Source organism: Pseudomonas sp. MPB26 (assembly GCF_046605355.1).
Classification (GTDB): domain Bacteria; phylum Pseudomonadota; class Gammaproteobacteria; order Pseudomonadales; family Pseudomonadaceae; genus Aquipseudomonas; species Aquipseudomonas cedrina.
In genome coordinates this window covers 563,539-619,307 of sequence record NZ_CP176793.1, presented here as the reverse complement: position 1 = coordinate 619,307, position 55,769 = coordinate 563,539, and the positions used below count along the sequence as shown (strand labels likewise).

The 55,769-nt window shown below is 60.3% G+C and carries 52 protein-coding genes (2 of these 52 only partly in view); 31 read left to right on the top strand and 21 right to left on the bottom strand.

The window, feature by feature from the left end; all coding sequences use genetic code 11:
* The 4 genes from ACLH0H_RS02935 to ACLH0H_RS02920 all read left to right on the top strand — a co-directional run.
* Positions 1 to 825, top strand: partial view of a flavohemoglobin expression-modulating QEGLA motif protein gene (locus ACLH0H_RS02935; RefSeq protein ID WP_169375571.1) — the 3' portion only. It extends 453 nt beyond the left edge of the window; 825 of the gene's 1,278 nt are visible here — the last part of the coding sequence; its start codon lies off the left edge, out of view; it ends in the stop codon at positions 823 to 825.
* Positions 826 to 968: 143 nt separating this feature from the next.
* Positions 969 to 1,874, top strand: a complete 906-nt coding sequence (locus ACLH0H_RS02930; protein ID WP_411380905.1) for an alpha/beta hydrolase — start codon at positions 969 to 971, stop codon at positions 1,872 to 1,874.
* Positions 1,871 to 2,197 carry a hypothetical protein gene (locus tag ACLH0H_RS02925; protein ID WP_411380904.1) on the top strand — a complete coding sequence of 109 codons (327 nt, stop codon included), beginning with the start codon at positions 1,871 to 1,873 and terminating at the stop codon, positions 2,195 to 2,197. Before ACLH0H_RS02930 ends, ACLH0H_RS02925 begins: the two co-directional genes overlap by 4 nt.
* Before the next feature lie 110 nt (positions 2,198 to 2,307).
* Positions 2,308 to 2,625 (top strand): hypothetical protein, encoded by a 318-nt coding sequence (locus tag ACLH0H_RS02920; protein ID WP_411380903.1) that lies wholly within the window; start codon positions 2,308 to 2,310, stop codon positions 2,623 to 2,625.
* A 310-nt stretch (positions 2,626 to 2,935) separates the two neighbouring features.
* On the opposite strand, the gene ACLH0H_RS02915 is transcribed toward ACLH0H_RS02920, so the two are convergent.
* The 3 genes from ACLH0H_RS02915 to ACLH0H_RS02905 form a co-directional block, all read right to left on the bottom strand.
* The gene (locus ACLH0H_RS02915) at positions 2,936 to 3,721 is read right to left on the bottom strand and encodes an OmpA family protein (RefSeq protein WP_411380902.1); all 786 of its coding nucleotides are present in this window, start codon (positions 3,719 to 3,721) and stop codon (positions 2,936 to 2,938) included.
* A gap of 55 nt (positions 3,722 to 3,776) precedes the next feature.
* Positions 3,777 to 4,187 carry a DUF4398 domain-containing protein gene (locus ACLH0H_RS02910; protein WP_173390380.1) on the bottom strand — a complete coding sequence of 137 codons (411 nt, stop codon included), beginning with the start codon at positions 4,185 to 4,187 and terminating at the stop codon, positions 3,777 to 3,779.
* A gap of 288 nt (positions 4,188 to 4,475) precedes the next feature.
* Positions 4,476 to 4,820 (bottom strand): pilin assembly protein, encoded by a 345-nt coding sequence (locus ACLH0H_RS02905; protein WP_076955094.1) that lies wholly within the window; start codon positions 4,818 to 4,820, stop codon positions 4,476 to 4,478.
* Between the two features lie 185 nt (positions 4,821 to 5,005).
* Here ACLH0H_RS02905 and ppc point away from each other — a divergent pair, with 185 nt between their 5' ends.
* From ppc to ACLH0H_RS02870, 7 genes are all read left to right on the top strand, one after another.
* Positions 5,006 to 7,651, top strand: a complete 2,646-nt coding sequence (gene ppc / locus ACLH0H_RS02900; RefSeq protein ID WP_411380901.1) for a phosphoenolpyruvate carboxylase — start codon at positions 5,006 to 5,008, stop codon at positions 7,649 to 7,651.
* 294 nt (positions 7,652 to 7,945) lie between these two features.
* Positions 7,946 to 8,593, top strand: coding sequence for an adenylate kinase (gene adk, locus ACLH0H_RS02895; RefSeq protein WP_003172225.1), 648 nt, complete (start codon positions 7,946 to 7,948; stop codon positions 8,591 to 8,593).
* Between the two features lie 89 nt (positions 8,594 to 8,682).
* Entirely contained in the window at positions 8,683 to 9,366 is a 684-nt protein-coding gene (tsaB, locus tag ACLH0H_RS02890) for a tRNA (adenosine(37)-N6)-threonylcarbamoyltransferase complex dimerization subunit type 1 TsaB (RefSeq protein ID WP_411380900.1), read from the top strand.
* 1,007 nt (positions 9,367 to 10,373) lie between these two features.
* Positions 10,374 to 10,676 carry a hypothetical protein gene (locus ACLH0H_RS02885; RefSeq protein WP_411380899.1) on the top strand — a complete coding sequence of 101 codons (303 nt, stop codon included), beginning with the start codon at positions 10,374 to 10,376 and terminating at the stop codon, positions 10,674 to 10,676.
* Complete coding sequence (locus tag ACLH0H_RS02880; protein ID WP_411380898.1) at positions 10,676 to 11,536, top strand: DUF72 domain-containing protein; 861 nt, start codon at positions 10,676 to 10,678, stop codon at positions 11,534 to 11,536. Before ACLH0H_RS02885 ends, ACLH0H_RS02880 begins: the two co-directional genes overlap by 1 nt.
* Before the next feature lie 27 nt (positions 11,537 to 11,563).
* Entirely contained in the window at positions 11,564 to 12,391 is an 828-nt protein-coding gene (locus ACLH0H_RS02875) for an isocitrate lyase/phosphoenolpyruvate mutase family protein (protein WP_411380897.1), read from the top strand.
* 18 nt (positions 12,392 to 12,409) lie between these two features.
* Complete coding sequence (locus ACLH0H_RS02870) at positions 12,410 to 13,093, top strand: extensin family protein (RefSeq protein WP_411382489.1); 684 nt, start codon at positions 12,410 to 12,412, stop codon at positions 13,091 to 13,093.
* Positions 13,094 to 13,096: 3 nt separating this feature from the next.
* Here ACLH0H_RS02870 and ACLH0H_RS02865 read toward each other — a convergent pair whose 3' ends face one another.
* A complete protein-coding gene (locus ACLH0H_RS02865) occupies positions 13,097 to 13,717 on the bottom strand; it encodes an energy transducer TonB (RefSeq protein WP_411380896.1) in 621 nt (206 codons plus the stop codon).
* Between the two features lie 96 nt (positions 13,718 to 13,813).
* On the opposite strand from ACLH0H_RS02865, the gene ACLH0H_RS02860 reads away from it, so the two are divergent.
* Positions 13,814 to 14,596, top strand: a complete 783-nt coding sequence (locus ACLH0H_RS02860; protein ID WP_411380895.1) for a class I SAM-dependent methyltransferase — start codon at positions 13,814 to 13,816, stop codon at positions 14,594 to 14,596.
* Positions 14,597 to 14,810: 214 nt separating this feature from the next.
* On the opposite strand, the gene ACLH0H_RS02855 is transcribed toward ACLH0H_RS02860, so the two are convergent.
* Entirely contained in the window at positions 14,811 to 15,446 is a 636-nt protein-coding gene (locus ACLH0H_RS02855; protein WP_411380894.1) for a TetR/AcrR family transcriptional regulator, read from the bottom strand.
* A 93-nt stretch (positions 15,447 to 15,539) separates the two neighbouring features.
* Between ACLH0H_RS02855 and ACLH0H_RS02850 the strand changes: the two genes are divergently transcribed.
* The gene (locus ACLH0H_RS02850) at positions 15,540 to 16,640 is read left to right on the top strand and encodes an efflux RND transporter periplasmic adaptor subunit (protein ID WP_411380893.1); all 1,101 of its coding nucleotides are present in this window, start codon (positions 15,540 to 15,542) and stop codon (positions 16,638 to 16,640) included.
* A 6-nt stretch (positions 16,641 to 16,646) separates the two neighbouring features.
* Positions 16,647 to 19,715 carry an efflux RND transporter permease subunit gene (locus ACLH0H_RS02845; protein WP_411380892.1) on the top strand — a complete coding sequence of 1,023 codons (3,069 nt, stop codon included), beginning with the start codon at positions 16,647 to 16,649 and terminating at the stop codon, positions 19,713 to 19,715.
* Between the two features lie 122 nt (positions 19,716 to 19,837).
* Here the strand turns inward: ACLH0H_RS02845 and ACLH0H_RS02840 are convergent, their stop codons facing one another.
* Positions 19,838 to 20,293 (bottom strand): Lrp/AsnC family transcriptional regulator, encoded by a 456-nt coding sequence (locus ACLH0H_RS02840; RefSeq protein ID WP_411380891.1) that lies wholly within the window; start codon positions 20,291 to 20,293, stop codon positions 19,838 to 19,840.
* A gap of 164 nt (positions 20,294 to 20,457) precedes the next feature.
* Between ACLH0H_RS02840 and ACLH0H_RS02835 the strand changes: the two genes are divergently transcribed.
* From ACLH0H_RS02835 to ACLH0H_RS02820, 4 genes are read left to right on the top strand one after another with little or no spacing between them, the layout of a single operon-like run.
* On the top strand, positions 20,458 to 21,222 hold the full coding sequence (locus tag ACLH0H_RS02835; RefSeq protein WP_411380890.1) for an ArpA protein: 765 nt from the start codon (positions 20,458 to 20,460) through the stop codon (positions 21,220 to 21,222).
* A 32-nt stretch (positions 21,223 to 21,254) separates the two neighbouring features.
* The gene (gene glyA / locus ACLH0H_RS02830) at positions 21,255 to 22,571 is read left to right on the top strand and encodes a serine hydroxymethyltransferase (protein ID WP_411380889.1); all 1,317 of its coding nucleotides are present in this window, start codon (positions 21,255 to 21,257) and stop codon (positions 22,569 to 22,571) included.
* 21 nt (positions 22,572 to 22,592) lie between these two features.
* Positions 22,593 to 23,210, top strand: a complete 618-nt coding sequence (locus tag ACLH0H_RS02825; protein ID WP_411380888.1) for a LysE family translocator — start codon at positions 22,593 to 22,595, stop codon at positions 23,208 to 23,210.
* 48 nt (positions 23,211 to 23,258) lie between these two features.
* Complete coding sequence (locus ACLH0H_RS02820; protein ID WP_411380887.1) at positions 23,259 to 23,852, top strand: LysE family translocator; 594 nt, start codon at positions 23,259 to 23,261, stop codon at positions 23,850 to 23,852.
* Between the two features lie 37 nt (positions 23,853 to 23,889).
* On the opposite strand, the gene ACLH0H_RS02815 is transcribed toward ACLH0H_RS02820, so the two are convergent.
* From ACLH0H_RS02815 to plsB, 3 genes are read right to left on the bottom strand one after another with little or no spacing between them, the layout of a single operon-like run.
* Positions 23,890 to 24,579, bottom strand: coding sequence for a DUF4197 domain-containing protein (locus ACLH0H_RS02815; protein ID WP_411380886.1), 690 nt, complete (start codon positions 24,577 to 24,579; stop codon positions 23,890 to 23,892).
* Positions 24,580 to 24,618: 39 nt separating this feature from the next.
* Positions 24,619 to 25,020 (bottom strand): YbaY family lipoprotein, encoded by a 402-nt coding sequence (locus tag ACLH0H_RS02810; protein ID WP_411380885.1) that lies wholly within the window; start codon positions 25,018 to 25,020, stop codon positions 24,619 to 24,621.
* Positions 25,021 to 25,071: 51 nt separating this feature from the next.
* Positions 25,072 to 27,591 (bottom strand): glycerol-3-phosphate 1-O-acyltransferase PlsB, encoded by a 2,520-nt coding sequence (gene plsB / locus ACLH0H_RS02805; RefSeq protein WP_411380884.1) that lies wholly within the window; start codon positions 27,589 to 27,591, stop codon positions 25,072 to 25,074.
* Between the two features lie 182 nt (positions 27,592 to 27,773).
* On the opposite strand from plsB, the gene ACLH0H_RS02800 reads away from it, so the two are divergent.
* Entirely contained in the window at positions 27,774 to 27,983 is a 210-nt protein-coding gene (locus tag ACLH0H_RS02800) for a cold-shock protein (protein WP_169378542.1), read from the top strand.
* 138 nt (positions 27,984 to 28,121) lie between these two features.
* Here the strand turns inward: ACLH0H_RS02800 and ACLH0H_RS02795 are convergent, their stop codons facing one another.
* From ACLH0H_RS02795 to ACLH0H_RS02780, 4 genes are all read right to left on the bottom strand, one after another.
* Positions 28,122 to 28,499 carry a hypothetical protein gene (locus ACLH0H_RS02795; RefSeq protein WP_411380883.1) on the bottom strand — a complete coding sequence of 126 codons (378 nt, stop codon included), beginning with the start codon at positions 28,497 to 28,499 and terminating at the stop codon, positions 28,122 to 28,124.
* A gap of 50 nt (positions 28,500 to 28,549) precedes the next feature.
* On the bottom strand, positions 28,550 to 29,359 hold the full coding sequence (locus ACLH0H_RS02790; protein ID WP_411380882.1) for a putative RNA methyltransferase: 810 nt from the start codon (positions 29,357 to 29,359) through the stop codon (positions 28,550 to 28,552).
* Positions 29,359 to 30,510: a succinyl-diaminopimelate desuccinylase gene (gene dapE / locus ACLH0H_RS02785; protein ID WP_411380881.1), complete on the bottom strand. Its 1,152-nt coding sequence runs from the start codon at positions 30,508 to 30,510 to the stop codon at positions 29,359 to 29,361. Before dapE ends, ACLH0H_RS02790 begins: the two co-directional genes overlap by 1 nt.
* 247 nt (positions 30,511 to 30,757) lie before the next feature.
* Positions 30,758 to 33,349 (bottom strand): glycosyltransferase, encoded by a 2,592-nt coding sequence (locus tag ACLH0H_RS02780; protein ID WP_411380880.1) that lies wholly within the window; start codon positions 33,347 to 33,349, stop codon positions 30,758 to 30,760.
* Between the two features lie 217 nt (positions 33,350 to 33,566).
* Between ACLH0H_RS02780 and tcdA the strand changes: the two genes are divergently transcribed.
* A complete protein-coding gene (gene tcdA, locus ACLH0H_RS02775; RefSeq protein WP_411380879.1) occupies positions 33,567 to 34,376 on the top strand; it encodes a tRNA cyclic N6-threonylcarbamoyladenosine(37) synthase TcdA in 810 nt (269 codons plus the stop codon).
* 223 nt (positions 34,377 to 34,599) lie between these two features.
* On the opposite strand, the gene ACLH0H_RS02770 is transcribed toward tcdA, so the two are convergent.
* From ACLH0H_RS02770 to ACLH0H_RS02755, 4 genes are all read right to left on the bottom strand, one after another.
* The gene (locus tag ACLH0H_RS02770) at positions 34,600 to 35,013 is read right to left on the bottom strand and encodes a SufE family protein (RefSeq protein WP_411380878.1); all 414 of its coding nucleotides are present in this window, start codon (positions 35,011 to 35,013) and stop codon (positions 34,600 to 34,602) included.
* Entirely contained in the window at positions 35,010 to 36,215 is a 1,206-nt protein-coding gene (locus ACLH0H_RS02765; protein ID WP_411380877.1) for an aminotransferase class V-fold PLP-dependent enzyme, read from the bottom strand. The genes ACLH0H_RS02770 and ACLH0H_RS02765 overlap by 4 nt, the downstream gene beginning before the upstream one ends.
* Positions 36,216 to 36,279: 64 nt before the next feature.
* Positions 36,280 to 37,314: a 2,3,4,5-tetrahydropyridine-2,6-dicarboxylate N-succinyltransferase gene (dapD, locus tag ACLH0H_RS02760; protein ID WP_411380876.1), complete on the bottom strand. Its 1,035-nt coding sequence runs from the start codon at positions 37,312 to 37,314 to the stop codon at positions 36,280 to 36,282.
* Positions 37,315 to 37,347: 33 nt separating this feature from the next.
* A complete protein-coding gene (locus ACLH0H_RS02755; RefSeq protein ID WP_231982825.1) occupies positions 37,348 to 37,656 on the bottom strand; it encodes an arsenate reductase in 309 nt (102 codons plus the stop codon).
* A 255-nt stretch (positions 37,657 to 37,911) separates the two neighbouring features.
* Here ACLH0H_RS02755 and ACLH0H_RS02750 point away from each other — a divergent pair, with 255 nt between their 5' ends.
* Positions 37,912 to 39,555: a Na+/H+ antiporter gene (locus ACLH0H_RS02750; RefSeq protein ID WP_411380875.1), complete on the top strand. Its 1,644-nt coding sequence runs from the start codon at positions 37,912 to 37,914 to the stop codon at positions 39,553 to 39,555.
* Here ACLH0H_RS02750 and ACLH0H_RS02745 read toward each other — a convergent pair.
* The 4 genes from ACLH0H_RS02745 to map form a co-directional block, all read right to left on the bottom strand.
* The gene (locus ACLH0H_RS02745) at positions 39,545 to 40,276 is read right to left on the bottom strand and encodes a M12 family metallopeptidase (RefSeq protein WP_411380874.1); all 732 of its coding nucleotides are present in this window, start codon (positions 40,274 to 40,276) and stop codon (positions 39,545 to 39,547) included. The two genes, ACLH0H_RS02750 and ACLH0H_RS02745, sit on opposite strands and share 11 nt — an antisense overlap.
* A 123-nt stretch (positions 40,277 to 40,399) precedes the next feature.
* Positions 40,400 to 41,599 carry a succinyldiaminopimelate transaminase gene (dapC, locus tag ACLH0H_RS02740; RefSeq protein WP_411380873.1) on the bottom strand — a complete coding sequence of 400 codons (1,200 nt, stop codon included), beginning with the start codon at positions 41,597 to 41,599 and terminating at the stop codon, positions 40,400 to 40,402.
* A 151-nt stretch (positions 41,600 to 41,750) separates the two neighbouring features.
* Complete coding sequence (locus ACLH0H_RS02735) at positions 41,751 to 44,453, bottom strand: [protein-PII] uridylyltransferase (protein ID WP_411380872.1); 2,703 nt, start codon at positions 44,451 to 44,453, stop codon at positions 41,751 to 41,753.
* Positions 44,454 to 44,515: 62 nt separating this feature from the next.
* A complete protein-coding gene (map, locus tag ACLH0H_RS02730) occupies positions 44,516 to 45,298 on the bottom strand; it encodes a type I methionyl aminopeptidase (RefSeq protein ID WP_065893367.1) in 783 nt (260 codons plus the stop codon).
* Between the two features lie 386 nt (positions 45,299 to 45,684).
* Between map and rpsB the strand changes: the two genes are divergently transcribed.
* From rpsB to ACLH0H_RS02680, 10 genes are all read left to right on the top strand, one after another.
* Positions 45,685 to 46,422, top strand: a complete 738-nt coding sequence (gene rpsB / locus ACLH0H_RS02725) for a 30S ribosomal protein S2 (protein ID WP_003219330.1) — start codon at positions 45,685 to 45,687, stop codon at positions 46,420 to 46,422.
* 191 nt (positions 46,423 to 46,613) lie between these two features.
* Positions 46,614 to 47,477, top strand: a complete 864-nt coding sequence (gene tsf / locus ACLH0H_RS02720; protein ID WP_024073825.1) for a translation elongation factor Ts — start codon at positions 46,614 to 46,616, stop codon at positions 47,475 to 47,477.
* A gap of 209 nt (positions 47,478 to 47,686) precedes the next feature.
* Positions 47,687 to 48,430 carry a UMP kinase gene (gene pyrH, locus ACLH0H_RS02715; protein ID WP_003172271.1) on the top strand — a complete coding sequence of 248 codons (744 nt, stop codon included), beginning with the start codon at positions 47,687 to 47,689 and terminating at the stop codon, positions 48,428 to 48,430.
* Complete coding sequence (frr, locus tag ACLH0H_RS02710; protein WP_049709667.1) at positions 48,427 to 48,984, top strand: ribosome recycling factor; 558 nt, start codon at positions 48,427 to 48,429, stop codon at positions 48,982 to 48,984. The genes pyrH and frr overlap by 4 nt, the downstream gene beginning before the upstream one ends.
* A gap of 17 nt (positions 48,985 to 49,001) precedes the next feature.
* Positions 49,002 to 49,757, top strand: coding sequence for a polyprenyl diphosphate synthase (gene uppS, locus ACLH0H_RS02705; protein WP_016974405.1), 756 nt, complete (start codon positions 49,002 to 49,004; stop codon positions 49,755 to 49,757).
* Entirely contained in the window at positions 49,758 to 50,564 is an 807-nt protein-coding gene (locus tag ACLH0H_RS02700) for a phosphatidate cytidylyltransferase (protein WP_411380871.1), read from the top strand. It abuts the gene before it with no gap.
* Positions 50,561 to 51,751: a 1-deoxy-D-xylulose-5-phosphate reductoisomerase gene (gene ispC, locus ACLH0H_RS02695; protein WP_411380870.1), complete on the top strand. Its 1,191-nt coding sequence runs from the start codon at positions 50,561 to 50,563 to the stop codon at positions 51,749 to 51,751. The genes ACLH0H_RS02700 and ispC overlap by 4 nt, the downstream gene beginning before the upstream one ends.
* Before the next feature lie 54 nt (positions 51,752 to 51,805).
* Positions 51,806 to 53,158, top strand: a complete 1,353-nt coding sequence (gene rseP, locus ACLH0H_RS02690; RefSeq protein ID WP_411380869.1) for a sigma E protease regulator RseP — start codon at positions 51,806 to 51,808, stop codon at positions 53,156 to 53,158.
* A gap of 74 nt (positions 53,159 to 53,232) precedes the next feature.
* Complete coding sequence (bamA, locus tag ACLH0H_RS02685) at positions 53,233 to 55,620, top strand: outer membrane protein assembly factor BamA (RefSeq protein WP_411380868.1); 2,388 nt, start codon at positions 53,233 to 53,235, stop codon at positions 55,618 to 55,620.
* A 45-nt stretch (positions 55,621 to 55,665) separates the two neighbouring features.
* Positions 55,666 to 55,769, top strand: the beginning of a protein-coding gene (locus ACLH0H_RS02680; protein ID WP_033902788.1) for an OmpH family outer membrane protein. The gene runs 400 nt beyond the window's last position; only the first 104 of its 504 coding nucleotides appear in the window; it begins with the start codon at positions 55,666 to 55,668; its stop codon lies beyond the right edge, outside the window.

Genomic DNA, 55,769 nt, shown 5'->3' with positions numbered 1-55,769 from the left:
CGTGGCGACCTCAAGGACGAAGCCAAGACCCTCACCGCCAAGGACGCCGTGGCCCTGCTGCAAACCCGCCTGAACAAAGTGTTTGGCGAAGCCGAAGAGACGATCCGCGTGTTCGAGTCCGACGGTATCGTCGCCGACGCCGCGGCGGGCGCCGACTACATCAAGATCCGCGCCGACGCGATGTTCAACGACCGCGATGTGCGCGCCCTGGAAGTGCATGAAGGCCTGGTGCATGTCGGCACCACGCTCAATGGCCAGAACCAGCCGATCTGCACTTTCCTGTCCAAGGGCCCACCATCGTCTACCGTGACCCAGGAAGGCCTGGCGATCCTGATGGAGATCATCACCTTCGCCTCCTACCCAAGCCGCCTGCGCAAACTGACCAACCGCACCCGCGCCATCCACATGGTGGAAGAGGGCGCCGACTTCCTCCAGGTGTTCGAGTTCTTCCGCGAGCAAGGCTTTGAAATGGCCGAAAGCTATGGCAACGCCAGCCGCGTATTCCGTGGTTCGGTGCCCAACGGTCTGCCGTTTACCAAGGACTTGTCCTACCTCAAGGGCTTCATCATGGTCTACAACTACATCCAGCTCGCCGTGCGCAAAGGCAAGCTGGAACAAGTGCCGCTGCTGTTCTGTGGCAAGACTACGCTGGAAGACATGCGTACCCTGCGCCAGCTGGTCGATGAAGGCCTGGTGGTACCGCCCAAATACCTGCCGGAGCAGTTCCGCGACATGAACGCGCTGGCGGCCTGGATGTGTTTCTCCAACTTCCTCAACCACTTGAGCCTGGATCGGATCGAGGCGGATTACTCGAATATCCTTTAAGCACCGCTAACCCCTGTAGGAGCGAGCTTGCTCGCGAAGAACTCCAGGACACCGCGCTCATCCTGAATGTACGCGTCATCGTCGACGTTCTTCGCGAGCAAGCTCGCTCCTACAGAGGCATTTTTAATATGAGGCTTCAACGGATGAGAATCCTCGGCATTCTATGCCTGCTACTCACCTTGAGCGGCTGCAGCTCGCTGCTGTTCTACCCTGAACCGGGCCTGCCGTTCACGCCGGAAAAGGCACACCTTGAGTACCGCGACGTCACCCTGACCACCGCCGACGGCGTCAAGCTCCACGCCTGGTGGCTGCCGGCCAAACCCGGCGTTGCGCTCAAGGGCACGGTGCTGCACCTGCACGGCAACGGCGGCAACCTGGCCTGGCACTTGGGCGGTAGCTGGTGGTTGCCCGAGCAGGGTTACCAAGTGTTGCTGCTCGACTATCGTGGTTATGGATTGTCCCAAGGCAAGCCCTCATTACCCGCGGTGTATCAGGACGTGGACGCCGCATTCAACTGGATCGACAAAGCCCCCGAAACCCAGGGCCAGCCGCTGATCGTGCTGGGCCAAAGCCTGGGCGGCGCACTGGCGGTGCACTACCTGGCAGCCCACCCGGAGCGTCAATCCCGGCTCAAGGCGCTGGTGCTGGACGGCGTGCCCGCCAGTTATCGTGACGTAGGACAATTCGCCCTGAGCACCTCATGGTTAACATGGCCCTTGCAGGTGCCCCTTTCCTGGCTGGTGCCGGACGGCGACAGCGCGATCGCTGCCATGCCACGGCTGACGGGCGTGCCGAAGCTGTTGTTTCACAGCCTGGATGACCCGATCGTGCCTGTGAACAACGGCATTCGCCTGTACCAGGCCGCACCGCCGCCACGGGTATTGCAACTGACCCGAGGTGGCCACGTGCAGACCTTTGCCGACAAGACCTGGCAAACCGTGATGCTGCGCTACCTGGATGACCCGCAGCACTTCAACGGCCTGCGCCGGCTGGGCGAAATTCCGAACTACCCCACTCCCAAACCTGATTCATCAGAGAGCCCGCAATGAGCGAAGAACGCAACATGATTCCGCTGATCCTCACCGGCATTGGCACCATCATCGGTACCGTCGGTTGCCTGTGGTTCTACGGTTACCTGCACTTTGCCAAACCGGAAGATGCGCTGCTGCTCAGCGATTTCACCATGCTCAAGACCGTGCCCGGCGAGGACTACAAGATCTCCGTGACGCCGGCCGCGCAAGTGGCGCAGTGCGTCGACGGTGTACTGGTGATGTTCGATACCGAGCAGAAAGGCCTCAGCGGCGTACTGGTGAACAATAAGAAGCAGGCGGTGCGTTGCATGGGGCAGGAGACACCGCAACTTCAACGATAGGACGCAGAGTGTCGGAAAGCTGGAACCATTTTGAGTGAGCTACCACAGATTTTGAACTGCACAGCAGCGCAGGTTAAGTCAACGCAGTCACTCAAACTGGAGTCATCTATATGCTTGATAAAATTGCTTCTTGCCAGGGTCATTGCAATACCCAGGGAGCTGGTCAGCAATCCGTTGAACCAGACGAAATCAACCAGCGCATCAAAGCGTTGATCAATCTGATTGCGCAGCAAAAAGCTCAAGGCGTGGGCGGCTCGCAGGCGGGTGGGGGGAGCCACGGTACGGGGAAAAGCCCCGAAGAAGTGGAATTGGAAGCGCTCCTGAGCCGGCAAGCCGCTCAGGTTAAGCAGAGCCCAGGCGCAGGCGGCGGGCAGCAGACTGGATCTGGCAGCGGTGGCGGACAGATTCAAATTCCTCCACCCCAATGACGTGTATAGCTGGAACCGTTTTGTGTCACTAGCCACAGATAGCGTTGTGATTTATACCGAGCGGGGCCGAGAAAGTGGCGATAGATAATGTTGCGATACGCAATATGTTGAACATGGTCAGGACGCATGAGGCGCTGGAGCGCAGCTACGTCAAGCAGAAAAAGGATCAGCAGCAGGCGCACACGCCGTCAGAGAATAGTTATAGTTCGAAGATAAATATGCCGGACTACCACACGGCGCGTACGATTGAGTTAGACAAGCCGTAAAAAAACCCACCGTAAGGTGGGTTTTTCATACCGCTTCAATCAAATCAGTTCGCCATCGACGAACGTGGCTTGACCGGCTGGTTGTCGTTGGAAATGGTCACTTCGACGCGACGGTTCATGGCACGGCCCGACACGCTGGTGTTGTCGGCAACCGGGTATTCCTTGCCATAACCCTGGGTCACGATACGCGAGATGTCCACGCCTTGTTGAGCCAGTGCACGTTGTACCGAAGCCGCACGACGCTCCGACAGGCTCTGGTTGTACGAGTCGGAACCTGTGCTGTCGGTGTAGCCTTCGACGATCACTTTGCGGTCCGGGTTGTCGCGCAGGAACTGGGCCAGCTTGGTGATGTTGACCAGGCCACTGGATTTCAGGTCGGACTTGTTGGTGGCGAACAGCACGTCACCGAAGGTCACCAGGGTGCCGCGATCGGTTTGCTTGGCGTTCAAGCTGTCTTGCAGTTGCTTGATTTGCGCATCGCGAGCGTCCAGCAATGCGCGGGCGCGTTCGTCGCCGGCGTTTTTGAGCTTGGCTTCGGATTCGCGCAGCACGATGGTGTCTTTGGCCACTTCAACGCGTTGGTTGGTCAGGTAGGCCAACTGGTCGACTTTCTTCTGGTCTTCTTTATCGCGGTAGGCCTTGTCAGCCTTGTCCAGCCATTCGCTGGCGTCTTTGGTTTCCAGCGCCGCCAGCTTGGTGGCCTGCGGGTTGGTCTGCAGGGCGGAGAAGTTGGTCCGTGCGTTTTCCAGGTTCGCGTTCGGCGGAGTGGAGCAAGCCGCCAGTGCAACGCTCATCGCCAGCAGGGCAGGGATCATCAATTGTTTACGCATAGTCGTGTCGTCCTTTCAATTCGATATCAGGTGCGGTTAGGTCACAGCAAGCGCCTTACTTCTGCTGGATAGCAGCCGGGCGCATGCCTTCCTTACGCAGCTCGTCAACAGCCTTCTGAGAATCCTTCACGGCCTGTTCAGCCTTGGCGGCCTGGGACTTGCGCTCTGCGACGCGAGCGTCCCACTCGGCTTGTTCAGCCAAGCGGCGGGCTTCGTCGTAGTTCTTGTCGTGCATGGCAATCTCGGCTTGCTTGAGCTTGTCCTGGGCCGACTTCATTTCTACAGCAGCGTACTCGGTGCCGCCGGCGCTGACGGCGCTGTTCACTGCAGACTGGGTGACCGCGTACTGCTCGGTCGGAGGGTTGCCGGCGCAGCCCGCCAGAACGAAGCTGGTGCCGATTGCCAGCGCGGCCAATTTAAGCCCGCGCAGGTGATTAAACGAGGATTTGGCAGTGCTGGTCTTCATCGTCTTCAACTCCATTGGATAACTCCTGAAAAACATTAAATCCATGTCACTGGGGGGGCGGCTGCGGCCCTGGCGGTAAAGCTACAAGTGCCTTTTAAAACGGCCGTTCCAAGTGATGGCTTACTGGCTGTGACCGGAGGCTTTTTTCAAAAGTTCAGCGGAGGTGGCGAATTGCCTGAAAAAATATTTTGACTGATTGGTCAGGGTAAAAAATTGGAACTTCTGCCTTGCGCAGGGGTATGCCGGGCCCATTTGAGGCCCGGAATACAGGGGTGTTGCGGGAGGGCGTCAGTGTTTCTGTTCGTCGGAACTGGCCGACAAGTCATTCAGATAGCGGCGCGACAAGCTCAGGAAGCGTGGCGTAGGGCCGACGTCTTCATACAGCGGATCGCCCTCTTCATCGGTGGCAATCACCTGTTGGCCCTTGATGTAGGGAAAGCTGGCTTCCAGCTCTTCAAGGGCGGCGCCGATCAGCTCGCCGAGCAGTTCTTCGGGGTGGCGCTTAGGGTACATCTCGGCAATGGCCGCCAGCCTCGCGGCGGACTCCACGTCCAAGTGGATCGCGTACTCGGTTTTGGTCAAGCGACCCTTGGCGTTCTCTTCCCAATGCTGGGCCAGTTCTCGGATTTTCATGGCAACCTCAATAAAGCCGGCGATAGCGGGCGGTGATGAGTGACCAGCCGCTCCCATGGATGAACACGAGCGACTCAGTCATGAGACTCACTGCAACCGACAAGGTTTAAAGTCTTGTCATAAAGGGGCGCTGGCGGCACTCTGGCAGACCTGCGCGTCCCGGATTTCTGGCTGGAGATTGGCTGATGAGTGATATCGATGCACGCTTGCGTGAGGACGTTCACCTGCTGGGTGAGCTGTTGGGCAACACCATTCGAGAGCAGTACGGCGATGATTTTCTCGACAAGATCGAGCAAATCCGTAAAGGCGCCAAGGCGGATCGCCGCGGCGCCATTTCCGAGAAAACAGCTGGCGATGAACTGAGTACTCGCCTCAACCAGTTGCAAGAACATGAACTGCTGCCGGTTGCCCGCGCATTCAACCAGTTCCTCAATCTGGCCAATATCGCTGAGCAGTACCAGCTGATCCACCGGCGCGATGAGTCGCAACCCGCGCCGTTCGAATCCCGCGTATTGCCGGAGTTGCTGGCCCGCCTGCAAAGCGAAGGCCACAGCAACGAATCCCTGGCCCGACAGTTGGGGCAACTGGAGATCGAGCTGGTCCTTACCGCCCACCCCACCGAAGTGGCGCGCCGCACCCTGATCCAGAAGTACGATGCCATTGCCGCGCAACTGGCGCTGCAGGATCACCGTGACCTCACGACCGCCGAGCGCGAGCAGATCCGCCAGCGCCTGCAACGCTTGATCGCCGAAGCCTGGCACACCGAAGAAATCCGCCGCACCCGGCCCACCCCGGTGGACGAGGCCAAGTGGGGTTTTGCGGTGATCGAGCATTCGCTGTGGCACGCCATCCCCAATTACCTGCGCAAGGCTGACCAGGCGTTGCACAGCGCTACCGGTCTGCGTTTGCCCTTGGAATCTGCACCGATTCGCTTTGCGTCATGGATGGGCGGCGACCGTGACGGCAACCCGAATGTCACCGCGCCGGTCACCCGCGAAGTATTGCTGCTGGCACGCTGGATGGCCGCCGACCTGTACCTGCGCGACGTCGATCAACTGGCGGCCGAACTGTCGATGCAGCAAGCCAGCCCGGCCCTGCAGGCCAAGGTCGGCAACAGCGTCGAGCCTTACCGCGCCGTGCTCAAGCAATTGCGCGAGCGCCTGCGCGCCACGCGCCAGTGGGCCCACAGCGCGTTGAGCAGCAGCACACCGGCGCCGGCCGAGGTGCTGCAGGACAACCGCGAACTGCTGGAGCCGCTGCAGTTGTGCTACCAGTCGCTGCATGAGTGCGGCATGGGCGTGATTGCCGATGGCCCGTTGCTCGACTGTCTGCGCCGAGCCGTGACCTTTGGGTTGTTCCTGGTGCGGCTGGATGTGCGCCAGGACTCAAGCCGCCATTCGGCGGCCATGACCGAGGTCACCGACTATCTCGGGCTGGGTCGCTATGAAGACTGGGACGAAGAGACGCGCATCAGCTTCCTGATGAAGGAGCTGGCCAATCGTCGCCCTCTGTTGCCGGGGTATTTCAAACCCTCTGCCGACACTGCCGAGGTGCTGAACACCTGTAAGGAAATTGCCGCCGCACCCGCCGCGTCCTTGGGCTCCTACGTCATCTCCATGGCCGGCGCTGCGTCGGACGTGCTGGCGGTGCAACTGCTGCTTAAAGAGTCGGGCGTGCAACGGCCGATGCGCGTGGTGCCACTGTTCGAAACCCTGGCCGACCTGGATAACGCCGGCCCGGTGATCGAGCAGTTGTTGCTGCTGCCGGGTTATCGCACGCGTTTGCAAGGCCCGCAGGAAGTGATGATCGGCTACTCGGACTCGGCCAAGGACGCCGGCACCACCGCTGCGGCCTGGGCGCAATACCGTGCGCAGGAGCGGTTGGTGGATATCTGCCGCGAACAACAAGTGGAACTGCTGTTGTTCCACGGCCGTGGCGGCACCGTCGGGCGTGGCGGCGGCCCGGCCCACGCGGCGATTCTGTCGCAGCCGCCGGGTTCGGTGGCGGGACGTTTCCGTACCACCGAGCAGGGTGAAATGATCCGCTTCAAGTTCGGCCTGCCGGATATTGCCGAGCAGAACCTCAACCTTTACCTCGCGGCGGTATTGGAAGCGACCCTGTTGCCACCTCCCCCTCCAGAGCCGGCCTGGCGTCATTTGATGGATGAATTGGCGGCAGACGGGGTCAGCGCGTACCGCGCGGTGGTGCGGGAAAATCCGCAATTCGTCGAGTATTTCCGCCAGTCCACCCCGGAACAGGAACTGGGCCGCTTGCCGTTGGGCAGCCGTCCGGCCAAGCGCCGTGCTGGCGGGATTGAAAGCCTGCGCGCAATTCCGTGGATCTTCGGCTGGACCCAGACCCGCCTGATGCTGCCGGCCTGGCTCGGTTGGGAAGCGGCGCTGAGCAAGGCCCTGGAGCGCGGCGAAGGCGAACTGCTGGGGCAGATGCGCGAGCAATGGCCATTCTTCCGTACCCGCATCGACATGCTGGAGATGGTGCTGGCCAAGGCCGATGCCGATATCGCCCGCCTGTATGACGAGCGCCTGGTGCAGCCGGACCTGCTGCCGTTGGGTGTGCATTTGCGCGACCTATTGTCGCAGGCATGCGGCGTGGTGCTTGGCCTGACGGGTCAGTCGCAACTGCTGGCGCACAGCCCGGACACCCTGGAGTTCATCCGCCTGCGCAACACCTACCTCGACCCCTTGCACTTACTGCAGGCCGAGTTGCTGGCGCGCTCGCGCCAGCAGGAAGCGGCGCAGGACAGCCCTCTGGAACAGGCGCTGCTGGTGTCGGTGGCCGGTATTGCCGCCGGTTTGCGTAACACCGGCTGAGGTTTTTGGCGTGTTCTCAATAGCTTGCGAATAAACCGCGACGGCCGCCCTGAAAAGGGCGGCCGTTGTTTAACGGGCCGGGTTGCACCCAGGTACACCCTACCTATGGCGCATGTGCGGCGCAGGTTCCTGCGACTTTTGGCGGCTTGTACGGATAGGGCCTGCTGTGTATCTTGATCAGCCTTTGGCCGTTTGGGCGGCCTGGACCCAAATTTCTACACGCCATATTTTACGAGATTGGCCCCATGCGGCGAATCCGAGCGTCATCTCTATAAAAAATTGAGGAGCACATCAATGCGCGTCATTCTGCTGGGAGCTCCCGGGGCCGGTAAAGGTACTCAGGCAAAGTTCATCACTGAAAAATTCGGCATTCCACAAATCTCCACCGGCGACATGCTGCGTGCGGCCGTCAAGGCCGGCACCGAGCTGGGCCTGATCGCCAAGAGCGTGATGGACAGCGGCGGCCTGGTTTCCGATGACTTGATCATCAATCTGGTCAAGGAACGCATCAGCCAGGAAGACTGCAAGAACGGGTTCCTGTTCGACGGCTTCCCACGCACCATTCCCCAGGCTGAAGCCTTGGTAAAGGCAGGCGTCGAGCTGGATGCCGTGGTTGAAATCGCGGTTGAAGATGAAGAGATCGTGCAGCGCATTGCCGGTCGTCGCGTTCACGAAGGCTCGGGCCGCGTGTACCACGTTGTCTACAACCCGCCGAAGGTTGAAGGCAAGGACGATGTCACCGGTGAAGACCTGGTGCAGCGTAAAGACGACACCGAAGAAACCGTGCGTCATCGCCTGTCGGTCTACCACTCCCAGACCAAGCCGCTGGTGGACTTCTACCAGAAGCTGTCCGCCGCCCAGGGCAAGCCGAAGTACAGCCATATTCCTGGCGTCGGCTCGGTTGAAGCGATCACTGCCAAAGTGCTGCAAGCGCTGAGCTGACCGCACGACCGGCTTCACGGATAACGGCCCGCTTGCGGGCCGTTGTTGTTTATACTGGCGCACTTTTTTTGACTTGGACACCGACACCGATGAGCACCCTGCTGGCCCTGGACACCGCGACTGAAGCTTGCTCCGTAGCCCTGCTGCACGATGGCAAGGTCACGAGCCACTACGAGGTGATCCCGCGCCTGCACGCGCAGAAGCTGTTGCCCATGATCAAGCAACTGCTTGAGGACGCAGGCATTACGCTGGCTGCGGTCGATGCCATCGCCTTCGGTCGTGGGCCGGGTGCGTTTACCGGCGTGCGCATCGCCATCGGCGTGGTGCAGGGCCTGGCGTTTGCGCTGGAGCGCCCGGTATTGCCGGTGTCCAACCTCGCCGTACTGGCCCAGCGTGCGTTGCGTGAACACGGAGCTTCCCAGGTGGCGGCGGCGATCGATGCGCGCATGGATGAGGTTTATTGGGGGTGCTACCGTGAAACGGCTGGGGAGATGCGTCTTGTCGGCGTAGAAGCGGTGCAGCCACCGGAATCGTCCGTGTTGCCGTTGGATGTCGGCGGCGAGTGGTTTGGTGCTGGTACTGGTTGGGGTTATGGCCAACGCATTGCTGTGCCTTTGGTTGGCCAGGACGCTGCAATGTTGCCTCATGCCGAGGATCTGCTGATGTTGGCGCGGTTTGCGTTTGAGCGGGGGGAGGCGATTCCAGCCGATGAGGCTGCGCCGGTTTACCTGCGGGATAAGGTGGCGCAGACCAAGGCTGAGCGTGGTCTTTAATTGATCGGGCTTATTTATGTGGCGGCCTTCGGGCCGAGCCTGTAGTTGGGTTTGACCGCGTACATATCCATTTCTGCGGTCACGGCGGCTTATGGTTCCGCTCTTACAGCGGGTCACTTTTGGAAAGACCCAAAAGTAACCAAAAGGTCTTCGCCCCAACACTCGGTGCCTCGCCTAGGCTCGGCATGCCCTCACTCCGGCTTTGGAGCGTGGGCCGCCGCAATGGGCCATCCATGGCCCAGTGCGGCTAACCCGGCGTCCTGCCGGGTTACCCACGCTCCAAAGCCTGCGTTCGGCCAGCGTGTTTTACGGGGCGATCCCCGATCAAAGCCAAAGCGCGGCGGCCTTAGAGCCGACCGGTTTGGTATGTCGATCTCGGTTCAAATGTGGGAGCGGGCTTGCTCGCGAAGGCGGTGGGTCAGTTACCAATGTAATTGCTGACACACCGCCTTCGCGAGCAAGCCCGCTCCCACATTTAGATCTTCATTCATTCAGATGCATTCGGTAGGTATCCACTGCTTTTGATCTGCTTTTGATTTTGGTCTTAGGCGCCCCGTCAACCACGCTGGCCGAGCGCAGGCTTGAATCCGGCGGCCCACGGATTCAAGCCTTCGTTCGGGCACACCGAGCCTAGGCGAGGTGCCGAGTGGTGGGGCGATGCGTTTTTGGTTACTTTTGGCGCTCTTCCAAAAGTGACCCGCCGTAAGGGCGGAACCAACAGTCGCCGTTACCGTAGAAATGGATATGTACTCGTTCCACCCCAGATACATAGTCGGCCCGAAGGCCGCCACGGAACAAATTCCCTGACCACAGGACACCAGAGCTATCCCGCATTGAGCCGCCAAACATCTCTAAAATCGTAAACGCGCCGCTAATCGGCACCAATCGTCAGAATCTGCCCCCGTTTTTAAACCTTTTTCAAATTATGTGTTCTAGTTATCACCAGAGCATTTGCGCGCAACGGAAGTCGCCACTAAAATGCCATCACTGATGCCGAGTTCGCATATATGCGTATAGATGGATTTTCCTCACCGTCCTACCCCGTCAAGCGTAAGCCGCGAAAGGCCAACGTCACGGTAGACGAGTCCGTCGAGGATTCGCCGGACTTCATCGAAGTCCAATCCGAGGCTCAAGCCAACGCTCAAGCCAACGCTCAAGCACGTATCAGCGGTCTTCCCGCCCGTCAGCAAGACATGGTCTTCCCGCGCTCAATGAGCAAAAGCGTCGCCACCGCCCTGGCCAGCTACCTGACCACCGCCGGTTTTGTCGAATGGGATATGGAAGTGCTGGGTCTCGACATCCACATCTGATGCGTCTGCCTTACTACCTCGGTTGCCCGTCCTGGAGCGAAAACGCCTGGCGCGACTACCTGTACCCGGCCGATGCGCGTTCCACCGATTACCTCGCGCTGTATTCCCAAGTCTTCAATGCCGTTGAAGGCAACACCACGTTTTATGCCAGACCCTCGGCCGCTACTGTGCAGCGCTGGGCCGAGATCATGCCTGCCGATTTTCGCTTCACCGCCAAGTTTCCCGGCGATATCAGCCACAGCGGCAACCTGATCGAGCAATTGCCGGCTGCCGAGAGCTTCGTCGGGTTGATGAGCCCTCTGGGTGAGCGGGTTTCGCCGCTCTGGCTGCAACTGCCCGCGACTTTCACGGCGCAGCGCCTGGGCGAGTTGGCAGGCTTCATCGATGGGGTCGAGCGTCCTATGGCCGTCGAAGTGCGGCACTCGGAATTCTTCGCCAAGGGCGATGCCGAACGCAGGCTCAACCGTTTGTTGCGTGACCGTGGCGTCGAACGGATTTGCCTGGATCCACGTGCGTTGTTCAGTTGCACTTCCACCTCGCCGGTGGTGCTGCATGCGCAGTCAAGAAAGCCCAAGGTGCCAACCCGTCCGGCCGCGCTGACGCAGTTTCCCCAAGTGCGTTTTATCGGCCATCCCGACCTGGAAGCCAACGACCCGTTCCTCAAGCCCTGGGTCGAAAAGGTCGCGGGCTGGATCGAAGAAGGCCGCACCCCTTACGTGTTCCTGCACACCTCGGACAACCGCCTCGCCGCGCAACTGGCCCTGCGTTTCCACGATCAATTGATGGCACGCCTGCCTGACCTGCCGCCACTGGCAACCCTGGATCGAGCTCCCGTAGCGGAGCAACTGGGGTTACTCTAGGGCTCCTTTTCCGCCCAGGAGCCCGACATGGATGCCCAAACCCTTCGCGCCGACACCTTCAAGGCCTTGCATGAGCGCGACCGTGCATTCGTAATGCCCAACCCGTGGGACGCAGGCTCCGCCGTGATGCTGGCCAGCCTGGGATTCGAAGCCTTGGCCACCACCAGTGCGGGCTACGCGTTCAGCTTGGCGCGGCCCGATGCGGAGGGGGCGTTGTCCTTGGAAGACACGTTGCTCAATGCCGGCATGATCGCCCAGGCCACTGCGTTGCCGGTGGCCGCCGACCTGGAAAACGGCTTCAGCGACGCACCCGAAGGCTGCGCCCGGACCATCCTGCGTGCCGCTGCCACCGGTATCGTCGGCGGCTCCATCGAAGATGCCACAGGCATTGCCGCCGGCCCGATCTATCCTTTCGACTTGTCCGTCGAGCGCGTGGAAGCCGCCGTTGCCGCCGCCCGCAGCCTGCCATTCGCCTTTACATTGACGGCCCGCGCGGAAAATCTCCTGCATGGGCGCCTGGATTTGCCGGACACCATCCGCCGGCTGCAAGCCTACGCCGAGGCCGGGGCCGACGTGTTGTATGCGCCGGGCCTGAGCACTGCCGAGGAGGTGCTCGCAGTGGTCAAGGCGGTGGCGCCCAAGCCGGTGAATGTGTTGATGTCCGGCGGCTTGAACCTCAGCGTCGCGCAGCTCAGCGCAATGGGCGTACGGCGGATCAGCGTCGGCTCGGCGCTGGCGTTGGCCGCCTATGGTGAGTTCTACCGCGCGGCCCGGGAAATGTATGAGCTGGGTACATTCACTTTTACCGAGCGCAAGATGCCGTTCAGTCAGGCCAACCAGTTCTTCAAGGGGTAGGCGGTGCGTTTCTTCAACATGGTTGGCGTGCTGCTGATCCTGGCGGGTGTTTTTGCCGTTGGCGTCTGGCGCGGCTGGGTGCCGCTGCCTGCACAGTGGAACCCGTGGGCGCCGCTTGATGTGCGCGCCAACCCGAACCTGCTGACGCGCTATAAGCTGGGGCGCCTGCAGGACGACCCGGCACTGTGCGACCAGGTGCTGAAAACATCGGGCCTGCGCGTCAGCCACCAGACCGATTCGCCTGCCGATGCCGCTTGCCCGTTGCGCAACACCTTGCGCGTACAGGGCGCGGCGGTTGGGCTAAGCAGCAGCTTTCTCGCCAGTTGCCCGCTGGCGGTGGCCTTTGCCCTGTTCGAGCGCCACAGCCTGCAGCCAGCTGCCCAGGCGATATTCGGCCAGGCGGTAACCCGGGTCGATCACCTCGGCAGCTTTGCCTGCCGAAATATGTATAACCGTGCCGACGGACGACTCAGCCAGCATGCCTCGGCGAATGCATTGGACATCGCCGGTTTCCGCCTGGCGGATGGGCGCAGCATCAGTGTGCTCAAGGATTGGCCGGGGGAGGGCGATAATGCACGGTTCCTGCGCCGGGTGCGCGAGGGAGCCTGCGACAATTTCAACGTGGTGCTGGGCCCCGACTACAACGCGGCGCACCGCAATCATTTTCATCTGGACATGGGGCGTTGGTGGGTGTGTCGCTGAGATTCAAGCGGCCAGGCGCAGGTTGTGGGCGACCAGCGGGCGTGCCCAGTAGCAATCGAAGTCCAGCGCTTTTTGTTGCGCGATCAGCTCTTCGGTCGGATACGGCGTGGCGGCGGGAGGCAGCAGGTCCAACTCGAATTCGGCGATGGGCAGGTGCAATGGGCGTGGCTGCGGCGCCGGACCCGGTTCCGGCAATGGAAGGCCGGCGGTCAGTACGATCGGCCGTACCCAGCCGCTTTCGAAGTCCTGCTGGTGTTGCTGGGCGACGCTTTCTTCTGCCGGGAACGGCGTGGCGGCCGGCGGCAGCAGTTCGGTCTCGAACTCGGCGATTGGCAGGAACAACGGCTCCGGCGGGGCGATCTCGGTGTCTTTTACGTCGCACTCACGCTGGGTGAGGATCTGCGACAGCAGGTCGGCGCCTTCGCTGGGTTCTACCGCCGGGTCCACTGCAGCCGGTGCTCGAACCGTGAGCGCGTCCGGCGTATCGCCGAGCTGCTCGGCCAATGCCCGGGCGAAGAAGTCCTGCCACACATGACTCACCCCGGCCAGCGCTTGAGTATTGCGCAGGCCGTAGTGGTTGTGGGTCGGCAGTACACCGATGGTTAGGGGGAGAATGTCTGACATTTTTCTCGGTCGACGCTCAGCTCTGGCAAAATACCTGACTGTTGTTTTTATCGGCCGGTATTGGCCGATCCTTAATATTTTTGAGCGTAGCGATTGATGAGCGAACAACCAGCGGCCAGCCGCATCCAGGTCGAGGCCTTGGGCGAAGGGTTCAAGCACCGTGCCGAGCAATGGGCGCAGCAGCTTGGCTTGCCGTTAGCGGTAGCGGATGCGGACTTTTCCTTGCAGGTTGGAGAGCATGGACTGCAATTGCAGCAGCTCGGGCCGGATGCGCCAGGGCCCGTGCGTGTGGACTTTGTCGAAGGCGGCGCGGCGCATCGACGCCTTTATGGCGGCGGCAGCGGGCAGATGATCGCCAAGGCCGTGGGCATCGCCCAAGGCGTGCGCCCATGGGTGCTTGATGCAACGGCCGGCCTGGGTAAGGACGCCTTTGTGCTGGCCAGCCTGGGCTGCGAGATGAGCCTGATCGAGCGCCAACCCCTGATCGGCGCCCTGCTCGAAGACGGCTTGGCGCGCGGTGCGCAGGATGGTGAGGTGGCGCCCATCGTCGCGCGCATGAAGTTGCTCAAGGGCAACTCCATCGACGTGATGCGCAGTTGGGAAGGCGAGCCGCCCCAGGTGATCTACCTCGACCCGATGTTCCCACACCGTGAGAAAACCGCCCTGGTGAAGAAGGAAATGCGTCTGTTCCGGCCGCTGGTCGGCGACGATCCGGATGCCCCCGCGCTGTTGGCCGCTGCCCTGGCCCTGGCCAGCCACCGCGTGGTGGTCAAGCGTCCACGCAAGGCGCCGTGCATTGAGGGGCCCAAGCCAAGCCATGCGCTGGATGGCAAGTCCAGCCGGTATGACATCTACCCAAAGAAGGCGCTCAAGCCTTGAGACTTCTCTGGTCTTGAGAAGGCCTGGATATCTGCACAACTTTCTGTAGTGAGCGGGCTCGCCCCGCGCTGGGTGGCGAAGCCGCCCCAAAACTAGGCGCCTGAGTTCTACCTGCAAGAATGCGCCGGCCGGTTTAGGGCGGCTTCGCCACCCAGCGCGGGGCGAGCCCGCTCACTACAAATAATGTATAGAGATCTATGCTTATCGCGGGGCTTCAAGGCCGATAAGCCCGCATAAACAACCCCACCACCTCCCGCACATGCTCCTCGGCAGCTTCTTCACTCAACTGCCCACCGCAGCCATATAACAAGCAGAAGTTCGCAGTGCCTTTGAGCAGGCAGAAGAAATGCTCGGCCGCCGTAAAGGGTTTGTCGATGCTCAGCGCGCCGCTCTGGTCGATCTTGCCGAGCAGGCGCTCCATGCCCTGCAGCATGCGCATGGGCCCTGCCTCGAAGAAGATCTGCGAGAGTTTCACGTCCTGGTTGCCGGTGGTCATCATCAGGCGATGCAGGTTGACCGACTCTTCGCTGTTGATCAGGCGATGGAACCCCCGCGCGATATTCAACAACACAGTCTCTACGGGCATGTCCGCGGGCAGCTCGAAGTACATCACCGGCAGTTGCTCCTCACACTTGGCCACCACCGCAGCGGTAAACAGCGTCTCCTTGTCGTTGAAGTGGCTGTAGACCGTCAGTTTCGACACGCCGGCCTCCAGTGCTACGGCATCCATGCTGGTACTGGCGTAGCCATTGCTCAAAAACAGATTTTTCGCGGCGTCGAGAATAGCCTGGCGTTTTGCCATGTCCTTGGGGCGCCCGGGGCTATTGGTGTTTACAGGATTGTCGGACATTTTCACCTTTAATACTGGACTGGTGAGTTTGGTATTAATAACATACCCGCCAGTATAATTATTCCTAGCTTCATTTGCGAAAGGTCCTACAGCATGCGCAGCACTTTCCTGCCCTTTGCGTTGCCTATCAGCCTGGTCTTCCTGCTGGCCGGTTGCGGCCATGAGGAAGCGGTCCAGACCGCCGTCCGCCCGGCAATGGTGGTGCAGCCACAGCTTTCTTCGCAGTCGATGGACAGCTACCCCGGCGAAGTGCGCGCCCGCTATGAGCCGGACCTGGCCTTTCGCATCGGCGGCAAAGTCAGCAAGCGCCTGGTGGAGGAGGGCGAGCGGGTCAAGGCCAACCAGGCACTGGCGGAACTCGACCCGCAGGATGTGCGCTTGCAACTGGAAGCAAGCCGCGCCCAAGTCGCCGCCGCCGAGGCCAACCTGAGCCTGGTGCGCGCCGAGCGCGACCGCTACAAGACCCTCATGGACCGTCAGATGGTCAGCCGTTCCCAGTACGACAACGCCGAAAACCTCTACCGGGCAGGTGTTGCACGCCTCAAGCAGATCAAGGCCGAGTTCGACGTGGCCGGCAACCAGGCGGGTTATTCCGTGCTGCGTGCGCCACAGGACGGGTTGGTGGCCAGGCGCGCGGTGGAGGTCGGCCAGGTGGTGTCCGCCGGCCAGACCGTATTCACCCTGGCCACCGATGGCGAACGCGAAGTGCTGATCAGTCTGCCGGAACAGGGTTTTGGTCGCTTCAAGATCGGTCAGCCGGTATCGGTTGAACTCTGGAGCCAGCCCGACCAGCGCTTTGCCGGACGTATCCGTGAGCTGTCGCCGGCGGCCGACCCGAAATCGCGTACGTTTGCTGCGCGGGTGGCGTTCACCGGCGGCAAGGTCCCGGCTGAGTTGGGCCAGAGCGCTCGCGTGTTCATACAGGCTGACGGTGTTATCCCGCTGTCAGTGCCGCTGTCCGCCGTCAGCGCCGAGAACGGTGCGTCCTATGTCTGGCGGGTGCAGCGAGGCAACACCCTCGAGCGCGTGCCGGTTCGCATCGGCGCCTTTGGGGAAAAAACTGTCCCGGTGCTCGAAGGCCTGACCCCGACCGATTGGGTCATCGCCGCCGGCGTGCATGTGCTCCACGAGGGGCAGCAAGTGCGCCCGGTGGATCGCTCCAACCGTGTGGTGAATCTGGCGGCCAAGGAGTAGTCCCCGATGGGTTTCAATCTTTCTGAATGGGCGTTGCGTAATCGCCAGATCGTACTGTTCCTGATGATCCTGCTGGCCGTGGTCGGCACCTTGTCCTACTCCAAGCTGGGACAAAGTGAAGACCCACCGTTCACCTTCAAGGCGATGGTGATCAAGACCAACTGGCCCGGCGCGACAGCCCAGGAGGTCTCGCGGCAAGTCACCGAACGCATCGAGAAAAAACTCATGGAGACCGGTGAGTACGAACGCATTGTCTCCTTCTCGCGCCCCGGTGAGTCCCAGGTCACGTTTATAGCGCGCGACGCCATGCATTCGGCGCAGATCCCTGAGTTGTGGTACCAGGTGCGCAAGAAGATCAGCGACATCCGCCAGACTTTGCCGCCGGATATCCAGGGGCCGTTTTTCAACGATGAATTCGGCACCACCTTTGGCAATATCTACGCGCTGACCGGCGATGGTTTCGACTACGCCGTGCTCAAGGACTACGCAGACCGCATCCAGATACAACTGCAGCGTGTAGCGGATGTGGGTAAGGTCGAGCTGCTCGGCCAGCAGGACGAAAAGATCTGGATCGAACTGTCCAACCTCAAACTCGCCACCCTCGGCTTGCCCTTGGCGGCGGTGCAACAGGCATTACAGGAACAGAATGCGGTCTCCACCGCCGGCTTCTTTGAAACGCCGAGCGAACGCGTGCAACTGCGGGTGTCGGGTAACTTCCAGACCGTCGAAGAAATCCGCGACTTCCCGTTACGCGTAGGTGACCGAACCTTGCGCATCGGCGACGTGGCCGAGATCCACCGTGGTTTCAATGACCCACCGGCACCGCGCATGCGCTTCATGGGGGCGGATGCCATTGGCCTGGCCGTGGCCATGCGTGACGGCGGTGACATTCTGGTCCTGGGCAAAGCGCTGGAGGGCGAGTTCGCACGCCTGCAGAAGAACCTTCCGGCGGGCATGGAGCTGCGCAAGGTGTCGGACCAACCGGCGGCGGTGAAAACCAGCGTTGGCGAATTCGTGCAGGTGTTGGCCGAAGCCTTGGCCATCGTGCTGCTGGTGAGTTTCTTCTCCCTCGGCGTTCGCACCGGCATGGTAGTGGCCCTGGCGATTCCGCTGGTGCTGGCGATGACGTTCGCCACCATGTATTACTTCGGCATCGGCCTGCACAAGATCTCGCTTGGGGCCCTGGTGCTGGCGTTGGGCTTGCTGGTGGATGACGCCATCATCGCCGTGGAAATGATGGCGATCAAAATGGAGCAGGGGTATGACCGGCTCAAGGCCGCCAGCTTCGCCTGGACCAGCACCGCGTTCCCGATGCTCACGGGTACGCTGATCACGGCGGCGGGCTTCCTGCCGATTGCCACCGCGCAGTCGAGCACCGGCGAATACACCCGTTCGATTTTCCAGGTAGTGACCATTGCGTTGCTCGCTTCCTGGGTCGCCGCCGTGGTGTTCGTGCCTTACCTGGGCGAAAAACTCCTGCCGGACCTGGCGAAGATTCACGCAGCCAAGCACGGCACCGATGGCCCGGATCCCTACGGCACACCTTTCTACCAGCGCGTCAGACGCGTGGTGGAGTGGTGCGTGCGGCGGCGTAAAACCGTGATTGTGCTGACCTTGCTGCTGTTTATCGGCTCGGTCGTCCTGTTCCGTTTCGTGCCACAGCAGTTCTTTCCGGCGTCCGGCCGTCTGGAACTGATGGTTGACCTGAAGCTGGCCGAAGGCACCTCATTGAGCAACACCGCAGAGCAGGTCAAGCGCCTGGAAGCGCTGCTCAAGGAGCACGCCGGCATCGACAACTACGTGGCCTATGTGGGCACCGGTTCGCCGCGCTTTTACTTGCCGCTGGACCAGCAGTTGCCGGCCGCCAGTTTTGCCCAGTTTGTCGTAGTGGCTAAAACCATCGAGGAGCGTGAAACCCTGCGCACTTGGCTGATCGAAACCCTCAACGAACAATTCCCCGACCTGCGTTCACGGGTCACGCGTCTGGAAAACGGCCCGCCCGTGGGCTACCCGGTGCAGTTTCGCGTGACTGGCGAGCATATCGAAGAGGTGCGTGCCCTCGCACGCAAAGTGGCGGCCAGGGTTCGCGAGAATACCCATGTGGTCAATGTGCACCTGGACTGGGAAGAGCCCAGCAAGATCGTCTACCTCAATATCGACCAGGACCGCGCCCGTGCCCTCGGCGTGAGCACGGCCGACCTGTCGAAATTCCTGCAGCGTTCGTTGACCGGCTCCAGCGTCAGTCAATACCGGGAGGACAACGAGTTGATCGAGATTCTCCTGCGCGGCACTGTGCAGGAACGTACCGAACTGTCATTGCTGCCCAGCCTGGCCGTGCCTACCGCCAACGGCAAGAGCGTAGCCTTGTCACAGATCGCCACCCTCGAATACGGCTTCGAAGAGGGCATCATCTGGCACCGCAACCGCTTGCCAACGGTGACCGTCCGCGCGGACATCTATGGCAAGGAGCAACCGGCGACGTTGGTCCAGCAGATCCTGCCGACCCTCGAAGGCGTGCGTGCCGAGCTGCCGGATGGCTACCTGCTGGAGGTCGGCGGTACGGTCGAGGACTCGGCCCGTGGCCAGAACTCGGTCAAGGCCGGCGTGCCGCTGTTTATCGTGGTGGTGCTGACCCTGCTGATGCTGCAACTGCGCAGCTTCTCGCGCACGGCCATGGTGTTTCTGACCGCGCCGTTGGGGCTGATTGGTGTGACCTTGTTCCTGCTGGTATTCCGCCAGCCTTTCGGCTTCGTGGCGATGCTGGGCACCATCGCCCTGTCCGGCATGATCATGCGCAATTCGGTGATTCTGGTGGATCAGATCGAACAGGACATCAAGGCCGGGCTGGCACCGTGGCAAGCGATCATCGAAGCCACCGTCCGACGCTTCCGCCCGATTGTGCTGACCGCCCTGGCGGCGGTGCTGGCAATGATTCCGCTGTCGCGCAGTGTGTTCTTCGGGCCGATGGCAGTGGCGATCATGGGTGGGTTGATCGTGGCGACGGCGTTGACGTTGTTGTTTCTGCCGGCGCTGTATGCTGGATGGTTTCGCGTCAAGAACGAGGCTCGGCCATAACAAAGGGGTATTGGCTATGAGGCGTGTGTAATACGCATGCGCCTGATGAACGTTGGGAAAAGTGGGAAATGCCTGAAATCCAATAACTGCTTTAAAGCCTGAATGACGCCCACTCTAATTATCTAGAAGTTGGGTAGCTTTTTGTCGACCGTTTTAATAATTGACGTATTGGTGTCGGCCAGTGGCGTGATTTTTTGCAGCGTCAGGTCCAAATGTCCCACCGACTCTGTATAGAGATGGCAAACGAAACTGTCTTCTCCGGTTATTTTGTAGCACACCACGCATTCGCTCATGTTTGTAAGTAACTGTTCCACCTCCTGGAACTTTCCCGTCAGGGGTTTAACCCTGACTAGTGCCTGCAGTACATACCCCAATGCCTCGGCGCCCAGTTCGACGCCGAACCCGACGATGATACCCGCCACCTCCAAACGCTTGAGGCGCTCGCTGCAACCTGGCGCGGACAGACCCACCTGACGACCCAGTGCGCGAATAGACGTGCGTGCGTTCTGATGAAGGGCAACAATCAGCGCGCTATCAATAGAGTCTAATTTATGGCCGCTCTTTGTAAGCTTTTTCATTAGGGAGACCTTACGAACATTGATGAAATAGCGTGAAATTATTACATACCACAGATCCCTCAAAAAAGAATGGATTTTTTTAAGTATCCTGCCTATGGTTTTTGTGCAGTCATGCGCAGTACTGTGTTGTTTTTTTGACTTAATCTATTTATCGAGGAATTCAAATGAACTACGTACTTGATGAGGCTCGTCTGCAACAATACCATGCCGATAATTTTTCCGAAAAAAGAGTGTTTGCGTTGCGTAATGAATTTTCGCGTAATGGCTTTATAAAATTGCGCGATATCGTCGATGACGCATTACGCGAAACAATAACTGCGGATGTCCATAGTCTGATCGAGCGCCAACTCGAACGTCGTGACCTGCACTTGGCAACAACCGATAACACACCGCGCTACATGAGCGTGGTACGCAGTGAATTTATTGCTGAAAACAGCCCGTTGATCGGTGCGCTGTCCAAATCCGACGTGCTACTCGGCACGTTGTCTTTAATCGCCAACACGCGGATCGTCGCTTCCGTTTCCCAGGATGAGGAGTTCCTGATCACAAAGCAGGAGCGCAAAGGCGATACCCATGGCTGGCATTGGGGTGACTACAGTTTCGCGTTGATCTGGATCATTGAGACACCTCCCATCGCCAAGGGCGGCATGTTGCAATGTGTGCCTCATACCTCATGGGATAAATCCAATCCCAGGATTCACGAACTGTTGTGCAGTAACCCGATTGCCACTTATGGCTTCACGACAGGGGATATTTATTTCCTGCGCACGGATACCACGCTGCACCGCACAATTCCACTGAATGAAGATGCCACTCGCATCATCCTGAACATGACATGGGCTGCTGAAAAAGATCTCTCCAGAAACCTGCACGGCAATGATCGCTGGTGGGAAGACCAACACGCAGAGGCTGCAAAAAGCCTGGCATAGAGCACTGAAATTCCACCCACGGGATGACGATCATGCACGATATTCGCTGCTTGCAGCACGCCAGTACCTTACTCAAACAGGCGCAGTCGCACGCGGCCATGGCTGACCTGGTTCGCGCGGCGGTAGTTCGTAATGAACAATGGCGCGGGCAGCAGTGCATTAACCTTGTGGCCGCCGAGTCACCGACCAGCCCGTCCGTGCGCGCCTTGCTGTCCAGTGAGGTCGGCACGCGCGCTTCGGGCGGGCATATTGGACGTGACAACCGTTTTTTCTCCGGTATGAAGAATATCGACGAGCTGGAATCGCTTTGCGTGGAATTATTGAAAACCACGTTTCGCGTCCAGCACGCCGATCATCGGCTGATGGGGGGCATGGCAGCCGTTCTGGCGGCGTACACGGCTTTGACCCGTCCCGAAGACAATGTCATGACCGTACCGGTGATTAGGGGAGGCGATACCAGCAATCGGACCAATGGCCCGCCTGGTGTAAGGGGGCTCAAGGTTTGGGATGTTCCCTTTGTGCACAAGACCAGTGATATCGATCTCACGCGTTTGGGCGAAGTTGCCCAAACCCTCAAGCCAGCCGTGATTGGCCTCGGCATGACATTGACCCTGTTTCCCCTGCCGGTGGCTGACATCAAAGGCATCGTTTCACCCTGGGGTGGAAAGGTCTACTTCGACGCCGCCCACCAATTGGGCTTGATCAGTGCCGGCCTGTTTCAGGACCCGCTGGCGGAAGGTGCGGACCTGATGACCGGTTCTTCCGGAAAAACGTTCAGCGGCCCCCAGGGCGGTGTGATCGTGTGGAATGAGACGGCGTTGACGGCACCTGTGCATGAGGCGATTTTCCCCACGCTGACCGGCAGTCACCAGATCAACCGGGTGGCGGCACTCGCGGTGGCTGCCACCGAGATGCTGGAGTACGGGCAGGCTTATATGAAGCAAGTCGTGAGTAACGCACAGGCGCTGGCCACGCACTTGGATCGTAGGGGCGTGACCGCTTTTTATAGAGAGCAGGGTTACACCCGTACTCATCAGATTGTGATCGATTCAAAGCCTTTTGCCAGCGGACGTGAGGCCGTGCAGCGCCTGGAGGCGGCCAATATCATTACCAACGAAATGCCACTGCCGTGGGATACGGACCCTTACAAGGAATCGGGTATTCGCCTGGGTACTGTCGAAGTGACTCGGCTGGGCATGAAAGAGCGGGAGATGGCGTGGATCGCCGACCAGATTGTCAGCGTATTGCTGCATAAAGAGGATCCGATGGCGGTGGCTAACGGAGTGATCGATTTCATGAAGAACTTCAGAACTGTCTATTACTGCCATGAGAACGGACTACCCCGCTAGTCATTCTCAAAGGAGGCTCATATGCCCGACACCGTCGTTTCCGTTTATCAGGCCACGTTGACCTTTGCCGTCGCTGCCATCGCGTTGCTCGCCAGTCCCGGTCCGGCAACATTGGCACTGGCGGCAAGTGGCGCCGCTTATGGCCTGAAACGTTCGGTTGGGTTTTTCGCCGGGATTACGCTGGGCTTGGTGATTGCCATGACATTGGTTGCCACGGGACTCTATGTGGTGTTGCACAGCTTTCCGATAGTGGCGACGGTGCTGACCGTCCTCTCCATCTTTTATATTGTTTGGCTGGCTTATCGCATTGGAACTGCGCCACCCATCAAGGATGAACAAGCCGTCGTCACGCCAGGCTGGGGAGCCGGTTTTTTTCTGGGAGCCGCCAACATCAAGGCTTATGCCGCGTTTGCGGCGCTGCTGGGCAGTTTTACCCTGGGTACGGCGCCAGCCTGGGAACAAGCGATGAAGGCTTTGATTTGTCTGTTGGTTTGCGTGGTGTTCGATTTCCTATGGTTATTTGCGGGGAGCAAGTTGCGCCGATTATTCATCCATCCCACTTGGAGCCGAGTACTCAACGTCAGCTTTGCGATTTTAATGATAGCGACGGTCGCCTGGTCCTTCACGCTGACGCAGTAGCGCTATCGGTGGAAAAACGCTATATCATTTCCCGCCGAGGATTTACCCATGCTTGGAACCGTTTCTGCATTGGCGCTGCTGTTGGTAGTGCCTGGCCCGACCAACACGCTGTTGCTGCGCGCAGGGGTGTTGTTTGGCTTCATGGCGTCCTGGCGGCTGGCGTTCATCGAGTGCGTGGCGTATCTGATACAGGTATCGGTGTGGGGTGGCTCGCTGCTCTACCTGTCAGCCTGGTCGCCGTGGGTGGTTAAAGCGACGCAACTGGCCGCTGCATGCTATCTGCTCTTTCTCTCCTGCTCGTTGTGGCAGCGCAAGAATGGCGGAGGCAATCCTGACCGCGACCGCTTTTCAGGGCCGTCTTTCTTTTTGCTGACGGTGATGAATCCCAAGGGCTTACTGATCGTTTCATTCATCGCGCCGATGGATGCCTTCGTGACCCTGCACGGGTATGCCGCCTTCATGAGCACCCTGGCGTTGGTCATCATACCGGTGGGCTCCACGTGGATTCTGTTTGGCAGCCGAATCACCGGTACAAACAAGACTTGGCTGACGCCCCTGAAGATTAACCGGGCAACCTCAATTGCAATCGGGTGCTTTGCGACACTGATGATGGGGCGTCTGGCTGGTTCGGTCCTGCATTAGGAGCGCTCCCGGTTGCGGGGAACGCTCCGCTCGGGGTTTACAGCGCCCCGAATACCTTCTTCGCCAAACTGGTCGCCGCAGCCGCAGGGTTCTCGCGGATGGTTTCTTCCTGCTTGGCAATCATTTTGAACAAGCCATCCAGCGCCTGCTCGGTCACGTAGTTTTCGACGTTGGCGCTCTTGGCGTCCACCGCGCCAAAGGCTGCGGCTTTGCCGGCCAGGGCGTTGTACTGCTGGGCGACACCGACCTTGTCGGTGGCGGCCTTGACGATCGGCAGGAACTTGGCGCGGATCTGTTCGCGGCTGCTTTTGTTCAGGTACTGGGTGGCGGAATCCTGGCCACCACTGAGGATGCCCTTGGCGTCGGTCACGCTCATGTTCTTGACGGCGTTGACCAGGATCGGCTGGGCCTGGGTCACGGCGGTTTCCGCTGCCTTGTTCATGCTGGTTTCCAACTGCGTGACCTGGTCACCCATGCCGAACATTTTCAGCTTGTCGGCGACCTTTCCCAGCTTGCCAGGCAGGCCGATCTTCACCTCCGGGTTATTGCTGAAACCGCCGGGAACGCCCAATTGCTTCACGGCGATCTGCGCGCCTTGGGTCAGGGCGTCCTTGAGGCCGCCGCTGGCGTCGCCCTGGGACAGGCTGCTCAAGTCCAGAGCCATTGCGTTGGCGCCCAACAGCAGGCCGGCACACAGGGCAGTGAGACGAAGGGATTTACGGAGCATGGGTGCTTCCTTTTGCTATGGCTTATGTTCTAGAGGCTATCAATGGGTCACAGCGTCAACGCGCACGCGCAACGGTTGCGGATCCTGGCCGTTGAGCTGCACGGCGTGGCGTTCGGTGGTGATGAACATTAGCTTGCCATCCACCTCGATGCGAGCGCTCACCGAATAACGGTGGCCAGGTTTGATTTGGTCCGGGTCGTAGCTCAGGTGAAACGGCAGCGGCACCTGGCCTTTGACCGGGCCTTTCTGCTCGGCCAGGGTGACGGCCGGGGCGTCCATCAAAGACACGTCCTGCAGGCTGACGCTCAAGGTTGCGGTCGGCGGCAAGGCGATGCGTTGCAGGTAGAACACTTCGCCGTCGAGACTGGCCTTCGGGGTGGGACTCATGGACTGGCAGGCTCCAAGCAGGGCGGTGAAGCCCAGGAGAATGATCTTTTTCATGGTGCAGCTCCTTTTCAACGGCGCCGGCATTTCACCGGCTCCGGTTTAAATCTAGCGGGTTTCCTCAGGATTGAGCGCTTGCGGTTCCACCTGCGCTTCGGCTGCACCATCTACACGATGCAGGGCTACCTGGCGGATCGACAGGCGAATCTCCGCCGGTAGCACGCGCTTGGCGGCGCCTTCGGCCAGTTCGCCGAGCAGGTCGTGGTAACTCAACTTGCCGGCCTCATCGCGGCGCAGCACATCTTGCTCCAGCAAGGTCTGGATGAAATGTCGGAAAAGGCTCTTGTCAAAGAACTCCGGGGCATTGAGGCCATGCAGGATCGACAGGCGCTGGGCCATGATCGTGCACAGGTCTTCAAGTTCCTCGGCGCTGATGCTGTTCTGGCCGCTGTTGAGCAGCAGCGAAATCGCCATATAGAAGCGTTGCAAGGTCTGGGCGATGCTCTTGGAGAGCAACGTCAGCAATACAAAATGCCGCGAGCTCGGCGCCGGGCGCAGGTAGACGTTTTTCTCGAAACGCAGCAGGCCTTGCTCGACGAATGCCTCCAGCCACTGGTCGATGACCGTGTCCAGCTCTTCCAGCGACCAACGGATAAATAGCTCCGACTGCAGATACGGATACAGCGCGTGGGTGTAGCGCAGGATCTGGTCGCGGCTCATCCGCGAGCTGCTCTGGAAGAAGCTCGCGAGAAGGGCCGGCAGCGCAAAGATGTGCAGCACGTTATTGCGGTAGTAGGTCATCAGGACAGCGTTCTGCTCGTCCAGGTACAGAATCTTGCCCAGGGCATCACTCTGTTCCGACAGCAGGTCCATGTCTTTCACATGCTTGATCAGCGCCAGGCCGTCGCCCTCGGGCAGGGTGGTATGGGGCGAGTAAGGCACGCGGCGCAGCAGCGCCAGGTACAGGTCCAACTGGCGCGCCATGGCTTGTTCGTCCAGGGCCAGGCGCGTGGTGGACAGCAGCGCCAGGGCCACCAGGTTCACCGGGTTCACTGCCGCGGCTTCGTTCAAATGGCGCGCCACTTGTTCGCTGAGGCGGTGGGTGGTTTCGTTGAGCCAGGCTGGCTTGTAGTTCGGGCCCAGGTCCTGGGAACGCCAGTCCGGTTGCTCGGCGTCGAGGAATTCGGCCAGCTTGATCGGCTCGCCGAAGTTGACCGCGACCTGGCCAAAGCGCTGCTTGAGCGCGCCGACCACTTTGAAAATATCGAAGATCGACTCTTTCTTCTTGCTCGCGCCGCGCAGCTCACCCAGGTAGGTGCGGCCTTCGAGCACGCGCTCATAGCCGATATACACCGGCACAAACACGATGGGCATGCGCGAGGAGCGCAAGAAACTGCGCAGGGTAATCGCGAGCATCCCGGTCTTCGGCTGCAGCATGCGCCCGGTGCGCGAGCGGCCGCCTTCGACGAAGTACTCCACCGGAAAGCCCTTGGTGAACAGGGTGTGCAGGTATTCGTTGAACACCGAGGTGTACAACGGGTTGCCCTTGAAGGTGCGGCGCATGAAAAACGCACCACCACGGCGCAGCAGGCTGCCGATCACCGGCATGTTCAGGTTGATCCCGGCGGCGATATGCGGCGGCGTCAGGCCATTCTTGAACAGCAGGTAGGACAGCAACAGGTAGTCGATATGGCTGCGGTGGCAAGGTACGTAGATCACTTCGTACCCTTGGGCAACCTTTTGCACACCTTCGATGTTGTTGACCTTGATGCCGTCGTAGATCTTGTTCCAGAACCAGCTCAGCACCACTTCCAGAAAACGGATCGCCGTGTAGGTGTAATCCGAAGCGATCTCGTTGCCGTAGCGCAGGGCCTGGGCCTTGGCTTTTTCCGGGGAGATTTTTTCCCGCTCGGCTTCGTCCGCGATGGCTTGGCGTACCAGCGGCATGTTGACCAGGCCTTTCACAAGGTTACGCCGGTGGGACAGGTCGGGGCCGATCACCGCAGTCTTCAGGTTACGAAAATGCACACGCAGGATGCGCTGGGCCATGCGCACGGTGCGTTCGTGGCCTTTATTGTGCTCGATCAATTCACGCAGGTTGATAGGCGCGGAGAATTGCACACGGGTCTTGCGACCGAGGATCAGGATGCTCAACAACCGGCGCAGACGCCCGGTGACCGCCCAGCTATCGGCGAACAACAGCTTCCACGGGCTGGACTCGCTCTCGGGAGATTGCCCCCAGAACACGCTGACGGGAATGATTTGTGCATCCTCTTCGGCGTGCTCGGCCAGGGTGTTGACCAGCCGGGTCAGGGTCGGCGGTGCGCCGCGCTTGTCCTGGCGGCCAAGCCAGTCCGGTTCCGGCGTGAGGTAGAAGAACGCCGCCGGTTCCATCAGCGGCCCTACCGACACCGGCAGCACCGGGCGCGGCAGGCCGGCCTTGGTGCACTCGGCGTCGACCACGGCCAACTCGCTGAGGGAGGGCGATTGCAGGACATAGAACACCGGCCGGCTGCGGTCCAGGTTGAGGGTTAGGGACGACTGGTTGATCGTCTCTGAGCGAACCCAGAGGTACAACAGTCGGCGCAAGGTGCCAAACACTAGACGGCGGAACGGAGAGCGGGTCATAGGCGTGCTGCTTCAAGTGGAAAAAACCGAGCAGGCGCTCGGGCGCGTAGTGTGCCGTATTCGCCGAAAATCGGCAAAAAAGCAGCGATGTAAACTTGAGTTGATCGTTTTTGAGCCTGTCTTATACTCGGCAGTTCAACACCGCTCACTCAACAATAAAAATGCATGTGGGAGTAAGACAGATGGCAGAGCGCGAAACCGGTAATGTGAAGTGGTTCAACGATGCAAAGGGCTATGGGTTTATCCAGCGCGACGACGGCAAGGATGTGTTCGTACACTACCGCGCCATTCGTGGTGAGGGCCACCGTTCCCTGGCTGAAGGCCAGCAGGTGGAATACGCCGTGGTGACCGGCGAGAAGGGCTTGCAGGCGGAGGATGTGGTGGGCCTGTAAAGACCTCGGGCTGGTAACCCAACCCATGTGGGAGCTGGCTTGCCTGCGATAGCATCACTGCGGTCTTACTGACAGACCGAGGTGTCTGCATCGCAGGCAAGCCAGCTCCCACATTTCGATTGGGTTTGCAGGTTTGAGTCAGGCAGTTTTCCAGGTGATCTCTTCTTCACCGTCCGCGCTGATGCGCATCCAGCGATCGGCACTTTCTTCACCTTCTTCCTCAACCCAGGTCCCCGGTGCACAACGCACTTCCACGTTCAGCGCGGCAAACGCGGCGCGGGCACAGGCGATGTCGTCGTCCCATGGGGTCTGGTCGCTTTCCAGGTACAGGCTGTTCCATTTGCCTACCGCTTTGGGCAACCAGGTCACAGGCACGTCGCCAGCCTTGCACTTGTAGGTCTGGCCCTTCTGGACCCAGTCGGTGCACGGGCCCAGGGCGGCGCCCAGCCAGGCGGCGATGGCTTTGTGGTCGACGTCGGCGTCCTTCAGGTAAATCTCGATATCGGGTTGGCGCATGGATGTTCCTCGTTGCGGGATTCGAAAATCCATTCGCGGAAAAAAGTCGTTTATTGAAGCACGAAATAGTCGTAGCGCATCGACACAGTGACCAGCAGCGGTTCGGCCGCCTCGATCACCTGGCTGCGGCGCTCGGCACTGGCGCGCCAGCCGTGGGGCGTCATGGCCAACAGGTTGGCGCGGTCCTGGGGTTCGGCCAGGCTCAGCGTGAACGCCAGGGTTTCGCTGTGCGCCAGGCTCATGCCGTCCGGTACCAGGGCCAGGTGCTTGTCGTCGGTGTACTCGCGCACTTCGTCGTACAGGCGTTCGCGCAGTTCCATCAGGTGGCCGCTGGTCGGCCCGACCTTCATCAAGCCGCCGCCCGGGCTCAGCAGGCGCTTGGCCTCCTGCCAGTCCAGCGGGCTGAACACGCTGGCCAGGAACTGGCAGCTGGCGTCGGCCAACGGCACTCGAGCCATGCTCGCGATCAACCAGGTCAGCGCCGGGTTGCGCTTGCAGGCGCGCTTGACCGCTTCCCTGGAGATATCCAGCGCGTAGCCGTCGGCATGGGGCAGGGCCGCGGCGATTTGCGCGGTGTAGTAACCCTCGCCACAACCGATGTCGACCCAACGCGACGGGGCACGTTCAGCGGCCAGCTCGGCCAGGCGCTTGGCCACTGGGGCATAGTGTCCGGCGTTGAGGAAGTCGCGGCGCGCCTCGACCATGGCCAGGTTGTCGCCCGGATCGCGGCTGTTCTTGTGCTGCACCGGCAACAGGTTCAGGTAACCCTGGCGCGCACGGTCGAAACGGTGCCCGGCCGGGCAGGCCACGCCATTGTCCACCACGTTGAGCGGTGCGCTGCAAAGGGGGCAGGCGAGCATCAGGCGAGCAACTTGATCAGGGTCTGGTAATAGATGTCGGTCAGCACGTCGAGGTCGCTGGCGAGAATGCGCTCGTTGACCTGGTGGATCGTCGCGTTGACCGGGCCCAGCTCGACCACTTGGGTGCCGAGGGTCGCGATAAAGCGTCCGTCAGACGTGCCGCCGCTGGTGGAGGCCTTGGTTTCGCGCCCGGTTATGGCCTTGATGCTTGCCGATACCGCATCCAGCAGTGCACCCGGTTCGGTGAGGAAGGGCAGGCCCGACAGCGCCCACTCCACGTGCCAGTCCAGGCCATGCTTGTCGAGAATCGCCGCAACGCGTTGTTGCAGGCCTTCGACGGTCGATTCGGTCGAGAAGCGGAAGTTGAACACCGCTGTCAGGTCGCCGGGGATCACGTTGGTCGCGCCGGTGCCGGAATTGAGATTGGAGATCTGGAAGCTAGTCGGCGGGAAAAAGGTATTGCCGTCATCCCAGTGCTCGGCGGCCAGTTCGGCCAAGGCGGGCGCCGCCAGGTGGATCGGGTTCTTCGCCAGGTGCGGGTAGGCCACGTGACCTTGCACACCGCGTACGGTCAGGGTGGCGCCGAGGGAGCCGCGCCGGCCGTTCTTGACCACATCGCCCACCAGCGTGGTGCTTGAGGGTTCGCCGACGATGCACCAGTCCAGGCGCTCCTTGCGTGCGGCCAGGCGTTCGATCACGGCCTTGGTGCCGTGATGCGCCGGGCCTTCTTCATCGCTGGTGATCAGGAACGCCACCGAACCCTTGTGGTCGGGATAGTCGCTGACGAAACGCTCCGCAGCGACCAGCATGGCTGCCAGGCTGCCTTTCATGTCCGCCGCGCCACGCCCGCAGAGCATGCCGTGTTCATCGATCAGTGCGTCGAACGGGTCGTTCTGCCATGCCTGCACCGGGCCGGTCGGCACCACGTCGGTATGGCCGGCAAAGCACAGCACCGGGCCGTCGTGTTTGCCATGGGTGGCCCAGAAGTTGTCCACCTCGAAGATGCGCATCGGCTCGAGCGCAAACCCGGCGTCGCCCAGGCGCTGCATCATCAGCTTCTGGCAATCGGCGTCAATCGGCGTGACCGACGGGCGACGGATCAGGTCGATGGCAAGTTGAAGGGTCGGCGAAAGGTCGGCATGGGCCGTCATGGGAAAACTCCGGGAAGCATTTTATGGGCGCTGGACGAATGTACAGAATCTGAAACGACGCAGATCCACTGTGGGAGCTGGCTTGCCTGCGATACAGACGCTGCGGTCTGGCGGGCACACCGCGGCGATGCCATCGCAGGCAAGCCAGCTCCCACAGGGAACAGCGTCAGGCCAAGTCTCACAAACGGCCGTTATCTTATAGCAAAACGGCGGCCAGAGGCCGCCGTTTAGTGCATTGCGCAGGTTTTTACAGCGCTGTAACAGGCTCAACCTTCGCCGCAGGCTTGGGCAGCGAAGACAGGAACGCCATCACCAGCGCCGCCACATACGGCAGCGACTGCACCAGCAACATCACCACCCAGAAGCGCATGTCATTGCTCGGCAGGCCCTGCACCAGGTAGATCCCCAGCGCCGCGCCCCACAACAGCAGCATGATGAACATTTCTTCGCGGGCTTCGGAAATCGCGACCCAGAAGCCGTGGTTATCCGCGTTTTTCGGTGTGCGAAAGAACGGAATGCTGGTGGTGAAAAAACCATACAGCACCGCCTTGGCGATGGTGTGCGACAACGCCAGGCCGGCCAGGGCCGCACAAAATGCGTCCTTGAGATTGACCCCCACCGCACGGCGGTAGAGGAAAATGATCTTGCCGACCTTGAACACGAACAGCGCCAGCGGCGGGATCGCGAAAATCAGCAGCGGCGGATCAACCCGCGTCGGCACGATGATCATCGCCGCCGACCACAGCAGGGCACCGACGGTGAAGAAAATATTCATGCCATCCGCCACCCACGGCAGCCAGCCCGCGAGGAAGTGATAGCGCTGGCCACGGGTCAGCTCGGTGTCCTTGCCGCGCAACAGGCTGGCGGTGTGGCGCTTGATGATCTGGATTGCGCCGTAGGCCCAGCGGAAACGCTGTTTCTTGAAGTCGATGAAGGTATCCGGCATCAAGCCCTTGCCGTAGCTGTCGTGGTAATACGCCGCCGACAGGCCTTTCTCGAATACGCGCAGGCCCAGTTCGGCGTCTTCGCAGATACACCAGTCGGCCCAGCCCAGTTCCTCGAGCACCGAGCGGCGGGTCATGGTCATGGTGCCGTGCTGGATGATCGCGTCGCGGTCGTTGCGGGTGACCATGCCGATGTGGAAGAAACCCTTGTACTCCGCATAGCAGAGCTTCTTGAAGGTGCTTTCGTTCTGGTCGCGATAGTCCTGGGGCGATTGCACCACGGCGATTTTCGGGTCGGCGAAATGCGGCACCATGTGTTTGAGCCAATTGGGCGACACGCAGTAGTCGGAGTCGATCACCGCGATCACTTCGGCATCCTTGGCGGTGTGCGGGATCAGGTAGTTCAGCGCGCCACCCTTGAAACCGGCCAGGGGCGCGACGTGGAAGAATTTGAAGCGCGGGCCGAGGGTTTCGCAGTAGTCGCGCACCGGTTCCCACACTGCCGGGTCCTTGGTGTTGTTGTCGATGATCAGGACTTCGTAGTCCGGGTAATCGAGGGCGGCCAGGGCGTCGAGGGTCTGTTTGACCATGTCCGGCGGCTCGTTGTAGCACGGCACATGGATCGATACTTTCGGGCGGTAGTCCGAATCCCCCACTACCGGCAGGAATTCACGCCGGCGCTTGTGAGTCCACACCGCTTCCGCCAGTTCGTGGGCTTCGGTCAGCAGCACGATAAACACGCCCAGGGCGCCAAGGGCCAAGAGAATGCCCACGGTGACGCTGAACCAGGTGCTGTATTGCTGGCTGTAGTCGTAGCCGATCCACACCAGCACCGAACCGCACAGGAACGCGATAAAGGTGAGGAAGGTCCGGCCACGCTGGCGCAGTGCCGAGCCATCGATCATCAACAGGGTCAGCGACAGCAACGCGAGTACCACCGAACCGATGGCCAGTACGCGCCATTGCGGGATCGCGACCACCGGGCCTTCAAAGTTGAATTTCTGCTGGCGCGAGGCGTTGAACACGCCCCAGTAAGCGCCCGCCGAGCCTTCGTCGCTGACTTTCCACGGCTGATCGAAGGCCTCGATCACGAAGTAGTTGAACCCCTGGCGGTTGAGCTTGTTCACCAGGGTGCGCAGGTAAACCGCCTGGTCTGCTGGCGAAGTTTCATTGCCACCGCGCATGCGCCCGTTGCTCGGCCAGCCAACCTCCGACAGCAGCAGCGGCTTTTTCGGGAACAACTTCTTCAGATCCTTGGCGCGGTCGAGCACGTACTGGCCGGCCTTGTCCATCGGGATGTATTCCCAGAACGGCAGGATGTGCGCGGCGATCAGGTCGACGTGCTTGGCCAGTTCCGGGTGCTTTTCCCAGATGTGCCATTGCTCGGACGTCGTCACCGGTACTTTCACGGCGGCGCGCACCCGGTCCAGCAGCACGATCAGCGCCTCGGGGGTAATCTCTTCGCGGAACAGGGCTTCGTTACCGACCACCACGCGCACGACACTGCGCGAGCTGTTAGCGATTTCGATGGCGCGTTGGATTTCCCGCTCGTTGCGTTCAAGGTCCGGGCTGATCCAAATTCCCAGGGTCACACGCAGGCCGAATTCTTCCGCCAGCTTGGGGATATCGCCCAGGGTGCCGTCGACCGAGTAGGTACGGATGTTATCCGTCAGCTTGCTCATGATCTCGAGGTCGCGACGCATCTCGTCGTCGCTCGGGTATTGGGCTTTCTGTGGGTACTGGCCTTGCTGGAACGGCGAGTAGGAGAACCCAGAGATCTGTTCAGGCCAGTTGGGGGCGGTTACCGGGCGGTTGATCAACGCCCAGAAACCGGTGAACAGCGCGGCAATTGCCAGCACGATCACCAGGTTGAGTCCAAATTTACGCGATGCCATGGCTATTTCGGGTTCCAAAGGGTGTGGAACGAAAAGAGGTGTCGGCCTACGCCGAACGGCGCGCATCCTACACCGGCCTTTCCCCGACCGTACAGCAAGCAGAGAAAAACCGGACGTTAGTCAGCGAAAGGCCATCTAAGTTCTTTACTTGTAGCCTGTCGCTTCGAACTTGTCGCTGTGTAGTCCATAATGCGCGCCGGTTTTTAGGGTAATGGTCATGAGCACAGAAGATCCGCGGTTTGCAGGCGTTGCCCGCTTGTATGGCATTGAAGGCCTGGAGCGTTTGAAAGCGGCCCATGTGGCGATCGTCGGCGTCGGCGGCGTAGGCTCGTGGGCGGCGGAAGCGATGGCCCGTTGCGGGGTAGGCGAGATTTCGCTGTTTGACCTGGACGACGTCTGCGTGAGCAACAGCAACCGCCAGTTGCATGCGCTGGACAGCACCGTCGGCAAGCCCAAGGTCGACGTGATGGCCGAGCGCCTGCGCGGCATCAACCCCGATTGCACGGTGCATGCGGTGGCGGACTTTGTGACTCGCGACACCATGGCCGAATACATCACGCCCGATATCGATTGCGTGATCGACTGCATCGATGCCGTCAACGCCAAGGCCGCGCTGATTGCCTGGTGCAAGCGGCGCAAGATCCAGATCATCACTACTGGCGGCGCGGGTGGGCAGATCGACCCGACGCTGATCCAGGTGTGCGACCTGAACCGTACGTTCAATGACCCGCTAGCGTCGAAAGTGCGCTCCACCTTGCGCCGCGATTATGGCTTTTCGCGTACCGTCACCCGCCATTACAGCGTGCCTTGCGTGTTTTCCACCGAGCAGCTGCGTTATCCCAAGCCGGATGGCAGCATCTGTTTGCAGAAGAGTTTTGTCGGCGACGGGGTGAAGCTGGACTGTGCCGGTGGGTTTGGTGCAGTGATGATGGTGACGGCCACGTTCGGCATGGTGGCGGCGACCAAGGCGGTGGACAAAATCGTGGCCGGGGTGCGCAGACCATCGGAGCGGGTCAAGCCCGCCTGAATCTCAAACCTTGGCACAGATCAAAATGTGGGAGCGGGCTTGCTCGCGAATGCAGAGTGTAGTGAGCGGGCTTGTCCCGCGCTGGGCTGCGAAGCCGCCCCAATAAAAACACCGCCGACCTCCAGGTAGAACCGATTCGCCTGGTTTGGGGCGGCTTCGCCACCCAGCGCGGGGCAAGCCCGCTCACTACACTCTGCATTCGCGAGCAAGCCCGCTCCCACATTTAGTTTTGTGCATGACTCAAGGTTCGCATACGTTGCAGGACGGCATTCAGGCCGTTACTGCGTGAGGGTGATAGCTGCCGCGACAGCCCCAGTTGTGCAAACCACTCCGGCAAATCAACCGTCTGCAATTCAGCCGCCGACAACCCGTTGACCCGCGCCAGCAGCAACGCCACCAACCCGCGAATCATCCGCGCGTCGCTGCTCGCGGTGAACTGCCACTGGCCATCTTGCAGACGGCCCACTAGCCACACCAGGCTTTCACAGCCCTGCACCAGATTGGCCTCGATCTTCTCTTCGTCGGCCAAAGCGGGCAAGCGTTCGCCCCATTGCATCAGCATGCGTGCGCGCTGTTCCCAACTGCCGACAGCTTGAAAAGCCTCAAGCGCGTTGGCGGCTTCATTGGGCAAACTCATCGCAGCATGTCCAAGGCCTGGTCCAGCGCTTCAAAGAAACGTTCCAGGTCATCGGAGTCGTTATACAGCGCCAGAGACACCCGAATGGCCCCCGACAACTGCATCGCCTTGAGCAGCGGCATTGCGCAGTGATGGCCGGCGCGTACGGCAATGCCTTGCTCGGTAAGCAAGTGCGCAAGATCCGCGTTATGCACGCCATCGACGACAAAACTGACCAAGGCCACCTGGGGCGACCCGAGCACGTGCACGCCATTGCGCGCTTTCAGGCCGCGCAGCAGGTAGTCGTGCAGCGACGCTTCATGGGCGATCACGGCCTGTTGATCCAGTGAGCTGAGATAGTCCAGGCTCGCACCCAGGCCGATCACGCCGGCAATCGGCGGGGTACCGGCCTCGAAGCCCAACGGCGCGGGGCGAAAGCTCGCGCTGTGGTAATCCGCCTGTTGCACCATCTCGCCGCCAAACTGCCAGTGGCGCAGGTGGTGCAGGGCTTCGTTGCGGCCGAACAACACGCCGACGCCGTCCGGGCCGTACAGCTTGTGGCTGGAAAACACATAGAAGTCGCAGCCCAGGGCCCGCACGTCATGGCGGCCGTGGACAATGCCCTGGGCGCCATCGACCACGCTCAACGCGCCGTGTGCCTGGGCCAGCGCCAGCAGGGCGGGCAGCGGCTGCCAGGTGCCGAGCACGTTGGACAGTTGGCTCACCGCCAGCAGGCGGGTGCGTGGGCCGATCAGCTCGGCGGCCGCTTGCAGGTCGATCACGCCGTTATCATCCAGCGGTAGTACCACCAGCGTCAGCGCGCGACGTTTGGCCAGTTGCTGCCAGGGCAGCAGGTTGGCGTGGTGTTCCAGGGCGCTGATGGCAATCTCATCGCCCGCATTGAATAAGTGCTCAAGGCCGTAGGCCAAGAGGTTCAGCGCAGAGGTCGCGCCATGGGTGAACACGATCTGCCCGCTGTCACCTGCGTTCAGCCATTGCGCGACCTTGCTGCGGCTGTCTTCGAACGCCTGGGTCGCATGGGCACCTGGCAAATGCTGGGCACGGTGCACATTGGCTGCGCCATTGGCGTAGTAATGGCTGATGGCATCCAGCAGGGCCTGGGGCTTTTGCGTGGTGGCGGCGTTGTCCAGGTACGTCTGGTCTTGCCGTTGCAGGGTGGCGATAGCCGGGAAATCGGCGCGCCAGGGGGAGGGCACTAGCATGGTGTTCAAGACTCGTATAAGCGAGCCCCAGGGTCAGGGCCCGCCAGTGGCATCGAGTGGCTGCTTAGTTGTGAGCGTGCAGCGCTTCGTTCAGTTCGATGGCCGATTTGTGGGTTTTGCACTCCACGGCACCGGTCTCGGAGTTGCGGCGGAACAGCAGGTCCGGCTGGCCGGCCAATTCACGCGCCTTGACCACCTTGACCAGTTGGTTCTGCTCGTCCAGCAGCGCGACCTTGGTGCCAGCCGTGACATACAGGCCCGATTCCACGGTGTTGCGATCGCCCAGCGGGATACCGATACCGGCGTTGGCGCCGATCAGGCAGCCTTCGCCGACCTTGATCACGATGTTGCCGCCGCCCGACAGGGTGCCCATGGTGGAGCAGCCGCCGCCCAGATCCGAACCCTTGCCCACGAATACGCCAGCCGACACGCGGCCTTCGATCATGCCCGGGCCTTCGGTGCCGGCGTTGAAGTTGACGAAACCTTCGTGCATCACGGTGGTGCCTTCGCCCACATACGCACCCAGGCGGATACGCGCGGCGTCAGCGATACGCACACCGCTCGGCACCACGTAGTCGGTCATTTTCGGGAACTTGTCCACCGAGAACACTTCCAGCAGGTCGCCACGCAGGCGTGCTTCCAGCTGGCGCTCGGCCAGTTCATTGATGTCGATTGCGCCCTGGCTGGTCCAGGCCACGTTCGGCAGCTGTGGGAACACACCGGCCAGGTTCAGGCCATGGGGTTTGACCAAACGGTGGGACAGCAGATGCAGCTTGAGGTAGGCCTCGGGCGTGGACGTCAACGCGGCGTCTTCGGCCAGCAGGGTCGCCACCAGCGGCGTGTGGCTTTCAGCCAGGCGGCTGAGCAGGGCGGCCTGGGCAGTGTCGACGCCCTTGAGCGCGTCAGCCAGTTGCAGGGCCTGGGTCACGGTGAAGGTGATTGCCTGGTTGCCTGCGGTGTAGCCCAGGATCGGCGCGATGGCCGCGACGATTTCAGCCGATGGGTTGAGCAACGGTTGTGCGTAAAACACTTCCAGCCAAGCACCTTGGCGGTTCTGAGTGCCGACGCCGAAGCCCAGGCTGAACAGGGAATTGGACATGCGTTTACCTCTGTAAAAATGGTAAGGGCTGGCCTACTTGAGGGCCGCCGAATAGCTATCTGGCTTGAAGCCAATCAGGGTTCTGTCACCGAGATCAAGCACCGGGCGCTTGATCATCGAGGGTTGCGCGAGCATCAATTCAATGGCTTTCGACTGATCGAGATCGGCTTTGCGTTCGTCTTCGAGTTTGCGAAAGGTGGTGCCCGCACGGTTCAAAACCACCTGCCAACCGTGCTCATTGCACCATTGGGTCAAGTGTTCGCGGTCGATACCGGCCGTTTTGTAGTCGTGAAACTCATAGCTCACCGCGTGCTCATCGAGCCAGGTGCGCGCCTTTTTCATGGTGTCGCAGGCTTTGATGCCGAAAAGGTGCAACGTTTTGCTTGAAGCGGTCAAGGAATTGCCCCCTTTGAGCGAAGGAAAACGAAAGATCACGGATTATGCCACGGCCAGCGGCGTTGGGTGCCGATCGTCATGTCGGGCGTGCGACTTATGTGTAACTGCCCGCCGGCAGCATAGGCCACTAATATGGCACTTCAACGGCCAGTTGTTGCCTGAAGTGTGTCTTTGCTTGTTGATTGTCCTGGAACCTGCGTTATGCAAACCGCCTACACCGTGCTTATCCTGCTGATGCTGGTCAGCGTTTCGCGTCTGGTCGGACGTGTCATTCCCCTGCCGTTACCCTTGGTGCAGATCGCCGCAGGTGCCTTGCTGGCCTGGCCTACGCTGGGGTTGCATGTGGCGCTGGATCCGGAGTTGTTCCTCTTTCTATTCCTGCCTCCACTGTTGTTTTCCGATGGTTGGCGCATGCCCAAGCGTGAGTTGTGGCGCCTGCGCGGGCCGATCCTGACGCTGGCGGTGGGGCTCGTGCTCTTTACCGTGGTCGGTGCCGGTTACTTTATCCACTGGATTGTGCCGACCATCCCGCTACCGGTGGCCTTCGCGTTGGCGGCGGTGCTGTCACCGACGGATGCCGTGGCCGTGTCGGCCATTTCCCAGAACCGCTTGCCCAAGCCATTGATGCACATGCTCCAGGGCGAGGCGTTGATGAATGACGCGTCGGGCCTGGTGACGTTCAAGTTTGCGCTGGCAGCCGCATTGACTGGGGTATTTTCCCTGGCCGATGCAAGCCTCACGTTCGTCCTTGTGGCCGTCGGTGGCCTGGCGGTCGGCGTGGCATTGAGCTGGTTGGTCGGGCGCCTGCGTGCCTGGATGATTGCACGGGGTTGGGACGATCCGGCGACTCACGTGGTGTTTATGTTGCTGCTGCCATTCGCAGCCTACGTGCTGGCCGAGCGTTTGGGCGCATCGGGTATTTTGTCGGCGGTGGCGGCGGGCATGATGCAAAGCTGGCTCGATCTGCTGCCGCGCCAGACCAGCACGCGCTTGCTCAATCGCAGCGTGTGGGCGTTGCTGGAATTTGCCTTCAACGGCTTGATCTTCCTGCTGCTGGGACTGCAATTGCCGGACATCATCAAGGCGGTGGTGAGCCATGAGCCGACATTGTGGCCAGCGTTGTTCTACCGCTGCCTCGATGTGATCGCGATCTTCCTGGTGCTGGTGGTGTTGAGGTTTATCTGGGTGCAAAGCATCTGGCGATTGTCTGGGCTGCTACGCAGGTTGCGCGGCAAGAGTGAATTGACGCTGGTGCCGACGGCGCGTTCCTGCTGGTTGTTGACGGTAGGCGGAGTGCGCGGCGCTGTGACCCTGGCCGGTGTGATGTCGGTGCCGTTGCTGTTGGCGCCGGGCCAGAATTTCCCCGAGCGCGACCTGCTGATTTTTATTGCTGCCGGGGTGATCCTGCTGTCGCTGGTCGCTGCCTGCATTGCCTTGCCGCTGTTGTTGCGTGGTATCGAAAAAAGTCCGGACGAAAAGCGCCATAACGAAGTCCGTGAGGCTTGGAAGAAAACGGCCGTGGCCGCCATTCATGCCCTGGAAGCCGAGGAACCTGCGCAAACCGAAGCCCAGGACGCCGCCCAGGCCGCCCTCGCGACTGAGCTCAAGGCACGATTGATGTCGGAATATCGCCATCAGTTGGACGTGTTCAACGACTCGGCCGAAGCCCAGGCGCTGGCGCAGCAGATGGACCTCCTTGAACGCAAATTGCGCTTGAAGGCCCTGCGGGCGCAGCGGTTGGAGCTGTACAGCCTGAGCCGTCATCACCAGATTGGTGATGACGTGTTGCGCGAGGTACTGGCTGAACTGGATATGAGCGAGGCGAACCTGGGACTCAAGAAGTAGCGGGTACTGCCTTGGGGTAAGCTTTTTTTGCCCAGGCGATGTCGCCATCGCTCAGGGACCAGGATTCCGATTGACCCCAGCTTCCGTCAGTCAGACGGGGATCGATTTCATAGTGCATGACCGAGTCGCTATCGTAGGGCATGAAGCCGTATTGGCTGGAGCGAGGCAGGGGCAGCACGTTATTTTGTACCTTTTGCCGGTCCATCCCATCCGTACGCCTGTACCCCTCATACACCTTGCTCATATCCCACGGAATGTTGGCATCCGGGTGTTGATGAGCGTGATGCGCACCGAGCATGTGTCCGAATTCGTGCATCACCATGTATGCAAATCTGGGGTGCTTGTGGTCTCGTGGCAGTGACATGGTCGGGCTTGGGAGGGTGTCGAGCGCTTCTGTTCCAACTGCGGATGAACCACCCTTGTCGTCGTTTATATTCTGCGTGATGCGCACGTCACCATCCTCTCCAGAAACAAACTCGAACTTGAGATTGATGTGGGGCAGCCATTCGCTGGCGGCTTTTTTGACAGCCTGCACGTATTCATCGTCCATGTCGTAGTCATACATGGCGATTTTAATCGTGCTGTTTTGCGGCCAGTATCTGGCGGGTTCGCCAATGTTGCGCCGGCGTCTGGAAAGGCGTTCCGCCGAAGCGTCGGCATTTTCGGCGGATGAAGCCGTCGGCGGGTACTGGAAGGTAGTTGGTGGGGTGGCGCTTATCATGAGGCTCTCCTGCGACGTGGGGACGAATGTATGGATTTATTCGTCCAAGTCGCAGCAAAGTTCCGATCGTATTGCCTGGCCATGTAAGCCCGCGTTACCTGAGGTTAACGAGGGCCCGCGTGCTCAGCGGCGGCGCAGAATGAAATCCCGGATCCGCTGCGCGGCTTCCACGCATTCCGCCAGCGGCGCAACCAATGCCATGCGCACACGCCCGGCGCCAGGGTTGACACCGTCCACGTCCCGCGACAGGTACGAGCCCGGCACCACGGTCACGTGTTCTTCCACGAACAAGTCGCGGCAGAACGCGGCATCGTCGCCATTCACATTCGGCCACAGGTAGAACCCGCCATCCGGGCTCTGCACGTCCAGCACAGGTTTGAGGATCGCCAGCACCGCGTCGAATTTTTCGCGGTACAGGTCGCGGTTGGCCAGTACGTGGGCCTCGTCCCGCCAGGCCGCGATGCTGGCCAGTTGGGTTTGCACGGGCATCGCGCAGCCGTGGTAAGTGCGGTACAGCAGAAACGCCTTGAGGATTTCGGCGTCGCCAGCCACGAAACCGGAGCGCAGCCCCGGGAGGTTGGAACGCTTGGACAGGCTGTGGAACACCACGCAACGCTTGAAATCCTGGCGGCCCAGTTCGACGCAGGCGCTCAGCAGGCCCGGCGGCGGGGTTTGTTCGTCGAAGTACAGCTCGCTGTAGCACTCGTCGGCGGCGATCACGAAGTCATGTTCGTCGGCGAGGGCGATGAGTTTTTTCAGGGTGTCGACCGGGATCAATGCGCCGGTAGGATTACCGGGCGAGCACAGGAACAGGATCTGGCAGCGTTTCCAGATGTCTGTCGAGACCGCGTCGAAATTCGGGTTGAAGCCATTGGTGTCCAGGCACGGCAGGTAGTGCGGCTTGGCTCCGGCCAGGAACGCGGCGCCTTCGTAGATCTGGTAGAACGGGTTTGGGCTCACCACCAGCGCGTCGTCGCCGCGGTTGACCACGGTTTGGGTGAAGGCGAACAGGGCTTCGCGGGTGCCGTTGACGGGCAAAATATTACGCGCCGGGTCGAGCCAGCCCTTGGGCACGTTGAAGCGGCGTTCGCACCAAGCGCCGATGGCCTCGCGCAGTGCAGGAATGCCCAGGGTGGTCGGGTAGACGGCCATCTGGTCGAGATTGTTGCTCAGCGCTTCGGCGACAAACGTCGGAGATTTATGCTTGGGTTCGCCGATGGAGAGCGCGATCGGACGTTTATCCGGGTTCGGCGTGACACTGCCAAGCAGGGCGCGCAGTTTCTCGAACGGGTAGGGCTGCAGTTGGTTCAGGGCGTTGTTCATCGAAAGTCTCGTCAAATTCGGTTGAAAACAGTCGGTCTGCCAGGCAAAAGCAATTCAAATGTGGGAGCGGGCTTGCTCGCGAATGCGGTGTTTCAGTTAATCAATGGGTGGTTGAAACACCGCTTTCGCGAGCAAGCCCGCTCCCACACAATCAAATGGACAGGCGCGTCAGTTCGACGCCAGGTTCCAGGGTCACGCTCAACTGCTGCACGATCGCGTCCTGCAGGCGGCGACACAGTTCCGGGTCGGACAACGGCTGGTTGTCGGCGTCGGTAATGAAGAACACGTCCTCCACGCGCTCGCCGAGCGTTGCGATCTTGGCGTTCTGCAGCGACAGATCGAACTCCAGGAAAATGCCGCCGATGCGGGCCAGCAGGCCTGGGCGATCCGGGGCGCTGAGTTCCAATACCGTCACCGGGCGCTGGGCGTCATTGGAAATGGTCACCTGAGGCGCAAACGCAAAATGCTTGAGCTGGCGCGGCACCCGGCGCTGGATGATGGTCGGGTAGTCGTCAGGGTTGCGCAGGGCCTCGGTCAGGCCTTCGCGGATCTTTTTCACACGCGCCGGGTTGTCGCCAATCGACTCGCCCTCGGTGTCGAGCACGATGTAGGTGTCGAGGGTGAACTGGCTGCTGGAGGTGATGACCCGTGCGTCATGAATGTTCAGGTTGAGCTGGTCCATGGCGGCCACGGTCACGGCGAAGAAATCATGCTGGTCGGGCGCATAGATGAAGATCTGCGTACCGCCCTCGAACTCGCGCTGCGTGGTTTCCTTGATCAGCACCAGCGGGCCGCCATCGGCGGGCTGTTGCAGGATCGCGTCGGTGTGCCAGGCCACGTCGCCGGCGGTGTGGCGCAGGAAGTAATCGTCGCCCAGTTGCGACCACAGTTGCTCGACATCGTCCGGGTCGTTGCCGCCGCGCACCAATATATCCAGGGCCGCGCTTTGGGTGCGGCGGATCTGCTCTTCGCGGTCCACCGGGTTTTCCAGGCCGCGGCGCAGGGCGCGCTTGGTCTCGGTGTACAGCTGGCGCAGCAGGCTGGCGCGCCAGGAGTTCCAGAGTGTCGGGTTGGTGGCGTTGATGTCGGAGACGGTCAGCACGTAGAGATAGTCGAGGTGGGTTTCATCGCCGACGATCTGCGCAAAGTCGTGGATCACTTGGGGATCGGACAAGTCTTTGCGCTGGGCAGTGGTCGACATCACCAGGTGGTTCTGTACCAGCCAGACGATCAGGCGGCTGTCCCACAACGGCAACTGATGGCGCTGGCAGAAGGCCTCGGCATCCACCGCGCCAATTTCGGAGTGGTCGCCATGCCGGCCCTTGCCGATGTCGTGGTACAGGCCGGCCAGGTAGATCAGCTCGGGCTTGGGCAGCTTGGCCATCAGCTTGCTGGCCAGCGGGAATTTCTCTGACACCTGGGTGTATTGCAGCTTACGCAGGTGCTTGATCAGGTTCAGCGTGTGGGCGTCCACGGTATAAATGTGGAACAGGTCATGCTGCATCTGCCCGACGATAAAACCGAACTCCGGCAGGTAGCGCCCGAGAATGCCGTAGCGGTTCATGCGCCGCAGGTTGCGGTGGATGCCGATCTTGCACTTGAACAGCTCGATAAACAGGCTGGTGTTACGGATGTCGTTGCGGAAGTCATCGTCGATCAGGTGTCGGTTTTCCCGCAGCAGGCGAATGGTGTCGGCGCGCACGCCTTTGATCTCCGGCTGCTGGGCCATCAGCACGAAGATTTCCAGCATGGCGAACGGCGTGCGGCGGAACACGTTGTCGTTGCGTGCCTCGATATAGCCGTCGTGCAACTGGAAGCGCGAATTGATCGGTTGCGGCGGGGCTTCGTCTTCGGGGGCGAGGATCACCTCTTCGAAGTGCTGGATAATCAGGTCGCTGAGCTGGGCAATGCTCATGACCACGCGGTAATACTGCTGCATGAAGCTTTCGATGCTGGTCTTTGCGTCTTCGCCTTCAAAACCCAACAAGGTAGCGATGGACCTTTGGTGGTCGAACAGCAGGCGGTCCTCGGAGCGCCCGGCGAGCATGTGCAGGGCGTAGCGCACTTTCCAGAGAAATTCCTGGGACGAGGCCAACAGGGCGTTTTCGCTCTCCACCAAAAAGCCTTCGCCGGCCAGGGCGCGCAGATTAAGGGTGCCGTACTGGCGCCTTGCAACCCACAGAATCGTCTGGATATCCCGCAGCCCGCCCGGCGAGCCTTTGACGTTGGGCTCCAGGTTGTACTCGGTGTCGTTGTACTTGTGGTGCCGGGCTTTCTGCTCGGCGCGCTTGGCCAGGAAAAAGTCCTTGCTCGGCCACATGTGCGCGGTGCTGGTGACCTCGAGCATGCGCTGGCGCAGGCGCTCGGGGCCGGCAATGGTGCGGCTTTCCATCAGGTTGGTAATGACCGTCAGGTCGGCGCGGGCCTCCTGGGCGCACTCGTCGACCGAGCGCACGCTCTGGCCGACTTCCAGGCCAATGTCCCACAGCAGCGTGAGAAAACGCTCGATGGAATCGCGAAACATCTCATGGTCGGCGCTTTCCAGCAGGATCAGCAAGTCGATGTCGGAGTAGGGGTGCAACTCACCGCGACCGTAGCCGCCGACCGCCACCAACGCGATGTCGGCGTCTTTGCTCCAACTGAACTGCTCCCAGGCCTTCTGCAGGATGTTGTCGACGAACCAGGCGCGGTCCTCAATCAGCCGGCGAATGTCCCGGCCGCTGCGAAAGCGCGCATCAAGCACCTCGCGGGCCTGGCGGATAGCCTTTTTGAACGCGGCGATGGGGCTTGCCTTCAAGGCCAGTTCGGCCTGGAACTGGCCACGGTCGAAGAGTTCGGGATCCACCTGGGGCATCGATCGGCTTTCCTTTCTATGTGTCAGTCAGTCATTACGCGGTGGGAAAACCTTTCCTGTCGTTACGCCGATACGCGTGGGATCGTGTCGTCGGCGCGCAGGGTGAAGATCTCATAGCCGGTTTCGGTCACGAGCAGGGTGTGTTCCCACTGGGCCGAGAGCTTGCGGTCCTTGGTGATGGCGGTCCAGCCGTCGCCCAGCACCTTGGTGTCGGCCTTGCCCTGGTTGATCATCGGCTCGATGGTGAAGGTCATGCCGGCCTTGAGCTCCATGCCGGTGCCGGCGCGGCCGTAATGCAGGATCTGCGGCTCTTCGTGGAACACGGTGCCGATACCGTGGCCGCAGAATTCGCGCACCACCGAGAAACCGTTCTTTTCCGCGTGCTTCTGGATCACTTCGCCGATGTCGCCCAGGCGGCAGCCGGGCTTGACGATTTCGATGGCCTTGTACATGCATTCCTGGGTGACCTGGGACAAGCGCTCGGCCCACGGCGCCACAGTGCCGACATGGAACATGCGGCTGGTGTCGCCGAAGTAGCGGTCCTTGATCACGGTGACGTCGATGTTCAGGGTGTCGCCGTCCTTCAGCGGTTTGTCACCCGGAATCCCGTGGCACACCACGTGGTTGACCGAGGTGCAGATCGACTTGGGGAAGCCCTTGTAGTTCAGCGGCGCAGGGATGGCGCCTTGCACGTTGACTATATAGTCGTGGCAGATCTGGTTCAGGGTTTCGGTGGTGACGCCGGGCTTGACGTGCTCGGCGATCATTTCCAGCACGTCGGCGGCCAGTTTGCCGGCAATGCGCATGCCGGCGATGTCTTCGGCGGTTTTCAAACTCACGGTCATACAGGCTCTCTCTGGCGTAATACGCCGAAATCAATTCGGTTTACGGGCGTGCGACTAAAGGTTGCAGAATTCGCACAAGCCACAAAAAACGCGATTCTAACAGACGATGGCGTCAAATCATGAGCCTCTGATGATCGCTTCTCTCTATGAGGTAGGGGGATGTCGGCTCTATTCAAGGGGTTACATGAAGGCCGCCGGCGGCAAATGTGATTGCGTGTTCCGTTTTTGCCGATGCTGTGGTATAAAATGCGCCGCTTTCCGGGGATACCCCGCAGAGCTTAAATCCACACACGTGTCGACACGATGACCTGGGTGCCGGAGGCTTGAAACCGCTGGTTGGTCATTGGGATACGTGGAGGCCAAACCCGACTTATTAAGGAACTATCATGTCCCAAGTCAACATGCGCGATATGCTGAAGGCCGGTGTGCACTTCGGTCACCAGACCCGTTACTGGAACCCGAAAATGGGCAAGTACATTTTCGGCGCACGTAACAAGATCCACATCATCAACCTTGAAAAAACCCTGCCGATGTTCAACGAAGCTTTGACTTTCGTAGAGCGCCTGGCCCAGGGCAAAAACAAGATTCTGTTCGTCGGCACCAAGCGTTCCGCTGGCAAGATCGTTGCTGAAGAAGCAGCACGTTGCGGCTCGCCGTACGTCGATCACCGCTGGTTGGGCGGCATGCTGACCAACTTCAAGACCATCCGTGCTTCCATCAAGCGTCTGCGTGACCTTGAAGTGCAAGCCGAAGACGGTACTTTCGCCAAGCTGACCAAGAAAGAGGCGCTGATGCGCACTCGCGACCTGGAAAAGCTCGATCGTTCCCTGGGTGGTATCAAGGACATGGGCGGTCTGCCTGACGCACTGTTCGTTATCGACGTTGATCACGAGCGCATCGCGATCACCGAAGCCAACAAGCTGGGCATCCCGGTTATCGGCGTAGTCGATACCAACAGCAGCCCGGAAGGCGTTGACTACATCATCCCAGGCAACGATGACGCAATCCGCGCTATCCAGCTGTACATGGGTTCGATGGCTGACGCTGTAATCCGTGGTCGCAACCACGTTGCTGGTGGTACCGAGCAGTTCGTTGAAGAAGCTCCGGTAGCTGCCGCTGAGTAACTGACGCCCTGGCGTTGACTCAGTAAGCAAAAAGGGGGCTTGGCCCCCTTTTTGCCACCTCGAAAACCATTTGTCGGCAGCGCAGCTACATCATCTGTAACGTGCAGCGGCCTACAAGGGTGATTCGGGAAGAATTGATCGCCCGTTTGATCGGGTGGAATGGTTGAAAACCTATCCAAGAGGATTTTGAAATGGCAGAGATTACTGCAGCGTTGGTCAAAGAACTGCGTGAGCGTACCGGCGAAGGCATGATGGATTGCAAAAAGGCCTTGACCAAGGCCGGCGGCGACATCGAAAAAGCCATCGACGACATGCGTGCTTCCGGCGCCATCAAGGCTGCCAAGAAAGCAGGCAACGTGGCGGCTGAAGGCGCTATCGCTCTGAAAGAAGACGGCAAATCCGCCGTTCTGCTGGAAGTGAACTCCCAGACCGACTTCCTGGCTCTGCAGGACGACTTCAAGGCATTTGTTGCCGCCAGCGTTGAAAAAGCGTTTGCCGACAAACTGACTGACGCCGCTCCGCTGATCGAAGCTCAGGAAGCGGATCGCCTGGTACTGGTTGGCAAGGTTGGCGAAAACGTCAACATCCGTCGCCTGGTTCGCGTTGAAGGTGACGTAGTTGGCGGTTACCTGCACGGCAACAAGATCGGTGTAGCGGTTGTTCTGAAGGGCGGCACCGTTGAGCTGGCCAAAGACATCGCTATGCACGTAGCGGCCAGCAACCCTGAGTTCCTGCTGCCGTCGGAAGTGTCCGCTGACGCAATCGAACGTGAAAAAGCTGTGTTCCTGAGCCTGAACGCCGACAAGATCGCCGGCAAGCCAGAGAACATCGTTGAAAACATGATCAAGGGCCGTATCAGCAAGTTCCTGGCTGAAGCGAGCCTGGTTGAGCAGGCGTTCGTCAAGAACCCTGAAATCAAGGTCGGCGAACTGGCCAAGAAAGCCGGTGCTGAAATCGTTTCCTTCACTTACTTCAAGGTAGGCGAAGGCATCGAGAAGCCGGTCGACAACTTCGCTGAAGAAGTTGCCGCCCAGCTGGCTGCCGCCAAGCAATAAGACAGTTTCCAACTGTCGCCCGAAAGAGGCTGCCCGCTCACGCGCGCAGCCTCTTTTCAAATGGGAGGGCCGATTTTGATTGGCTTCCCCTCGGAACTGGCTTACAAAGCCGTGTTCCGATGGCGCTGTAGCAGCGTCTGCTGGAGTGAACGCAAGCCGTAAACGGCTCGCCATGAATTTTTTAAAATACGCCGCAGGAGAGATTCGCAATGGCTCAGCAGGGCAGTGGTTATCAGGCTCGCTATAAACGCATTCTACTCAAGCTTAGCGGCGAGGCCCTGATGGGCTCGGAAGAGTTCGGGATCGATCCCAAGGTACTGGACCGCATGGCGCTGGAAGTCGGCCAGCTGGTCGGCATCGGCGTACAGGTCGGCCTGGTGATCGGCGGCGGCAACCTGTTCCGTGGCGCGGCACTGAGTGCGGCCGGCATGGATCGGGTTACCGGCGACCACATGGGCATGCTGGCCACTGTGATGAACGCCCTGGCCATGCGCGACGCCCTGGAGCGTGCCAATATCTCGGCTATCGTGATGTCGGCTATTTCCATGGTCGGCGTGACCGATCACTATGACCGCCGCAAAGCCATGCGCCACCTGAACGCCAAGGAAGTGGTGATCTTCGCCGCCGGCACGGGGAACCCGTTCTTTACCACCGATTCGGCGGCGTGCCTGCGCGCGATCGAAATCGACGCCGATGTGGTGCTCAAGGCGACCAAGGTGGATGGCGTATACACCGCAGATCCGTTCAAAGACCCGCATGCCGAGAAGTTCGATCATCTGACCTACGATGAAGTACTGGATCGCAAGCTGGGCGTGATGGACCTGACGGCTATCTGCCTGTGCCGCGACCACAAGATGCCGTTGCGCGTATTTAACATGAACAAGCCCGGCGCCCTGCTGAATATCGTACACGGCGGCGCAGAAGGGACTCTGATCGAGGAAGGCCAACAATGATCAACGAAATCAAGAAAGACGCTCAAGAGCGTATGCAGAAATCCCTGGACTCCCTGAACCATGCATTTGGTCAGATTCGTACAGGCAAGGCTCACCCCAGCATCCTGGGTAGCGTGATGGTGCCGTACTACGGCGCAGATACCTCCATCACCCAAGTGGCCAACATCACCGTAAAAGACTCGCGCACCCTGCAGGTCGTGGCCTTCGAGCGCAACATGCTCGGCGCCGTCGACAAGGCCATCCAGAGTGCCGGGCTGAACCTCAACCCGACCAACCTGGGCGAGTTGCTGCTGATCTCCATGCCGGCGCTGACCGAAGAAACCCGCAAGGGCTTCACCAAGCAGGCCCGCAGTGCAGCCGAAGATGCGCGCGTTGCCGTGCGCAATATCCGTCGCGATGCGCTGGGTGACCTGAAGAAGCTGGTCAAGGACAAGGAAATCAGCGAAGACGAAGAGCGTCGCGCCGTTGCTGATATCGACAAGCTGACCAAGGACGCCGAGGCCCAGATCACCAAGGCCACGGAAGAAAAAGAAAAGGACCTGATGGCCGTATAAGGGGTCAGGACGCCTTCATGGAAAAGACCAAGCAGACTGTACCCTCCGTGGTGCCGCGCCATGTCGCGATCATCATGGATGGGAATAATCGCTGGGCGAAGAAACGCTTCATGCCGGGCGTCGCCGGGCATAAAGCGGGTGTCGATGCGGTACGGGCTGTGATCGAGGTATGTGCCGAGGCCAAGGTCGAAGTGTTGACCTTGTTCGCCTTCTCCAGTGAAAACTGGCAACGGCCGGCCGAAGAAGTCAGTGCCTTGATGGACCTGTTCTTCAAGGCCTTGCGTCGTGAGGCCAAGCGCCTCAACGACAACAACATCAGCCTGCGCATCATTGGCGACCGCTCGCGCTTCCATCCGGAACTGCAGGCCGCCATGCGTGAAGCCGAGGCGATTACTGCCGGTGCCAATCGTTTTGTGCTGCAGATCGCAGCCAATTACGGTGGCCAGTGGGATATCGCCCAGGCCGCACAGCGGCTGGCCCGTGAAGTGCAAGCCGGTCATCTGCGACCGGACGACATCACGCCCGAACTGTTGCAAACCTGCCTGGTCACCGGCGACCTGCCGCTGCCGGACTTGTGCATCCGTACCGGTGGCGAGCACCGCATCAGCAACTTCCTGTTGTGGCAACTGGCCTACACTGAGCTGTACTTCTCCGACCTGTTCTGGCCGGACTTCAAACACGATGCCATGCGTAACGCATTGGCCGATTTCGCTTCCCGTCAGCGTCGCTTCGGTAAAACGAGTGAGCAGATCGAAGCTGGAGCCCGGGTTTAAATGCTTAAACAACGAATCATCACAGCACTGATCCTGTTGCCGATCGCCTTGTGTGGGTTTTTCCTGCTCGAAGGGTCCGGCTTTGCGCTGTTTATCGGCTTGGTAGTCACCTTGGGTGCCTGGGAGTGGGCGCGCCTGGCAGGGTTCAGTGCCCAATTGCCGCGCGTGGTGTATGCCGCGGTCGTGGCGGCGCTGGCGTTTCTCTTGTATATCCTGCCGGACATTGCGCCGTGGGTGTTGGGGGCGGCAGTCCTGTGGTGGGCGCTGGCGACATTCCTGGTATTGACCTATCCGCGCACCAGCGGCAAGTGGTCCAGTGTGGCCTGCAAGCTAGTGATCGGGCTATTGATCCTGCTGCCGGCGTGGCAAGGGCTGGTGGAGATCAAGCGTTATCCGATGGGTAACTGGCTGATCCTGGCGGTCATGGTGCTGGTCTGGGGCGCCGACATCGGTGCGTACTTCTCGGGCCGGGCGTTCGGCAAGCGCAAGCTGGCACCCGCGGTCAGCCCGGGCAAGAGCTGGGAGGGCGTGTACGGCGGCCTGGCATTGACGCTGGTGATCGCGTTGGTGGTCGGCGTTGTGCGTGGTTGGTCGGTGAAGGAGATCTTCCTGGCGCTGCTGGCCACCGCCATCGTCGTGTTCATCTCCGTAGTGGGTGACCTCACCGAAAGCATGTTCAAGCGTCAGGCCGGGGTCAAGGACAGCAGCAACCTGTTGCCGGGCCATGGCGGCGTGCTGGACCGTATCGATAGCCTGACGGCCGCGATCCCGATCTTCGCCGTGCTGTTGTGGATGACGGCTTCGTGAGCCGCCTGCAACAGGTGACCGTGCTGGGTGCAACCGGCTCGGTGGGGCTCAGCACCCTGGACGTGATTGCTCGTCATCCTGATCGCTATCAAGTCTTCGCCATCACCGGTTTCAGTCGTTTGAGCGAGTTGCTGGCGTTGTGCGTTCGACACGCGCCGCGCTTCGCCGTAGTACCTGAGGCCGCTGCGGCCCGGGGGTTGCAGGACGATCTGCGGGCTGCCGGGCTGGCTACTCAAGTCTTGGTAGGGGAGGAGGGGCTGTGCCAGGTGTCGGCCGCTGCCGAAGTGGATACCGTGGTCGCCGCTATCGTGGGAGCTGCGGGCTTGCGCCCGACCCTGGCCGCCGTCGATGCGGGCAAGAAGATTCTGTTGGCCAACAAAGAGGCGCTGGTCATGTCCGGCGCGCTTTTCATGCAGGCGGTGCGTAAAAGCGGCGCCGTGCTGCTGCCCCTCGATAGCGAGCACAACGCAATCTTCCAGTGCATGCCCGGTGACTATGCTCGTGGTTTGAGCCAGGTTGGCGTGCGTCGGATCCTGCTGACCGCCTCCGGCGGGCCGTTTCGGCAAACCCCACCGGCGGAGCTTGAGCATGTGTCGCCCGACCAGGCGTGCGCCCACCCGAACTGGTCCATGGGTCGCAAGATTTCGGTCGACTCGGCCAGCATGATGAACAAGGGATTGGAGCTGATCGAGGCGTGCTGGTTGTTCGATGCACGTGCGGAGCAGATCGAAGTGGTGATTCACCCGCAGAGTGTGATTCATTCCCTGGTCGACTACGTGGACGGTTCGGTCCTGGCGCAGTTGGGCAACCCCGATATGCGCACGCCGATTGCCAATGCGTTGGCCTGGCCGGAGCGGATCGACTCCGGCGTGGCGCCCCTGGACCTGTTTGCGGTGGCCCGTCTGGACTTCGAAGCGCCGGACGAACAGCGCTTCCCTTGTTTGCGCTTGGCGCGGCAAGCTGCGCAAGCGGGTAACAGTGCGCCGGCGATGCTCAATGCGGCCAACGAAGTGGCGGTGGCGGCGTTTCTTGAGCGGCGCATCCGCTTTCCGCAGATCGCGAGTATCATCGAGGACGTTCTGGCGCTCGAACCTGTCGTGCCAGTGGATGATCTGGGCACGGTATTCGAAGTCGACACCAAGGCCCGAGCCCTGGCGGGGCAATGGCTGAGCCGCAATGCGCGTTAGTTTGCAGGCGGGTTTTCAGTCGTCAGGCACTGGATTGGAATGCGGAGAAATTAGATGAGTGCGCTTTACATGATTGTCGGCACCCTGGTTGCTCTGGGCGTGCTGGTTACCTTCCACGAATTCGGCCACTTCTGGGTGGCGCGTCGGTGCGGCGTCAAGGTATTGCGCTTTTCAGTCGGTTTCGGCATGCCGCTGTTGCGCTGGCATGACCGCCGTGGCACCGAGTTCGTGATTGCCGCCATTCCGTTGGGCGGCTACGTCAAGATGCTCGATGAGCGCGAAGGCGAAGTGCCGGCCGACCAGTTGGACCAGTCCTTCAATCGCAAGACCGTTCGTCAGCGTATTGCCATTGTCGCCGCCGGCCCGATTGCCAACTTCCTGTTGGCGATGGTGTTTTTCTGGATCTTGGCCATGCTGGGCAGCGAGCAGGTACGTCCGGTCATCGGCGCGGTCGAGCCGGACAGTATTGCCGCCAAGGCCGGTTTGGTAGCCGGGCAGGAAATTGTATCCATTGATGGCGAACCCACCACGGGCTGGGGCGCGGTCAATTTGCAGCTGGTGCGTCGTCTCGGCGAAAGCGGCACGGTCAATGTTGTGGTGCGCGAGCAGGATTCCACCACCGAAACCCCGCGGGAGCTGGCGCTCGATCAGTGGCTCAAGGGTGCTGACGAGCCTGATCCGATCAAGTCCCTGGGCATACGTCCATGGCGTCCGGCCTTGCCGCCGGTGCTGGCCGAGCTGGATCCGAAAGGTCCGGCCCGGGCAGCAGGCCTCAAGACCGGCGATCGCCTGCTGGCCCTCGATGGCCAGGCGCTGGGTGACTGGCAGCAGGTGGTCGACCTGGTTCGTGTACGTCCTGATACTAAAATTGTGCTGAAAGTTGAGCGCGACGGTGCTCAAATCGACGTCCCCGTGACCCTGTCGGTGCGTGGGGAGGCCAAGGCGGCCGGGGGTTACCTCGGTGCCGGGGTCAAAGCAGTCGATTGGCCGCCATCGATGGTGCGTGAGGTCAGTTACGGGCCGTTGGCGGCGATTGGCGAGGGTGCAAAACGCACCTGGACCATGAGTGTGCTGACCCTCGACTCCCTCAAGAAAATGTTGTTCGGCGAGCTCTCGGTAAAAAACTTGAGTGGACCGATAACCATTGCTAAAGTGGCGGGCGCTTCTGCCCAGTCGGGTGTCGCGGATTTCCTGAATTTCCTGGCTTATCTGAGTATCAGCCTGGGTGTTCTGAATTTGTTGCCCATTCCAGTATTGGATGGGGGGCATCTGTTGTTTTATCTGGTCGAGTGGGCGCGTGGTCGTCCCTTGTCGGATCGGGTGCAGGGTTGGGGGATACAGATCGGTATCAGTTTGGTGGTCGGGGTGATGTTATTAGCCCTGGTCAACGATCTGGGTCGACTGTAACGCTTCGCTGAATTGCGAATCTGCCGCATTTTGCGGCAGTTTGTTTATTGCCAGTTGGAATAAGAAAGGACTTCATGAAACGTCTGCTGCTAACTGCGGTTCTCACCGTATTGATGATCGCCGAAGTTCACGCCGAGTCCTTCACCATCTCCGATATTCGCGTCAACGGCCTCCAGCGGGTTTCCGCGGGTAGCGTCTTTGGTGCCTTACCGTTGAACGTCGGTGAACAGGCTGATGACCGTCGCCTGGTGGAATCCACTCGTGCGCTGTTCAAAACCGGTTTCTTTCAAGACATCCAACTGGGTCGCGAAGGCAACGTCCTGGTCATCACCGTCGTTGAGCGACCTTCGGTCGCCAGTATCGAGATCGAAGGCAACAAGGCGATCTCCACTGAAGACCTGATGAAAGGCCTGAAGCAATCCGGCCTGGCCGAGGGCGAGATCTTCCAGCGCGCCACCCTCGAAGGTGTGCGTAACGAGCTGCAGCGCCAGTACGTTGCCCAGGGCCGCTATTCCGCGACCGTGGAAACCGAAGTGGTGCCGCAGCCGCGCAACCGCGTCGGCCTCAAGGTCAACATTAACGAAGGCACCGTGGCGGCCATCCAGCACATCAACGTGGTGGGCAATACCAAGTTCGCCGACGATGACCTGATCGACCTGTTCGAGCTCAAGACCACCAACTGGCTGTCGTTCTTCAAGAACGATGATAAGTACGCCCGTGAAAAACTCTCCGGTGACCTTGAGCGCCTGCGTTCCTACTACCTGGATCGTGGCTATATCAACATGGATATCGCTTCGACCCAGGTGTCCATTACCCCGGACAAAAAGCACGTCTACATTACGGTCAATGTCAACGAAGGCGAAAAGTACAAGGTTCGTGACGTCAAGCTCAGCGGCGACTTGAAAGTACCTGAAGACCAGGTCAAGGCGCTGTTGCTGGTGCAGAAGGACCAGGTGTTCTCGCGCAAGCTGATGACCACCACTTCCGAACTCATTACACGCCGCCTGGGTAACGAAGGTTATACCTTCGCCAACGTCAATGGCGTTCCGACCCCGCACGATGACGACCACACGGTGGACATCACATTCGTGGTCGATCCAGGTAAGCGTGCCTACGTTAACCGCATCAACTTCCGCGGCAACACCAAGTCTTCGGACGAAGTGCTGCGTCGGGAAATGCGCCAGATGGAAGGTGGCTGGGCCTCGACCTACCTGATCGACCAGTCCAAGACCCGTCTTGAGCGCCTGGGCTTCTTCAAGGAAGTCAACGTAGAAACCCCGGCCGTACCGGGTGTGGATGACCAGGTCGACGTGAACTACGCCGTGGAAGAGCAGGCATCCGGTTCGATCACCGCCAGCGTCGGCTTCGCACAGAGCGCCGGCCTGATCCTCGGTGGTTCGATCACCCAGAACAACTTCCTGGGTACCGGTAACCGAGTGTCCATCGGCCTGACCCGAAGCGAATACCAGAGCCGATACAACTTCGGCTATACCGACCCCTACTGGACGGCCGACGGTGTGAGCCTGGGCTACAACGCCTTCTACCGCACCACCGACTACAAAGACCTCGACGTTGACGTTGCAAGCTATGCAATCGACAGTCTGGGTGCCGGTGTCAACGTGGGTTACCCGATCAGTGAGACCTCGCGCCTGACCTTCGGCCTCACTGCGCAACAGGATGAGATCAAGACCGGCGTCTACACCGTGGACGAAATCTTTGACTTCACCCGTCGTGAAGGTGACAAGTTCCTCAACTTCAAGGCGTCTGCCGGCTGGTCCGAGTCGACCCTGAACAAAGGTGTATTGGCGACCCGTGGTCATTCCCAGAGCCTGACCCTGGAAACCACCACGCCGGGCAGCGACCTGTCGTTCTTCAAGCTCGACTACCGTGGCCAGTTGTTCACGCCGTTGAGCGACAACTACACCATGCGTCTGCACACTGAGCTGGGCTATGGAGACGGTTACGGCTCCACCAGTGGTCTGCCGTTCTACGAGAACTACTACGCGGGTGGCTTCAACTCCGTACGTGGTTTCAAGGACAGCACCTTGGGGCCGCGCGGTACGCCTAGCCGTGGCGCTGGTGTAACCGGTAACCAGGGTACAAATCTTGACTCGGATAATGACCCGCTGCCATTCGGTGGTAACGTTCTGATCCAAGGTGGTGCGGAAATCCTGTTCCCGCTTCCATTCGTGAAGGACCAACGTTCCCTGCGGACCTCGGTTTTCTGGGATGTGGGTAACGTGTTCGACTCCAAATGCGACCAGATCACCAACCCGAGCGGCGTGAAGTCCAACACCAAGTGCAACGACGTGAGCCTCAGCAACCTCGCGAGCTCCGTGGGTGTGGGTGTGACCTGGGTGACCGCGCTTGGCCCATTGAGCTTTGCTCTGGCCATGCCGATCAAGAAGCCGGATAACGCTGAAACCCAGATTTTCCAATTCTCCCTCGGCCAGACGTTCTAAGCGTCTGACCCAAGATAACGACAACGGATTCTGTAGGAGTACATCGTGCGTAAGTTGACTCAATTGGTTCTGCTGGCAACCGTGCTGGTAGCGACCCCGGCCTTCGCCGAAATGAAAATCGCCGTGCTGAACTATCAGATGGCGCTGCT

What these genes read in the sequence shown, in the direction of transcription:
- ACLH0H_RS02930 (WP_411380905.1), top strand. Translation starts at nt 969, where the DNA reads ATGAGAATCCTCGGCATTCTATGCCTGCTACTCACCTTGAGCGGCTGC.
- ACLH0H_RS02925 (WP_411380904.1), top strand. Translation starts at nt 1,871, where the DNA reads ATGAGCGAAGAACGCAACATGATTCCGCTGATCCTCACCGGCATTGGC.
- ACLH0H_RS02920 (WP_411380903.1), top strand. Translation starts at nt 2,308, where the DNA reads ATGCTTGATAAAATTGCTTCTTGCCAGGGTCATTGCAATACCCAGGGA.
- ACLH0H_RS02915 (WP_411380902.1), bottom strand. Translation starts at nt 3,721, where the DNA reads ATGCGTAAACAATTGATGATCCCTGCCCTGCTGGCGATGAGCGTTGCA.
- ACLH0H_RS02910 (WP_173390380.1), bottom strand. Translation starts at nt 4,187, where the DNA reads ATGAAGACCAGCACTGCCAAATCCTCGTTTAATCACCTGCGCGGGCTT.
- ACLH0H_RS02905 (WP_076955094.1), bottom strand. Translation starts at nt 4,820, where the DNA reads ATGAAAATCCGAGAACTGGCCCAGCATTGGGAAGAGAACGCCAAGGGT.
- ppc (WP_411380901.1), top strand. Translation starts at nt 5,006, where the DNA reads ATGAGTGATATCGATGCACGCTTGCGTGAGGACGTTCACCTGCTGGGT.
- adk (WP_003172225.1), top strand. Translation starts at nt 7,946, where the DNA reads ATGCGCGTCATTCTGCTGGGAGCTCCCGGGGCCGGTAAAGGTACTCAG.
- tsaB (WP_411380900.1), top strand. Translation starts at nt 8,683, where the DNA reads ATGAGCACCCTGCTGGCCCTGGACACCGCGACTGAAGCTTGCTCCGTA.
- ACLH0H_RS02885 (WP_411380899.1), top strand. Translation starts at nt 10,374, where the DNA reads ATGCGTATAGATGGATTTTCCTCACCGTCCTACCCCGTCAAGCGTAAG.
- ACLH0H_RS02880 (WP_411380898.1), top strand. Translation starts at nt 10,676, where the DNA reads ATGCGTCTGCCTTACTACCTCGGTTGCCCGTCCTGGAGCGAAAACGCC.
- ACLH0H_RS02875 (WP_411380897.1), top strand. Translation starts at nt 11,564, where the DNA reads ATGGATGCCCAAACCCTTCGCGCCGACACCTTCAAGGCCTTGCATGAG.
- ACLH0H_RS02870 (WP_411382489.1), top strand. Translation starts at nt 12,410, where the DNA reads ATGGTTGGCGTGCTGCTGATCCTGGCGGGTGTTTTTGCCGTTGGCGTC.
- ACLH0H_RS02865 (WP_411380896.1), bottom strand. Translation starts at nt 13,717, where the DNA reads ATGTCAGACATTCTCCCCCTAACCATCGGTGTACTGCCGACCCACAAC.
- ACLH0H_RS02860 (WP_411380895.1), top strand. Translation starts at nt 13,814, where the DNA reads ATGAGCGAACAACCAGCGGCCAGCCGCATCCAGGTCGAGGCCTTGGGC.
- ACLH0H_RS02855 (WP_411380894.1), bottom strand. Translation starts at nt 15,446, where the DNA reads ATGTCCGACAATCCTGTAAACACCAATAGCCCCGGGCGCCCCAAGGAC.
- ACLH0H_RS02850 (WP_411380893.1), top strand. Translation starts at nt 15,540, where the DNA reads ATGCGCAGCACTTTCCTGCCCTTTGCGTTGCCTATCAGCCTGGTCTTC.
- ACLH0H_RS02845 (WP_411380892.1), top strand. Translation starts at nt 16,647, where the DNA reads ATGGGTTTCAATCTTTCTGAATGGGCGTTGCGTAATCGCCAGATCGTA.
- ACLH0H_RS02840 (WP_411380891.1), bottom strand. Translation starts at nt 20,293, where the DNA reads ATGAAAAAGCTTACAAAGAGCGGCCATAAATTAGACTCTATTGATAGC.
- ACLH0H_RS02835 (WP_411380890.1), top strand. Translation starts at nt 20,458, where the DNA reads ATGAACTACGTACTTGATGAGGCTCGTCTGCAACAATACCATGCCGAT.
- glyA (WP_411380889.1), top strand. Translation starts at nt 21,255, where the DNA reads ATGCACGATATTCGCTGCTTGCAGCACGCCAGTACCTTACTCAAACAG.
- ACLH0H_RS02825 (WP_411380888.1), top strand. Translation starts at nt 22,593, where the DNA reads ATGCCCGACACCGTCGTTTCCGTTTATCAGGCCACGTTGACCTTTGCC.
- ACLH0H_RS02820 (WP_411380887.1), top strand. Translation starts at nt 23,259, where the DNA reads ATGCTTGGAACCGTTTCTGCATTGGCGCTGCTGTTGGTAGTGCCTGGC.
- ACLH0H_RS02815 (WP_411380886.1), bottom strand. Translation starts at nt 24,579, where the DNA reads ATGCTCCGTAAATCCCTTCGTCTCACTGCCCTGTGTGCCGGCCTGCTG.
- ACLH0H_RS02810 (WP_411380885.1), bottom strand. Translation starts at nt 25,020, where the DNA reads ATGAAAAAGATCATTCTCCTGGGCTTCACCGCCCTGCTTGGAGCCTGC.
- plsB (WP_411380884.1), bottom strand. Translation starts at nt 27,591, where the DNA reads ATGACCCGCTCTCCGTTCCGCCGTCTAGTGTTTGGCACCTTGCGCCGA.
- ACLH0H_RS02800 (WP_169378542.1), top strand. Translation starts at nt 27,774, where the DNA reads ATGGCAGAGCGCGAAACCGGTAATGTGAAGTGGTTCAACGATGCAAAG.
- ACLH0H_RS02795 (WP_411380883.1), bottom strand. Translation starts at nt 28,499, where the DNA reads ATGCGCCAACCCGATATCGAGATTTACCTGAAGGACGCCGACGTCGAC.
- ACLH0H_RS02790 (WP_411380882.1), bottom strand. Translation starts at nt 29,359, where the DNA reads ATGCTCGCCTGCCCCCTTTGCAGCGCACCGCTCAACGTGGTGGACAAT.
- dapE (WP_411380881.1), bottom strand. Translation starts at nt 30,510, where the DNA reads ATGACGGCCCATGCCGACCTTTCGCCGACCCTTCAACTTGCCATCGAC.
- ACLH0H_RS02780 (WP_411380880.1), bottom strand. Translation starts at nt 33,349, where the DNA reads ATGGCATCGCGTAAATTTGGACTCAACCTGGTGATCGTGCTGGCAATT.
- tcdA (WP_411380879.1), top strand. Translation starts at nt 33,567, where the DNA reads ATGAGCACAGAAGATCCGCGGTTTGCAGGCGTTGCCCGCTTGTATGGC.
- ACLH0H_RS02770 (WP_411380878.1), bottom strand. Translation starts at nt 35,013, where the DNA reads ATGAGTTTGCCCAATGAAGCCGCCAACGCGCTTGAGGCTTTTCAAGCT.
- ACLH0H_RS02765 (WP_411380877.1), bottom strand. Translation starts at nt 36,215, where the DNA reads ATGCTAGTGCCCTCCCCCTGGCGCGCCGATTTCCCGGCTATCGCCACC.
- dapD (WP_411380876.1), bottom strand. Translation starts at nt 37,314, where the DNA reads ATGTCCAATTCCCTGTTCAGCCTGGGCTTCGGCGTCGGCACTCAGAAC.
- ACLH0H_RS02755 (WP_231982825.1), bottom strand. Translation starts at nt 37,656, where the DNA reads ATGAAAAAGGCGCGCACCTGGCTCGATGAGCACGCGGTGAGCTATGAG.
- ACLH0H_RS02750 (WP_411380875.1), top strand. Translation starts at nt 37,912, where the DNA reads ATGCAAACCGCCTACACCGTGCTTATCCTGCTGATGCTGGTCAGCGTT.
- ACLH0H_RS02745 (WP_411380874.1), bottom strand. Translation starts at nt 40,276, where the DNA reads ATGATAAGCGCCACCCCACCAACTACCTTCCAGTACCCGCCGACGGCT.
- dapC (WP_411380873.1), bottom strand. Translation starts at nt 41,599, where the DNA reads ATGAACAACGCCCTGAACCAACTGCAGCCCTACCCGTTCGAGAAACTG.
- ACLH0H_RS02735 (WP_411380872.1), bottom strand. Translation starts at nt 44,453, where the DNA reads ATGCCCCAGGTGGATCCCGAACTCTTCGACCGTGGCCAGTTCCAGGCC.
- map (WP_065893367.1), bottom strand. Translation starts at nt 45,298, where the DNA reads ATGACCGTGAGTTTGAAAACCGCCGAAGACATCGCCGGCATGCGCATT.
- rpsB (WP_003219330.1), top strand. Translation starts at nt 45,685, where the DNA reads ATGTCCCAAGTCAACATGCGCGATATGCTGAAGGCCGGTGTGCACTTC.
- tsf (WP_024073825.1), top strand. Translation starts at nt 46,614, where the DNA reads ATGGCAGAGATTACTGCAGCGTTGGTCAAAGAACTGCGTGAGCGTACC.
- pyrH (WP_003172271.1), top strand. Translation starts at nt 47,687, where the DNA reads ATGGCTCAGCAGGGCAGTGGTTATCAGGCTCGCTATAAACGCATTCTA.
- frr (WP_049709667.1), top strand. Translation starts at nt 48,427, where the DNA reads ATGATCAACGAAATCAAGAAAGACGCTCAAGAGCGTATGCAGAAATCC.
- uppS (WP_016974405.1), top strand. Translation starts at nt 49,002, where the DNA reads ATGGAAAAGACCAAGCAGACTGTACCCTCCGTGGTGCCGCGCCATGTC.
- ACLH0H_RS02700 (WP_411380871.1), top strand. Translation starts at nt 49,758, where the DNA reads ATGCTTAAACAACGAATCATCACAGCACTGATCCTGTTGCCGATCGCC.
- rseP (WP_411380869.1), top strand. Translation starts at nt 51,806, where the DNA reads ATGAGTGCGCTTTACATGATTGTCGGCACCCTGGTTGCTCTGGGCGTG.
- bamA (WP_411380868.1), top strand. Translation starts at nt 53,233, where the DNA reads ATGAAACGTCTGCTGCTAACTGCGGTTCTCACCGTATTGATGATCGCC.